Genomic DNA, 57,671 nt, shown 5'->3' with positions numbered 1-57,671 from the left:
ATGATGTGACTTGGGACAAGGGCTTGATATCCTTTAACTTCACTAGGTGAGCAATTATCAAACATGATAATGTCGACTCCGGCTTCAATCGCCTCAAGTACTTCCCTCTCCGTTTTCGTCTCAACTTCTATTTTTACCATGTGACCAAGCCTATGTTTAAAATGGTTCACTGCATTCGTAATACTTCCAGCAGATGTAATATGATTGTCTTTAATCATGACACCTGAGTGTAACGTATAGCGGTGGTTGTATCCCCCACCACAAACTGATTGTGGTCCTTTCCGTGCAAATAATTTAGTTAATTCTTCATTATTATGAAAATCTCCAGCTTTTACCGTATCCCAAAAATGATTTGTCCAATTGTCGTTGTGTGAGAAAGCGGATGCTATACCTCCTTGGGCCAATATAGAGTTGTTGTTAAGAATATTACCTTTTGAAATGATAGTCACTTGTTTTTTGGATGAAAGAAGTTCCGCTACCATTAATCCAGAAATTCCCCCACCTATAACAAGGACTTCTGTATCTATCTCCTGCATGTTACCACCCCCTTACACATACACATTTAATTTACATGTGTCTTGACACATGTATTTACATATATTTTAATAAAAAACAAGGGTTTATTTTATGCACATATAATAGATTGAGAGGATAATATCGATGATTTATTTAGATTATGCGGCAACTTCCCCCATGTCAGATCAGTCATTGCAGGCCTATACTGAAGTAGCGACAAAATATTATGGTAACTCAAGCAGTTCACATGATATCGGAACTACAGCAAATCAGTTGCTGGAGGCAGCAAGGGCCAAGATTGCAAGGTTATTGAATGGAGCTAAAGATGGTGTATATTTTACTAGTGGAGGTTCTGAAGGAAATTTTTATGCTATTACTTCTCTTGTCCATGCCCATAAACATAAGGGTAAACACTTAATTACAACCAAAACAGAACATACATCTGTGTATAATACATTTCGAAAACTAGAATTAAACGGTTTCGACGTTACTTTTCTAGACGTAAATGAATATGGGGAAGTAGATCCAGGTCGACTCGAAAAAGAAATTCGTGAAGATACAATTCTTGTATCCATTGCTCATGTAAATCATGAAATAGGCACTATTCAACCAATAAAAGAAATTGTGGAAATCTTATCAAAAAGAAACATTTTATTTCATAGTGATTGTGTTCAATCCTTTACTAAGACACATCTAGATATTGAGAATTACCACTTATCAAGCATTACGGTATCCAGCCACAAAGTTTATGGTCCTAAAGGAGTTGGCGCCTGCTATATTGACCCTAAGGTGAATTGGAAACCGATGATTGATGGCACCACACACGAAAAAGGATTTCGGCCAGGAACTGTTGATGTTCCTGGAATTACTGCATTTACCATTGCTGCTGAAGAGTCAATGAAATCGTTAGCTCGTGATATGAAAAAATATCAATCTTTAAAAAAATTGTTTTTGCAAGAAGTGAGTACATACAATGGCATTCATATTGAAGGAAATTATCGATCTATTCCACAAATTATTGGTTTTCGAGTAAAAGGATTCGAAGGACAACATGTTATGCTACAATATAACCGTAACAATATAGCTGTCTCTACAGGTTCGGCTTGTTCAGTAGGGCAACAATCTCCTTCAAAAACATTGTTAGCAATCGGGCGAACTCCGGATGAATCAAGAGAACTCGTTCGAATATCCTTTGGACGACAAACTTTAAAATATGAAATTCTACAAGCCGTTAATGTATTAAAGAATGTACTAAACGAAACATAGACACTTATCTTGGAAATTTGGGGGGAATTTAATGACAAGAGATCAAAAAAAAATGTTAGGTGAAAATAGAAGAAATCAGATTCATCAATGGTTAAAATCGAGCGAAACACCTTTAACAGGTAGCGAATTAGCACAAAAGGCAAATGTGAGTCGGCAAGTCATTGTCCAAGATATTTCGCTTCTTAAGGCTAAAAACATACCGATTATTGCTACAGCACAAGGTTATGTTCTGCAAAAGGATTCCGTAAAAATTGAACGTGTCATTGCATGTCAGCATCCTCCTGAGAAAACTCGTGATGAACTTTATCTCATTGTAGACAAGGGAGTAACCGTAAAGAGCGTAACTGTTGAACATGCCATTTACGGCCATTTAACCGGCTCACTCATGTTAAGTAACCGCCTAGATGTGGACCATTTTGTTGAAAGAGTAGAAAAGACGAAGGCATCATTACTCTCAGAATTAACGGATGGAGTACACTTACATACGATTGAAGCTGACCGGGAAGAACAACTGGATGCTGTTTGTGAATCACTTCAGCAAGCTGGCTACTTACTGCATCAAGGCGAGTAATCATACCGGTCTTGATAAAGATGCTGAATTGCCATGGGAAAATGAAATGGAGAACACTTTAACAATAGCTGTTCTCCATCATTTTATCTCTATTCTATTTTACTTCCACAATCCACTTCTCAGGATCCTGCTTCCATTTCGTTAATGATTGTATATCTTCTTGATCAGTATGACCTTGTTCTACACTAACTTTAGCAAGAGTTGAAAAATCCGTTAACGTATGCCAGATTACATTCGCCTCTTCCAACTGTTTTGTTCCTTTTTCTAACTCGTATGTAAAGATGGCCGCTACACCTAAAACATTTGCACCTACTTCTCGTAACGCCTGTGCAGCGTTTATGACACTACCGCCGGTAGAGATCAAGTCTTCGATTATGACTACTTTTTGCCCTTCTATCACTTTACCTTCGATTTGATTTCCTTTTCCGTGACCTTTTGCTTTACTTCTTACATAAACCATAGGTAAGCCTAATTGTTCACTTACCCATGCTGCATGTGGAATTCCGGCTGTTGCCGTACCAGCTATTACATCAACTTCTCCATAATGTTCTTTTATAAGGTTAGCCAATCCTTCCGCTAATTGTCGTCGAACGACTGGGTACGACATTGTTAAACGGTTATCACAATAAATTGGGGACTTTATCCCGGATGACCACGTAAATGGATTGTTAGGTCGTAATGAAACAGCTTCAATTTCTAACAGTTTTGATGCGATTGCTTTTTTCATTAAGCATCCCCCATTCCAATTGTATGTTCTCATATGCTTTTACTGGTTCTTTTACCTGCGTAATGCTACGACCGACAACGATGGCGTCACTTCCGAGTTTGCTTGCATCTGCAGGTGTCACTACTCTCTTTTGATCTTGTTTAGCATCACCAGCAAGTCGTATACCTGGTGTAATCGTTTGAAAATTGGAACCACATATAGATTTAATTTTCGGCACCTCAAGGGCGGAACAAACAACACCATCCAACCCTGCATGTTTTGTTAGTTGTGCATAGCTTAAAACGACGTCACCTAAATTCCGGTTGATTAGCAATTCTTCCTCCATCATCCATTGTGTTGTGCTAGTAAGTTGAGTAACAGCAACACAAAGCGGTCGATCTGTCCCGGGAGGTGTTCCGATATCGAGACCTTCAAGAGCAGCTTCCATCATGTCTTTCCCACCAGCGGCATGAACATTCACGATATCAACACCTAATTTAGCTAGCCCCTTCATAGCCCCTTTGACCGTATTAGGAATATCATGCAATTTTAAGTCTAAGAAAATATGATGTCCTGCTTCTTTTAATTCTGTAATCAATTGGGGACCTGTTTGATAAAAAAGCTCCATTCCAACTTTTACGAATAAAACTTGCCCATCGAAGGGGGTAAAAAATTTTTTCACCTCTTGTTCATTGGCGTAGTCAAGAGCGACTATAAGTGGCTTCTTCATTTTCTTTCCAACTCCCTCCGATTAACTGTGTAATGTGATCTACCTTTAATTCATCCATGATAGTTGGAAGTTCTTCGATAACATGTGGACAAGCAAAGGGATTAATGAAGTTCGCCGTTCCAACTGCAACTGCACTTGCTCCTGCAAGGAGAAATTCGACCGCATCTTCCGCCGTTTGCACTCCACCCATTCCAATAATTGGTACAGATACGGCCTGACTAACTTCATGTACCATTCGAATCGCAACAGGTTTAACAGCAGGGCCTGATAGACCACCTGTTTCGTTTGCTAAAACCGGCTTGCGAGATTTTATATCAATCCGCATCCCTGTCAAAGTGTTAATCATTGTTAAACCATCTGCACCTGCCATTTCAACGGCCTTGGCAATGGTAACAATGTTTGTTACATTTGGCGAAAGCTTCACATAAACTGGTACCGTTGACACTTCTTTCACAGCAGCTGTTAATTTTGCTGCGGTGTCTGGATCGGTCCCGAACGCTATCCCACCGGTTTTAACGTTTGGGCAGGATATATTTAATTCTAATGCTTTCACATTTGGTGCCTGTGAAATTTGAGAGGCAACCTTCACGTAATCCTCCATTTGCGAACCTGCTACATTCGCTATTATTGGTACATCATACTGCTCCAACCATGGAAGTTCATGCTCAAGAACGCCTGCTAGTCCAGGATTTTGCAGCCCGATCGCATTTAACATCCCACCAGGAGTCTCTGCTACCCTTGGTGTTGGATTACCGAAACGTGGCTGATCCGTTGTTGCTTTAATCATAATTGCACCAAGTTTTGATAAATCATATAATTTTGCGTATTCTTTCCCAAAACCAAAACACCCTGAAGCTGGCATAATGGGGTTCTTTAATGATAATCCAGGCAACTCTACTTGCAATCGGTTCATAGGGCAACCTCCCCTGCTGGAAATACTGGACCATCACTACACACTTTTCGGTAATCTACACCATTTGGGTCAGCTTGTGTTCGGCACACACATGCAAAACATGCTCCTATACCACACCCCATCCGTTCCTCAAGGGACAAATACATTCGTTGATTGCCATATTGTTGCTCAAGAGCTTTTAACATTGGAGTAGGACCACAAGAATAAAGAGCATCAAAGGATAAGTCTTCGCTTACTATAACATCTGTCACAAACCCTTTCGTACCTTCGGTTCCATCGACTGTTGCCACATAGGTAGGTCCTAATTTTGTGAATTCTTCTTTATAAAAGACTACATCTTTCGTTTGAAATCCTAAAACGTGGATGACGTTAACACCTTTTGCTTGTAATGTTTTCGATAAGTAATAAAGTGGTGGAACACCGATTCCCCCACCAACGAGGAGAGCCGTCTCTCCTGGAGAAATAGAGTCAGTTGGAAAACCATTCCCCAATGGGCCAAGGACATTTACACGTTGACCTGCTTGTTCTTTAGATAGTTGGGTTGTTCCTTTTCCTTCAGCACGATACAACATTGTAAATGATTGTCCCTCGGTATCACAGACTGAAATGGGTCTCCGTAATAAAGGATCTGTTCCTCTTCCCACTTTTACATGGACAAATTGACCAGGAAGAGGCATTTGCAATGCCTCACCTGTCAATTTCATTTCATATATATCCTTAGCAATTTCCTTATGACTCGTAATCGTTAAGTCATTTATCTTCATGCCATCACCGCTTTTCGCTTTGCAATTTGAGGCATCTCTGTTGATGTGAACGTAACCATTTCTAGAACACGTAGTAACGCTTTTGCTGTATCTAGTGAAGTGAAACAAACCACGCCATTTTCGACCGAATCACGGCGAATACGGAATCCATCACGAGCAGGCTGTTTTCCTTTTGTTAACGTATTTACAACAAACTGTGCTTCTCCTTTCCGGATAACATCTAGCAGGTTAGGCTTTTCTCCACCTAATTTATTCACGATCGTTACTGGAAGGTGATGTTGTCGTACGTACTGGGCGGTACCTTCTGTTGCTAATATGTCAAACCCCAGCTCGTGAAAACGCTGGATAATGGGTAGCGCCTCTTCCTTATCTTTGTCAGCTACAGTGAAAAGAACAGAACCGTGTGTTGGGATGTTCATCCCGGAGGCGATAAGTCCTTTATATAACGCTTTTTCCAGACTAATGTCCCGCCCCATTACTTCCCCAGTCGATTTCATTTCAGGTCCTAGTGTAATATCCACTCGACGCAGTTTCGCAAATGAGAATACTGGTACCTTCACATATACATCGGATGGTTCTTGTTGATACCCTGTTTCATATCCTAATTCAAGTAATTTCTCTCCTAGAATGACTTTCGTTGCAAGATTTGCCATCGGTACGCCAGTAATTTTACTTAAAAATGGTACAGTACGGCTTGAGCGTGGGTTCACCTCTAACACGTATACTTCCCCTTCATGTAACACGAATTGAATGTTTAATAGACCGACAATGTTTAATCCTTTTGCTAGTTTAACAGTTTGATCAATGAGTTGTTGCTTTGTGTTCACTGATAAACTTTGGGGCGGATAAACTGCAATCGAGTCACCGGAATGGACACCAGCCCTTTCAATATGCTCCATAATCCCTGGAATAAACACTGTTTCACCGTCAGAAATGGCATCCACTTCAATCTCTTTCCCGACTAAATAACGATCTAGTAAGACTGGATGTTGTGGATTCACTTTTACGGCTGTTTCCATATAACGAAGTAAATCTGTCTCATTATACACAATTTCCATTGCTCGCCCGCCTAGTACGTATGAAGGACGTACAAGGGCAGGATATCCAACTTCATTGGCAACCTTTACGGCTCCTTGTACAGACGTTGCCGTACGACCTTTTGGTTGGGGAATAGTTAAGTGTGATAGCAGTTGTTCAAATTTATCCCGGTCCTCCGCTCGATCCATATCTTCCAATGTTGTTCCAAGAATGTTTACACCGCGTGCCGCTAATTCATCTGCTAGATTAATAGCTGTTTGTCCTCCAAACTGAACGACAACTCCTTCTGGCTGTTCTAAATCGATGACGTGCATAACATCTTCCACCGTTAATGGTTCAAAATATAACTTATCTGACGTACTAAAGTCGGTAGACACGGTTTCTGGGTTGTTGTTAATAATGATTGCCTCATAGCCTGCTTCTTTAATTGCCCAAACAGAGTGGACCGATGAGTAATCAAATTCAATCCCCTGTCCAATTCGAATTGGTCCAGAACCTAACACAATAACACTTTTCTTATCTGTTTTACTCGATTCATTCTCCTCTTCATATGTTCCGTAATAATAAGGAGTTTCAGATTCAAACTCTGCTGCACATGTATCTACCATTTTATATACAGGGATAATCCCTTTTTCTTTACGCAACTCGTATATTTCTACTTCGGTTTTGTTCCATAGTTTAGCAATGGCTACATCTGAAAAACCTTTCTCTTTTGCTTCTTGAAGAAGGGCAATATTACTTGGATGAGCTTGAAGCTTTTTCTCAAGATTGATAATCCCTTCCATCTTCATTAAGAAGAAATAATCGATCCCGCTCCACTGATGAATTTGTTCTATTGTGACACCTCGACGAAACGCCTCACCAATAACGAACAAGCGCTCATCGTCAGCCCGCTCAATCCGTCGTTGTAAGTCCTTATCAGACAATTGGTCAAATCCTTCGACTTCCATGTGCATAACATCTGATTCAAGAGAGCGGATAGCTTTTAATAATGATTCTTCTATATTACGTCCAATCGCCATCACTTCACCCGTAGCCTTCATTTGTGTTCCTAAAGTACGATTCGCGGCGGCAAATTTATCAAACGGCCAGCGAGGGATCTTACTTACAACGTAGTCAAGGGCCGGCTCGAAGGAGGCATACGTCTTTCCTGTTACCGGATTCTCCATTTCAGATAAATGTAATCCCACGGCAATTTTTGCCGCTAGTTTCGCAATTGGGTAGCCTGTTGCTTTCGAAGCCAAGGCTGATGAACGGCTTACCCTTGGGTTTACCTCAATGATGTAGTAATCAAAGCTATTTGGATCTAAGGCTAACTGAACGTTACAACCGCCCTCAATACCTAGTGTGCGTATGAGCTTTAAGGACACATTCCGCAAACGTTGATAATCCCGATCAGATAACGTTTGACTCGGGGCAACGACGATTGAATCCCCTGTATGAATCCCAACTGGGTCAATGTTTTCCATATTACAAACGACAATCGTTTCGTCATTTGCGTCACGCATTACTTCATACTCAATCTCTTTAAACCCTACGATACTTTTTTCTACTAAACATTGGCTTACTGGACTATTTTTCAAACCGCTTGAAACAATTTCGATTAAATCTTCTTCGTTATACACCATACCTCCACCAGTTCCACCAAGAGTGTAGGCAGGTCGAACAATAATCGGATAGCCAATTTTTTCGACAAATTGATACGCTTCTTCTAAACTATGAATAATTTCACTTTCCGGAACAGGTTCATTCAGTTCGTTCATTAACGCACGGAACTTTTCCCGATCCTCCGCTTGTTCAATCGCATCTAAATCTGTCCCTAAAATTTCTACACTACACTCTGCTAGAACACCAGATTTATGTAAATCAATTGCTAAATTTAATCCTGTCTGCCCACCAAGGGTAGGTACGAGGGCATCCGGTCTTTCTTTTCGAATAATACGACTGACAAATTCGACAGTTAACGGTTCGATATAGACACGATCTGCCATGGCTGTGTCAGTCATAATCGTTGCAGGATTCGAATTTACGAGGATAACTTCATATCCTTCTTCCTTTAATGCTTGGCATGCTTGTGTTCCTGCATAATCAAATTCTGCTGCTTGACCGATGACAATCGGGCCAGATCCGATAACTAATATTTTTTGGATATCTGTACGTTTAGGCATGTTGAAGCACCTCTTTCTTTTCGTTTATCATCGCTGTAACAAATTGATCAAATAGTTTATTAGAATCCTCAGGTCCTGGTGACGCTTCAGGGTGGTATTGTACTGTAAACGCGTTGTAATCTAAGTGTTTTAACCCTTCAACAGTTCCGTCATTTACAGCTTTATGAGTAATGGCTAATCGCGTACCTTGTAGTGACGATTCTTTTACGGTATATCCATGGTTTTGGGATGTCATATCAACTTTACCTGTATCCATGTTTTTCACTGGGTGGTTGGAACCACGGTGCCCGAACTTCATTTTTTCCGTATTCGCACCACAAGCTAAGGCAAACAATTGATGCCCTAAACATATACCAAATACCGGTACTTGACCAAGCAACTGTTTCACCATTTCGATGCCTTCCGGTACATCTTTCGGATCCCCAGGTCCGTTGCTTAACATGACACCATCTGGATTTAGGCGTAACACTTCTTCTGCTGTTGTATTGTAAGGAACGACGATGACATCACAATTACGGTTGGTTAATTCCCGGGCAATACCTAATTTCAGACCATAATCGACAAGAACGACGCGCAGGCCCCGTCCAGGACTACGGTATGGCTTCGTCGTGGATACCTGTTCCACTTGATTCTTTGGAAACGGTGTATTTCGTAGTCGTTTCACGACCGCTTCAACATTTGATTCCATACTTGCAAGCTGTCCTTTCAACGTTCCATGTTTCCGTATTAATCGTGTTAATTTTCTCGTATCAATCCCTTGTAAACCGGGGATCCCTTGTTCCTTAAGAAACGTATCTACGTTTTTCTCACTTCGCCAATAGCTTGGAATATCTGCTACTTCCTTCACAATTAATCCGTGAACCGAAGGTGTGATTGTTTCAAAATCATCAGGATTGATTCCGTAATTTCCGATTAACGGATAAGTTAAGGTTACAATTTGACCACAATAAGAAGGATCAGATAAAATTTCTTGATAGCCTGTCATCCCCGTGTTGAATACGACCTCTCCTTCTTGTTCTCCCTCACTTCCAAATGCTTTGCCAACAAATACGGTTCCATCTTCTAAAATTAATTGTCGCTTCAATCCTATCCGCCCCTTTTATTTATAGTGTTGTAATGGAGTTATGTTTCGTTTCTTCTGTCCAAACGGTATTCCCTGCTATCATTGTGCGAATTGGCCATCCTTGACATGCCCAACCCGTAAATGGTGTATTTTTCCCTTTTGAAGCAAACGTAGTTGGATCAATTTCTTTTTCATCCTTAATATTAATAACGGTAATGTCAGCATCTTTCCCAATTTCTATTGTCCCAAATGGTAGATTGAAAGATTCTGCCGGTTTATGTGTTAAAAACTCTACGAGTTGTTCAAGAGTTAACACATTGTTTTTTACCAGGTTCGTATATAACAGAGGAAATGCTGTTTCCAGTCCTACAATGCCAAATGGGGCTCTTTCAATCCCTAATGCTTTTTCCTCTGCAGTATGTGGTGCATGGTCAGTTGCAATAAAATCGATTGTCCCATCTAATAATCCTTCGATAAGCGCTTGTTGATCCTCTTTCCCTCGTAATGGTGGATTCATTTTAAAGTTTGCATCAAGTCCGGGAATATCTTCTTCACAAAGTAATAAGTGGTGAGGTGTAACTTCCGCTGTAACGTTGATACCAGCCTGTTTTGCGTCACGTACCACACGAACGGACTCTTTTGTACTAATGTGGCATACATGATAATGTACACCTGCAGCTTCTGCTAACAATACATCCCGGGCAATATGTACCGATTCACAAACTGACGGAATACCATTAATGTTTTGTTTTTCGGAAAATACCCCTTCATGGAGAGACCCATTATTAATTAACGTATTTTCCTCACAATGGGCCACGATAGACATGTTTCTTTCAGCTGCTCTTTTCATTGCTTCCAACATAGTTCCGGCATTTTGTACCCCGACACCGTCGTCGGTAAAAGCGAAAGCCCCTAAATCCTTCAGTGCGTCAAAATCTGTGATCGTCTCCCCTAGCTGGCGTTCTGTAATGGCGGCGTATGGTAGCACCCGTACATGGGCGAATTCCGCAATTTTCTGCTGAAGTGCTGCTAGATGTTCAGTTGTATCTGGAACAGGCCTCGTATTTGGCATTGCAGCAATGGTCGTAAACCCACCTTTTGCTGCTGCTTTCGTTCCTGTTTCAATGGTTTCTTTTGTCTCGCCCCCCGGCTCCCGTAAATGAACATGTAAGTCGACGAGACCAGGTATGATGAAATTTCCTTCTACATCGATGACTTCATCCGCGGCGATATCAATGGATGTTGCAATGTTTGTTACTTTCCCTTTTTCTATGTAAACGTCAGCTTCGACAAATCTTCCTTGTTTAAACAATTTCCCGTTTTTCAGTAGTGTTGACATATTGACGTCCCCCTTTTATTGATTCAGAAGTAAGTGCTTGCTTTAACACAGCCATGCGGACATACACCCCATTTTTCATCTGGGGAAAAATACGTGATTTTTCACTCTCGACTATTGAAGATGCAATTTCAACATCTCGATTTACTGGAGCTGGGTGCATAATAATACTTCCTCGTTTCATCATGCGCTCCCTTTCAACCGTTAGTCCGTAATGTTGATGATACATTTTCTTCGTCACATTCATCGTTGCTTCATGACGCTCATGTTGAATCCGGAGCATCATCATGACGTCCGCTATTTGGACTGCATGATCCATAGGAGCATAATCCCCTAAAGACGGGTCTGCCCATTCTTCTGGTCCAGAGAAAATCACCTTCGCACCGAGACGACTTAACGCTTCAGCGTTAGAACGTGCAACTCGACTATGTTTCACATCACCAACGATAACAATATTTAGTCCTTCAAAGTGTCCATATTCTTGTTGAATTGTATATAAGTCTAGTAATGACTGTGTAGGATGGTTTCCACAGCCATCACCTCCGTTTAAAATCGGAATCGAAACACGTCCATTTAGCTCATCAAAGTACCGATCTTCCGGGTGACGAATGACCACTGCCTGAACCCCTATTTCTTCCAATGTCCTAACAGTGTCATATAAACTCTCACCCTTTTGGACACTGGAAGCTTCTGCTGAAAAAGGTAACACATGTAATCCTAATCGCTTCTCTGCTACTTCAAAGCTCATCTTCGTTCTTGTACTCGGTTCAAAAAAGAGGTTCGCGACAAAGGTTTGTTCAGTTGGTTTCCATACCTTCCCTTTTTGAAACGCTTTTGCTTCCGCTAACAAATCGAAAATTTCTTGGTTGGATAGAGCCGACATCTCTAACAGATTGTTCATCGTCATCTCTCCTTATCTGGAATCGAATTCAACAAAAAACCTCTTTGCCTTGAGACAAAGAGGTATACGACGCCAAAGTATATACGTATGTTGTGATACGTAAACTTTTTTCGTAGTTACCCCTTTCTCAGCCTCACAGGACTGCATTTAAAAGGGACATGCTTTATTATATTATGTAATTGGGTGAGCCCATAAAAAAACTCCCTCCACCTGCATGGTGAGGGAGTTGGATATACGTACAGAAAAATGACAAACAGTTACACTGATTGCACGTTTCGTTCATCCTTCTCAGCCTCACAGGACTGTATTTAAAGGGGCTCATTATTCAGTTCATTATAAAATATAATGACGTAGTTTTATTAGGATGTCAACAGGAAATTCCATTTTTATGACGTTATCGCAAAAACTCGTTCTTGACAATTTCTGCTGCGTACCGCTCTGGCAGGTCCCCAATAACACCAGAATCGTCAAAGGAATGAGCGACAATACATTTTACGTTTTGTCCATTAAAATCGATGTTCCACACACTGTATTTACAGGCATACTGTGTATATTCATCTTCAAATAGTAAAAACATTTTTTCTTCCATACGATAACTATTTTCCAAATTCATATTGGAGAGTAAATGATCAAACACTTCTCCTTTAAATACAATAACTTTACGTTCAACAGCGAAAAGAATGTCTAACAATTTACGGAAGTAGTTGCGTAACAAAACATTAGGAAAATATTTGTAGGATAGTCTTATAGAGGAATATGGAATGAGGTAAAGCTTACAACTATGGGTAAAGGTTTTTTGTAGATTTTTAAAATATTTGTAGGTTTTTAACGATGTGCCTCGTTTTTCAAAATTGAAGTGACGTTCCATTTGATCAAATGGCAGCAAAAAAGCTAACTGTTTGATATCAGAGGCATCAACATATTCTTTTTCACGATAAAACAGTTCGCCAAAGCGAAGGAGCCTTTCATAAAACTGATCAAAATTATACGTTAATAACAAACCGTTAAGCATCGATAAATATTCTTTTTCATTATGAGGTAATACAGGATTAAAGTGCACCGTGACATATTTTGAAAATAGGTCACCAAAGAACGGCAATGCTGGAACATCAGCCCGTAGCTTATGATAGGCATTAGAACTCGTAATATGGTCATTCATTTGAAGGACATTTTGCATGGAACGTGTTTGCTTGAACTCTTGAAAGTCACTTTGAAACCGGTCCAAAAACTCCGTTACTTTTTCACTGTTAATAGTCACTAACATCCTCCTTTGAAAAAGGCTTAATTTACTATTAACTATTACCGTTAATGGAATTTTAGAACAGTTTTCACCTATAAAATGTAATATGTTCTTAACGTTAACCATTTCCCGTTTCTTTTTTCGCCTATATCATAGCACATTTCTACATTACCTTCTTATGGTGTACCCTTCGAAAAGGAAAATAGAATCGTAAACACCCCAATGAAGACGATTAAAATATGTGGAGTTGCGTAACCCCAATGAACAATAAAAGAACTCGAAGGAGTCCCATCAGAAATAATACCACCGTTATGTCGGAGCCATAAAATAATTGCAGGCACTTGAATAATTGTAGAAAGTAGTAAAAATAAACGTATTGCTGACTTATTCTTTTGATTCGATGACCAAACGATAAAACCACCCAACAAGATGGCCACAATGCCCCACATTTGGACTTCTGTTTCCATCTGTCCATATATACCGAAAAGGTAGATTAATCCTGTCATAATTGTTAGTACACCAACTATTCGTTCTAATAAGTACCATTTCATAAATTCCCACTCCTCTTTTTTCACATTCACATAAAACGATTAGTTCGTTATCTTTCAATATATTCCTGCTTTTTCGTTTCATATTATGTAAAATGAGAGCAAAATTTTAATTCCTCATTATTGTATAGCTTCCAATTCCTTTCCTAAGTTCCGAAATTGTAAGAGCGCCGTTATCATTTTATCTTCATTCATTTCATACTTGACTTTAAATGGTACACCGTGTGTCTTTTGCCAACGATTGACAGATTCATATAAATATTCCGTAGCTCTATTGAATCTCTCAGAGAACATTTCCAATTCACCTTTACTCATTTTTGATAGCTTTTCCTTAAACTGCTGATGCAAAACGGAAAACTCTCTTTCCAATTCACTTTGATAGTCAACATACTGAAAGTGTGGTGAATATGTATTATTTGGTATATACAATGTTTTTATGAGACTCGAATCCTTAGGGTCCGAAAGTGCCCAATATAATTTTGCGTCCTTCTTTTCAATTGGAAATTCACTTTCCTCTTTCTCTACTAATCTTAAAACAAACTGATTAAAGTTACGAATCTCTTTTATTTGTTCACTAAATTCATTCATCATAATGACATTGACTAATGTACGTTGGTTTGTTGTAGCCTCAAGTAACTTATAGATAAGAAAAGCATTTAAAATTAGAAATAGAATTCCGATAATAATTACGATTCGAACCTTATTCATAATCGTCCCCCTATGCACAATCTAATATAAAACAGGCTCTCATTTTGGCTACTCCCAAAGAAACTATAACTAGTATTTCTTACTCCAACCCCTCCGTTTATCCTATATTTGGAAAAAGGATCATAATGTTAGTATAGCACTATAAATAGCCTTTCTTCACCCGTCAATAGTCCTAAATAAAAAAAGCAGCCATAATTAGCTACTTGTTATCGTTTATTATGTTATTGAGTCCCTCTATAAATTCTGTTTCAGGCTTCATTGTTTTGATCCCTTTACTGGATTCAATGTATATGATTTCATCTTCTTCATAATGGATTGTTACAAAGGTATTATCAATATCTATAGATACAGCATTCTCCCGTTTCTTAGGTACCTTAGAAGAATCTGAGGCATGATTGATATAACTTACTAGAAACTCAATTATTTCTTCGTCTGTAACTTCAACACAATGGTTACGATCTTTACCTACACAAATATCATCAGGGACTTTTTCAAACCACGTTGTATATTGTACTGCTGTCATATGGTTAAATCTAACTTCTGTCTCTTCTGTGGACTCAATATAAGATGCCGAAACGGATATTTCACCGTCAAACCCTTCCTTTTCCCACCGAGTGTAAAATCCAGCCCAATCATTACTAGCATCATCATCATCAAGTGCTGTTTGATGATAAGTGGCTTTCCATCCTAAGGATGGTAATTCAGATGTATAGAAATGATATATGTCACGCCACTGATTTCCCTTAATGACATAATCAGATTGAGTCGGCTTTAATCCATCATAGAGGGGTATATCTTCATGTTCCTCCGGAATAATCGACATTCCTTCATATGTATCATCTGTTGCTTTATCGTACGTCATCCACCCTGCAACTATCAGTATTATGACAATTCCAAAAGCTAAAAACTGTTTATTTGGCATCTTTTCTTTTCCCCCTAAGCGATTTTTATATACCCCCTTATTACTTAAGATTATAACGAAACCAACCATTTTGAAAATAGGGACAACATCGCACTATGAGTTATAATGACCATGTTTTCGGATTAAAAAGAACTAAGCCTATGATAAATGTAGAATATCCACAGGAAATGTGCAGTATGACGTTATGAAAATTCAACAGTGAAAAACACCTTATATGTACATAATCACCATAAGTACCAGACATTTTCCCATTGTTGTTCAGACACCCCATCCTATTTCCTTACTTCTAATGCAAAAGCATAAAAGGCATCTCCTTGATAAATATCTGATTCTTTGTCATCTTTCCACCAAACACCGTAGTAATAGTAATATACTCCTTTCTCCTTTGGAGCTGTAAAAGAGTTATTAGCAACGTCAACTTTGCTTTCGTTTTGGCCTTTTATAACGGTTGCATGAACTTCTGTTGGTTTCGGCTCAAAATCCATCGTAAACGTAATCGTTTCTTCAGGTTGGACTTTAATAGGTTCCTCGTTATGAAAGGCTAACAATTCTTTAGGACCTGCTGTATCAACACAAAGTCCTTTACCATTATAAGACCAGCAATATGTTCCAAGGATAGTCTCATATGACTTCCCACCAATTGTTATATAAGCATCTGGTGGTTGTTCTCCTTTAAGTCCTTCATCCGAACACCCTAAGATAAATAACATCATTAACAGTATAAATAAAACTAACCTTTTCATATCCATCCTCCTTTTTCATATTCTTTATTGATTAGACGACACGACAAATTCATTTGTTTCAAAAATGGTTGCACAAAGGATCTCGGAAATAGTACTTGCATCTTTTTGTATTTTCTTTTATATTTACATAAACTGCCAACATTTTCTTTACTGGAGGTTTTCATATGAGAAAGGGAATGTTAATTTCGATTTTGGTATTTATTTGTTTTGTCGTACTGTATCACGTTCTATCTATTAATAGTTTCATAATTGATGATGGTGTATTAACCGTTAGCCGGGTTTTCCTTGGCTTTATTCAATGGGTATATGTTCTCCCACTTCTTTTTGTTTTGAAAAGGAGAAATGTGCATCGACGTTTCATTAACGGCTTTCTTTTATCAGCATTTTTTATATCATTAGCCAATGTCGGACTTTTCGTTTGGATGATTATTGATCCAAGTCAATTTATTTAAACATAGCAAGGGAAAAATGACAGTATAGCTACCTCCGAACCCTTCAACATCTACATATAATAAATGACCTCGGATGATACCGGGGTCATTTTATAAAAATATAACTCTTCTTCTTTTTATAATGTTTATAATACAGGATCCACCAAATGGGCAAATACAAGTAGGAGAAAATTGCGTAAAGTGACCACAAGGATCCTTGCTTGAGTTGTTGAACGAAGAATTGAAATTCATTTAATTCTTCCCCTCTAGCTATACTGTTTAAAAACATAAGAAAAGGAACGGTTAACACAAAAACAACTGTCAAAAGAGAGATAAAGATCATTTCTTTTCGGATAATTTTTATTATGGCTGCCCCTATCGTTATACATAAAAACGTATAATAGACAATCCACACCCATACAGGTAAGGTTACCACTTTTAAACACCTCCCCATCAAGTCGTTTCTACCCTTTCCCTACATTTTATGTTTCATCTGCCCTAATTCTTCCGCAAATTGTTCATGATAACTGACATCAGTCGTAAAGCTTTCTTTTTACGGTTTAACATTATTTACATACAATACCTTATAGTGTTCGATTCGAATAGTGACGTTTATGGTGGTCATTCGTTTTCTCAGCCTGATGTATTAACCGGTATCGGAAACGATTAGAGGTTTATATGCATGAATGGTTAGACTGTTATAGTGGATAGGATACGGAAAAAAGGTTGAGTAGGTTCAGTAAGGGGAGAGAATACCCGTAAGCAACGCTAATTAGCATATATTTAGATAGCGAGTAACGATACAAATAAAACACTCAGGTTTAAATCTGAGTGTTTTTACTATGTATATTCACTTTCTTATTCAACCAACATTCCGTTGATTCAACAAGGTTATAACTCATTATTTTATTCAAAGGGACTAAATGCCTAGCATAAGCAGTAATTCAACATGCACGCACAAAAGGGTATTTGTCAATCATCTAAATCATTATCTAAAAACGATTTTTTCTTTTCCTTCTCTTTTTTATCTTCTATAATCCCATGTCTATCTTCAATCAACCGCCCTATGACAGAACTATTAATTCCTCGCCTAACTGCCGTTTCGATAATGACATAAAGTATAAATAGCCCAACTACAAAAAATAGAATTGCTAAAAAAATTTCCTCCATTTATAACAACTCCTACATAATCGTAAACATTACCTTCTATCTTACCTAAAGGTAATCTCTTCTGAATGTAATCATTTCGACGAATAATGAACTTATAAAAAATAAACCCTTAGTTAAAGTGAAAAATTATTTTATTCATACGTATACCAAATGTCTATTTCTTTCACATAACCATCTTCCAGAGAAAAACTTATGCCTGTTTTCTCACCATAGTATATTCCATTTAAATTTTCACTAAAGTTTTCACCATATGCCTGCACGACTTGACTTTTTGATGACCCCACTGTAATCCCACGTTCTGTTACAAAATTAGAGTCCTTTATCGTTAACCACTTAACTAATTGTTTATTTGGCTGTTTTTGAATAGTGATTGAAAAGTTATCGTATATGAATTCAACCACAGTAAATCCACCGTGTGCATCCTCAAACTTATTTGCATTTATTGGTTCCCCTAATAAATTCAAAATTACTTCGTCAGAAATGTCTTCAGGATAGAGTAAATCAGGTTTAATAAACAGCCCTTCTTTACCAACGATAACTTGACTCTGGTCCTGTGACTCTTGGTGATCTACCAATCCCTTCAACTGCTTATTTTCGCTTTCCAACTCACTTATCATAGCTTGTTTTCTATCTAATTCAGTTTCAAGTTGCTCAATCGTTTCGGTTAGTTGTTCTTGGGTAGCTACATTAGATGATTCAACTCTTTCACCAGTATTTGTACATCCTACAAGGATAATAGAAACTATTATCGTTATTATAACTAATATGTTTTGCATACCTTAGCCCCTTTTTGTCTAACGCCCTTGTTAGGGTAATATGACCGTAAAAATTCAATGTATTATCAATATAAATTTAACGATTTTGCTTCATTTCTGAACAAGAAAATTGGAGTCGCTTTTATTGGCAACACCTTGTAAAATTCTGCCCCGTTTGTATATCGCGAAGACTGAATCGGTTCTTGTTCCTCCAACCTTTTTCATGACTATGTTAAGCAAATTTCTTTAAAGTTACATCGTTGACATCGTTGGGCTTGTTCCGTCATTGGGAACTCTTCAATTGATAATGGCTCGTTTGCAAGAATATCAGCTTGGTAACCTTTCATGAGCTGAACACTAGATGTCAACCGGTGTAACATCGTTTGGATATCCCTTTCATCTAATACATATGTCCGGTGGTGACCTGTTAATAAATATTCGTTCCGAATTTCGATCTGTTCTAAGGGGACATTAAATTCTTGCATTAAATAATAAGCATAGATGGCCAACTGTTCATAATCACTGTCTGACTCTTTTCCAGTCTTCCAATCGACAATAACCCATTTTCCCTGTTCTGTGTCACGGTATAATAAATCCATGACTGCAAAGATTTTTACGTCATTTACATACGTATAACGGAAATCCTCTGCCTGATGAAATTTCATCGTCTCTTGTCGTGTCGTAATATCCTGAAATGATTTACTATGGAATAGATTTGAAAAAACGATGTCCAACCGTTCACGATAGTCTTTAATGACATCAGGGTCAAGTTCACCATTATAATACATTTCAAAAAGCATATTATATCGGTTTGGCTTGTCAAACCATAGGCTCTTTCGGTCACGAGAGTCCAAATAAGCTGAATTTAGCCTTCTCCGTGCTTTTTCTATAAGGGCTTCTTTCGATGGAACGTGATTACGTTGTAATAAATCTTTCATTGCAGACTCAACTAGTTCGTGAAAGATTTGTCCGAATAACATCGGAATGTTTGTAATCTTTTTCAACCGGTACGCTTTTTTCGAACTTTCCGGCGAATCAAAACGCCATCCATTATGAGATTCATAATAATGCAGTCCATACTTACGAGCACAATCCATTAATGTCTTATGTCTAGATAAGGACCAAGAAAATTCGGGGTATTTTTTCACTTCGTACATAAATGCCTCCGTAAAATGTTATTCTCCATCGAAATGGCGTGTAATATGTTTCGTTTCTCTAGTTAAATTTTAAAGGATAGCATTAATAAATGACAACACTTTTCAAGTTTCATATATTCTTAACCATAATTTTTAAAAAAGGTAATTATGGTTAATTTACTTGAATAACCTTACAGTTCAGTTATCTTTACGCTGAAGGTCATTCTTTCGAAGGTGTAATGATTCGTATAAAGTAATCAGTTCCATTTCATTTTCGTAACTATGGCAGCCACATTTTATATGATGGTGGAAACGAATCTACACTTCGCGAAACACCCCCTTTCCATTATGCTTATCATGAACGCAAGTAAAAGCCCAAATCCACATGTGGATTTGGGCGAACTGTTTTTTCTTAAACGCCTCGCTTATTTCCCCACACAAGTGTATGTAGTTGGGGGAGTACACGAACATCATTTAACTGTGAAGAATCTACGACTTTATCAATTAATGTTTCATAACTTGTAATCAATGTATGACGAAGCTCGGTATCATCTACTGTCGTAAGATCCTGATTTCCTACTTGAAGGTAAAATGGTACGTCCCTGTAACGAGAATGGACTTTTTTCGCATACTCAAGGTCTTCATCATCAAAAATGACGACTTTTAAACTTACATTCGTTTCCACGAGACCTCGTGTACGTAGATTTTCGATAATCATATCAAGTTTATCAAAATCCGTCTTCATTCCGGAACTTGGCGGTTTTGGAGAGATGGTTAGGTCATCAACATCGTAAAACCAATCTTGCCAAATACTTCCTTGTGTTTCCAATGCCACTTCTATTTCATACTCTTTAAGTAAGGAGATGAAGTTTCCCATTTGAGGATATAATGCTGGATTTCCACCTGAAATTGTTACATGGTCAAATCGGTTGTCCCCTAAAACCTTCAACTCATCAAAGATTGCCTCAGGGAGCATTTGTCGAATATCGTTCTTTGCGGAACCGTCCCACGTAAAAGCGGAATCACACCAAGAACAACGGTAGTCGCATCCCGCTGTACGGACAAACATCGTTTTTCGACCAACTACCATTCCTTCTCCTTGGATTGTAGGTCCGAAAATTTCTAACACTGGAATCTTACTCTTCTTCATCAAAATCCCCCGCTTTCGGGCGGTATACAACATAACTCGTTGGGGTTTCCCTAACAATGACTTGAACACATTTCGGTTTATTTTCTAAATCATTCAAGTATTGTTGAATATTCGTCCATATGGTACGGGCAACCACTTCAGTCGTTGGGAATAGATTCGGATCTTCGTCGTTAAAATCACCTGTTTCATCATTTAACAGACGATGATCATAACGTCCATGGACTAAATCTTTTAGTAATTTAAAATCAACTAAAAATCCGCTTTTATCTAATTGATCTCCGACAATCGTAACATTGACAAAATAGGTATGACCGTGCACATTTTGACATTTCCCTGCAGCCTCGCTCGGGACAAAATGAGCAGCTGAAAAATTCATGTCTTTGTTAAGCTCATAACGATAATCATGTTGAGTTTGAGGATAGAATTGTTGAATCATCGTTGAACCTTCTCCTTTTTTGTCTCCATATACTGTTCATATCCTTTACGACGTAATTCACAAGCAGGGCATGTGCCACAACCATCGCCAATAACACCGTTATAGCATGTTAACGTTTTTTCTTTTACGAAATCTAACGCGTTCAATGTATCTGCTAATTCCCATGTTTCTGCCTTGTTTAACCACATTAACGGTGTGTGAATAACAAACTTCTCATCCATTGAGAGATTTAATGTTACATTTAGTGATTTGACAAAATCATCCCGGCAATCAGGATAACCACTAAAGTCTGTTTCACAAACACCCGTAATAATGTGGGAAGCTCCAATTTGATGTGCCAAAATACCAGCAAAAGATAAAAAGACCAAATTACGACCCGGGACAAAAGTAGACGGCAATGAACCATTCTCACCTGCTGTCACTTCAATATCATTTCGTGTCAGGGCATTCGGAGCCAATTGATTCAATAAAGACATATCTAATATATGATGCTCAACACCTAGTTCAGTTGTAATTTCCTTAGCACATTCAATTTCGGCTACGTGACGTTGGTTATAATCAAACGTTACCGCTTCTACTTCATCAAAGTTTTTCAAAGCCCAAAACAGACAAGTTGTACTATCCTGGCCCCCGCTAAATACAACAAGCGCTTTTTTGTTTTTCATGAAGAACTCTCCTTTTAACGAAGAAAAAAAGCATCCCTAAGAAGAGATACTTTTCACTCCTTAGTTTTTTTATAGAGGGGTGACTAGAACCTCTTTATGAATTTTTTCGTTTTAAGTCCAAACATATTTTAACATATGAACCTAGCCGTTGGGTATGAAAAATAACTATTACCAAATTCCACCCTAACCAACTCATTAATTGATGTATATTCTAGCAAATTTCGTGCCATCCGTTTTGCATAAACGCTATCATTCTATTAAGATGAAATTATGAATTCAATCCTAATATGAACGTGAGACATATTTCCAGGGTAGTCCGGCATACTTTTTAACAATATAAATGAGAACAAATGGCATTTGGAGATATACGCAGACCATATGACAAGTTGAGTCGCTTTTTCAACATCTTTTGAAGGGAGGTCTCAGAACATGAAGTTAAGTTTAACGAAGGAACAAAAAATGGGGCTCAACATGACGCCTGAAATGAAGCAAGGATTATCTATTTTGCAATATTCATCTATAGAATTAGCAAGCTTTATTCAAAACGAGTCTCTTGAGAATCCATTTATTGAAATTGAGGAAACAACCTACCCCGATTACTTTTCCGATGTTAGACGACGTCCTACTGCAAGGACAAACGATTCCAGTACGACCTCACCACTGGAGTTTATAAGTGATGAACGGAATACCCTCTATAATGATTTACTAGAACAACTCACTTTTCTCCGCTTGACTAATAAAGAAAAATTTATTGTTCACTATATTATTACAACTTTAAATGAAAGCGGTTACTACGAAGAGGAGGTTCGAGAAACAGCTCAACACCTTGGGGTAACTGAATTTGAAGTGAAGAGCGCTCTTCATCTTGTGCAAGGGTTAGAACCAGTTGGCGTAGGAGCAACAAGCCTTCAACAATGCTTATTATTACAGTTGGAACATTATTACCCACAGAATGAAATAGCAAAAAAAGTTGTTGCCGATCATCTAGAAGATTTATCTCTATCAAAGTGGGGAGCTATTGCTACGAAACTGGATATTGATGAAACCGAAATACGAAATATATTGACCATTATTCAATCATTAAACCCGAAACCTGGTTCGCAATTTAACAGTACTTCGAAAACGAATTATATTATTCCCGATTTATATATTCGAGTTGAAAATGGGAATGTTACGGTTGAAATAAATGATCGCTCGTTACCGAAAATAAGTTTATCCTCAGACTATGAAACAATGTTACATAATGTAACGGACAACAAAGCGAACCAATTTCTAAAAGATAAATATAAAAAGTTTTTATGGTTACGTAAAAATATTGAACAAAGAAGTGCAATTTTATTAAACGTAACGAAAGCGATTGTACATCATCAATTGGACTTCTTTTTAAAGGGGAATGCCAGTTTACGCCCGTTAACATTAAAGGATATTGCTGAGCAATGCGATGTACACATTTCGACCATTAGTCGAGCAACGAAACATAAATATGTCCAAACACCTTTCGGGGTGTATCCATTAAAACACTTCTTCCCTTCCGCTATTTCCTTGAACAATGGGAACATAACATCTTCCCATAACATTAAGCAGATGATGAAAGAGCTCATTAAAAGTGAGGATCCCGCAAAACCACTTTCAGACCAACAACTAGCAAACCATATAAATAGCAAGAATATTATTATATCCCGCCGAACGGTTGCGAAATATCGTGAACAATTAAACATTCCTTCTTCTACAAATCGGAAGTATAAAGAAAAACGAAAGAAATAGAAGCAATCTCCTTTTCAGTGGATTGTTTCTATTTCTCTATCTTGTATTTCGCCCCTACTTTCAATATATATGATATCCCAATGAATGTAGATAAAAGCCAAAAAGAAGGATTGGGAGTTCTTTAATAATGGAAAGTTTTGGGATGTTTACAACAATCGGCCATAAAAAAATGCCACCCAGAAATTGAGTGGCATTTTAACATGCTTTTATAGATAACATTAATCACTACCGGTTATTTCAAGATCGTCTTGGATAACGGTAATTTTTGTGCTTGGTGTAACTTCTTGACCTCTTTCCACTTCAACTGAAGTTACAATACCACTAATACCAATAGAGACTTCCTCTTTCCGTCCATCCTCCGTTTCTATGAAGCATAACGTTTCCCACTCATAGACGTAAGAATTAGGTTTAACAATAACCTCTTTTACGGATCCGTGACAAGGACTATAAACAGGTTCTAATACTTGATTCACAAAAATCGTTCCTTTCGATTCTTTTATATATGACCTAGTTTTTTCTAGACTACTAATCTAACGAAAAATTATACAATAATTACAATACCATACTCCGGCAGGGATTTCTCAAACAATTGAAGGTGGATGCGTTTTCATCAAAAAGTAATAATTTTTAAAAATATTAAAGTTTTCTATGAAAACTAGATAGATTACACATAATTCCAATGCTTGTACATATAATTTTTTTAAAAAGGTACAGCTACGTTTTTACTATATTAAAAACCTTATAAAATAATAGGGAGATGACTAAAATGGGTCGTTTGGAAAACAAAGTTTCACTCATTACTGGTGGTGCATCAGGAATAGGGAAAGAAATGGCTAAGTTATTTGCACAAGAAGGATCGAAAGTGGCGGTAACGGATATTAATGTGCAAGCAGGAGAAGAAGTTGTGGCAGAGATAAAGGAAAGTGGCGGTGAAGCTATTTTCATTAAACAAGATGTAACTGTTGAAGATGAATGGAAATCTACCATCCAAGAAGTTCAAGATACATACGGCTCCTTACATGTGTTGGCGAACAATGCTGGTATTGGTGTATTAACAAATATTGAGGAAGAAACTTTAGAGCATTGGAGAAAAGTGCAACAGATTAATGTAGAGTCTGTTTTCTTAGGTACGAAACATGCCGTATTAGCTATGAAAAATAATAAAGAAAAGAGTTCAATCATTAACTTTTCGTCCATTTTAGGATTAGTTGGTGAAGGCGCGGCACCTACCTACAATGCTAGTAAAGGTGCTGTAAAGCTGCTAACTAAGTCAGTGGCATTACACTGCGCAAGTCAAGGATATAACATTCGTGTAAACAGTATTCACCCAGGATATATTGATACACCAATGGTCGCAGGAGCTATTGAAGATCCAGCACCTATTGCAGCCTTACATCCAGTCGGTCGTCTAGGTGAGGCGAAAGAAATAGCATATGGTGCTTTATTTCTGGCATCAGATGAATCCACTTTCGCAACTGGTTCTGAACTTGTCATTGACGGAGGATATACTGCACAATAATTTCTCATATCCAATATTTAAAACTCCCTCACCAAATATGTTGAGGGAGTTTATCATTTATTCTACTTCTCTCTCCGACATTTGATTTCGCTAATACTTATAGCGATCATAGCTAAATAGTAGGCCGGTTTATTGATTAAAAAAATAACCCAATGTTGATTACTCAATCAATTTCCTTATAATTTACTTTAAATTAATGTTATTCTATTTTATATCAGTAAAATTAAAGGTAGGTAGAATATATGAAAAAGAAAGTAAACGTTGTAGCCGCTATTATTGAAAATGATCGAGATGAAATATTGTGTGCCCTCCGTTCTCCTAAAATGTCCATCCCTAACCTGTGGGAGTTTCCAGGAGGTAAAGTTGAACAAAATGAAGATATTTATACTGCTTTAAGACGGGAAATTAAAGAGGAACTTCATTGCGAAATTGATACTTGTGATTTACATAACGAACACACCCACGAATACGATACTTTTATTATTCATTTAATAGCTATTAAAGCACGTATTGTCAATGGTGATCCAGTGCCTACCGAACATTCTAAACTTATTTGGCTAAAAAGAGAGAACCTTTCCTCTTTAAAATGGGCACCGGCTGATATTCCTGCTGTTGAATTATTGATGAACGAATAGACTTCTCTATGAGAAGTCTATACTTTTTTTGTTAGTTCTGTATATAGGTTTTCTGGCAATTCATTCTCTAATTTCAGTTTTACCGTAATTGGTTTTTCACCTTCAAACTCAACAGTGTTCCCTTTCCCAATATAAATATAAGGTTCCACTTTTCCATCAATCTCCTTATATTTCCGTACAAAAAGGTGTAAATTAATTCCCCTATCACGATTATAGATAATATTTTTTCCTCTTTCAGATGCTTGAGTAGTACTGTTAGGAGTTTGCCATTGAAAGTATTGGCGGTCGATAAACTCATCTTTGTATTTTAAACTATCTTTAATAGTATCTTCTTTATGTAAATCAATGTAAAGAAAATACTCAGTCTCGTTCGTTAATAAGCCCGATCCTCTAAATGCAGTATGTGTTTTTCTATAATTTGATAGTAAAGCAGCATCAATCATTTGGTACTGTTCATAAAGTTTAAAATGAGGAACACCATAATAATTGTGACCGTATTCTTTAATGTAACGGAATATGCCATAATCTAAGATGTCTTTGATAAACTTTTTATAGTCTTCTTTTTCTAAAACTTTCGTAAAGTTAACCGTCTTTATAGCTCGATCTCCATTAAAATGAAGAAGCTTCTCTTTTGTCTTTTTTTGAACCTTATCATAATAATTTTGGTTTAAGTACTCAAAGGCATGATATACACTATCTTTATCTACTTCGTTTATATATTTCATTATTTCGTACTTAGCTTGTTCTACATTTATTTCATTTTGGTTTAATAAACTCTTCAGGATGACAAATTCATAAATTCTTTTCAAAGGTAGTTTACTTGATAACTCTTTCAATATGCTCTCAAATATATCATCACCTAGCAACACTTTTAAGTCTTGATTCTTTTCTGCTTTAGCCACAAACTGTAAATATGTTTTTTCTTTATCGATAAATTTTGTAGGGTCTGGGGAACCATCAAATTTTAAAAAATCTAGTAAAAATAAAGGAATCTTACCCCTGTTCTGCTTCTTAAATTCAAAGTATTCTTCTTTCAGATACTTCATGGAGTTAAAGTTCTCCCTATCAATTTGTTCTAATATACGTTCCCTTGAGATTTCATCTATCTGTATGTGGGTCGCCCCCGGGATATTAGCGAAGTCTGTTGCAATAGCTACCTTTATACTCTCTTTATCATAGTAACGACTTCCATTTAAAGCTATTGCAATTAAAAAGGCTTTACTATGATTACCTATAAAATCTATAACAGTTAGGAACTCTTTCTTTCCATATTTTCGAAGTCCACGACCTAATTGTTGTATAAAAACTATTGGAGAATTGGTTGGTCTAAGCATTAAAACTGAATTAATGGAAGGGATATCTACGCCCTCATTAAAGATATCAACTGTAAAAATAACCTCCAAATCATTACCATCATCTTCTAATTGGTGTATATATTTAGTCCGTTCTTCAACTGTATGTCCACCGTGTAAACAAATGCTTTTATAACCTCTTTTGTTAAATTGTTCAGCCATAAATTGAGCATGTTCAATGCTAGCACAAAATCCAAGGCACTTACGTTTTTTACCGTCATATCCGTAAAATTCCATCTTTTCAATTATGAAATCTACGCGCTCATGTACTTTTAATCTCTTTGTTACTTCAGCAATATTATCAATATCAACATCACTTAAATCAATACCATCAATGTCGGTGATCCCAAAATAATGAAAAGGTATAACAAGGTCATCCTCCAGCGCCTCATGCAAGCGAACTTCAATAGCTACATTATTATCAAATACATCAAATACATTATCGTTGTCACTTCTTTCAGGTGTAGCAGTCATACCTAACATGAATTGGGGCGCAAAGTAATCCATAACTGTTTGATAACTCAGGCTTGTAGCATGGTGTGCCTCATCAATAATTATATAATCAAAGTGATCACGGCTGTACTCTTTATAATATTTAGATATCGTTTGTACTGTTGCGAATACATAATCTGCATTTTTATCTTTCGAATTACCAGTTAAGAGGCCAAAACTTAACTTACTGTTTGGTAGAAGTGTTTCAAATGTTTCTTTTGCTTTCTTAAGAATTTCCTCTCGATGAACAATAAAAAGGAGTCTTTTAGGCTTAAATTCACTTACATCAAATGCGGACATATATGTTTTTCCTGTTCCTGTGGCAGCTACAACTAAAGCTTTTGTCTCACCATAGCTCCGAAGACGTTCCAGATTTTCTATTGCCCTTCGCTGCATTCGATTTGGTACAATATATTCTCCATGCTCGAAGATCAACCCACTAGTAGGTTTTCTATCTTTAAACCTATCTAAAAATAATTCATATTTCTTAATAAATTCTTCTGTTGCATCATGACTTATGTTCCAAAGGTGTTTATATTCTTTAAGTACTTTTTGAATAAAAGGATTATCCTCTTTTGATATAATTTCGGCATTCCACTCTATATTACTTTTTAAAGCATTTTGCGTTATGTTCGAAGAGCCTATTATTACTTTATATGTATGTTGATATTCAAATAAATAAACTTTTGTATGAAAACCTTTTTCAGTAATATCACTAAACACCTTTAACTCGACATTAGAAAATTCTCGAATCTTTTCTAACGCTTTTACTTCTGTAAAATTAAGATATGTAGAAGTAAGGACTTTTCCAGGTACACCCCTATCTTGTGCTTCTTTAAGAGAATCTAACAAAAGTTGTAATCCACTATAATTAATAAAAGCTACACTAAAATAAAAGCGCTTACATCCCCTTATGGAATTGATTAACTCGTTTAACAAGTTACTGTTATCGGAATTAACAATTAGTTTATGATCTGCTTCCATATACATAACTCTCCTAACTTATATGTTCTAAATATCTTAGAACATAACAGAAATAACCATAAAATCTTATTTATTAGTATAAATAAAAGGCAGTCATTTGGTCAAAGACTGCCTTTTAGTCACATTTCATCATATACATTGTCACATTTTCCATTAGTTTATATACTTCTTCAAAAATCCCGTCAACTTCTCCACATACTTCTCCTTATCAATCGCAAAGGCTTCACCGTGATTTGCACCTTCGAAGAACATAATGTCTGTTTCGCCGTTCGTTTGTTCATATAACTCATTTGCCATTGGAGTTGGGACGAAAGTATCATTGCTTCCATGGAAATATAGAATTGGTACTTCTGCCTTTTTTACCTGTTCTAACGCAGATGCTTCTTTTAATGAATATCCAGCTTTCATGTTCGTTACTAGACTCGTAGTTGGCAGAACAGGAAATTCCGGTAATTTATACATTCGTTTGAGTTGATATGCAAATAAGTCATAAACGCTTGAGTATGGGCTATCAGCAACAATTGCCTTTACATTGGAAGGCAGCTCTTCCCCACTTATCATTGCCATCGTAGCTCCGCCCATTGATAGCCCATGAAGAACAATTTCTACATCCATTCCCTTCTTTTCAATGATGGTATCAATCCATTTTAAGTAGTCTAGCCGATCATGCCAGCCAAAACCGATATAATCTCCTTCACTTTCCCCGTGACCGCGCATATCTGCCAGGAATATATTATAACCAAGCTCCTCATAATAATATTGTCCGTATAAAGCCATATCTCTTCCACGGCCTAAATAACCATGGGCAAAGATGACCGTTTTGTTTGTTGGTTCTATTGATTCCAAAAAGTAGCCTTGTAGTTTTAAGCCATCAAAGGACTCAATTTCCATACCTTCAAAGTTTTGATTGACGACCCACTCACGCCAATCCCCTTTTAAAAACGTATTCATTGCTTCTGCCGATACTTCTAAATCCTTATTTCCTTGAAGAAAGTCTTTCTTTTCACGTTTAATGGCTAAATCATAAAAATACAAGCTACCGATAATATTAATAATTAATAGAATGAAAACGATTCCAACACCAATTTTAACCCAACGTTTTTTGTTCATATCTGCTCACCGTCCTTCTTAGCTGTAATTCTATTATACAAGAAATAGTAGTCCAATTGGCTGCTAGTTTCTTGGCAATTCTTAACTTTCAGATAGATGATCGATGTGTTCCCGTGCGTGGAAAAGCAACGATTTGTAAAGCTTACATTATTAGATTCGCATAAAGCCCATTTCGTGTATAATAAACAAAACAAAAATGCGGACGACGCGAGGAAGAAGAACACTGACGGATTGGATTTGCTAAAACATTATTCGTTTATAACAGTCCTTTCAATTTTGAGAGAACTCTTTTCAGTCAATACTTGAGCATTTAGATAGATCTTTTTTGATCCATCCTCGTTATATTCCACCCCGTGATAAAATTCATAGTTTTTTAAACCTGTGAAAGTACCTTCATATCGTAGTTTACCTGACGGATAGTATAACTTCCCTTCTACATACCGTCTGGCTCCATAGAAGAAATGAATGCTCTTTTGTTGGGTACCTTCAAATTTTACATGGCCATTTTCATAATACTCGGTTCCATGACCGCAAAACTGCATTTTATCAAATTGTCCTTCATAACGTAGAAGACCACTCTTATAATAGATTTTGCCATAACCTTGTGGCTTATCGTCTTTAAACTGGCCTTCATACCAAAGGGTCCCATCCTCCCAATATCCTCGTCCATATCCATTCTTTTGTCCGTTTTGCCACGCTCCTACATATTTCAGTTGATCATTATTGTAATATTCCTTTTCCTTCTGCAAACCATCTTTTTTCACTTCATTCTCCCCAATCATGCAATCAAAAATAGAGATGAGCTATGCTCACCTCTATCCCCAAATCTCTTCTTCTTCTTTTCGTCTTTTACGTTCTTCATACATTGCTTTTCGACGTTTATTAAGTACTTTCTCGTCTGCTTTCCAGTTTTTCATAACTACTTTTAATTGTTCCAGTTCCATTACATAATGGTAAATCTCTGCGGAAAACACGCCATCACGGCCTTCTAATCCATAATAATCCATAAACTCGCCAAGGAACTCATCTAATTGTTCCATTAATTCTTCTTTTCGCGGTGTACCGTAAAGCCATTCCTTATATAAGTCATCTTCATAGTTTTCCATCCAATCGATATAAACAAAACGAATGGCTTCATAATCATCAATATAAGGATGATCCATATCATTTGGTGAATGATCATAGTCATCATAACAGTCATCTGAACAAAACAGTACTCCCTCATTATTGACACGTCTTTCTAACCTTGGTTTTTTGCGGCACACTTTACATCTTTTCATAACATCCCCTCCTTATTTTAAAGATACATACGGCATTTTTCTTTTTCTACGATCTCGTTTGTACAAGTCAATACATATCCTTTAAAACTTTGTGAATAAAATGTTAAAATTCCGTGAAATAAGTTTGACATTTTTGTGAACAAATAAGATAATACAATTAAAGAAGGTGATGAAGATGCAAATTTTAAACGCCGTGAAAATTACGGGTGCTACGGTGATTATGATTGGAATGATTTTACTTTTATTCGGTTTAACTGGAAGCGGTTACAGTTTGTTAGTACCAATCGGTATTGGGACCGTTACTGGTGCAGTTTTCATCTTTATAATGGGCGTTTTCCTTGTGGCTTCTGAAGAAGTAGTGAAAAGAAATCAAGAGGCAAAATCAAAGTTATCTTAATGTAAAACGGAAATAAAAAAGAGAGCGTCCAACGACGCTCTCTTTCGTGTTTAATAACCCCAAATTAAAGCTAATAAAGATCCGAAAATCGTTACTAATGCTACGAATACTCCAAAATATACATTAACGTAAATTGGCTTTTTGTCATTTGTTTCTCCAGCATGCATGAATACAGCGAGCTGTACGCCTGCTTGGATAAATGCTGTTACAAGCAGAATCGTTAAGCCCATTTGAAATGACATGTCTAAGAAATAAACGGAAAGAGCTATTACAGTTAATAATAAAGAAAATACATAGCCTAATACTTGTTTATAAGGAAATAGTTCTTTCATAAATTACATCATTCCTTTCAAGTAGACGAAGCTGAAGATGAAAATCCAAACAACGTCTAGGAAGTGCCAGTAAAGCGAAAAGATAAACGATTTATTAGCTGTTTCAGGTGTAAATCCACGTTTTTTAACTTGAAGAATAATAGCTATTCCCCAGAATAAACCGAATGTTACGTGAGCACCGTGGGTACCTAACAATGTAAACAATGCAGCTGAAAAACCACTTGTTTGTAATGTTAAGCCATGATGAACAAACTCAACAAATTCATAAATCTCTACTGCTAAGAACCCAAGACCTAGAAGAAGGGTAAGGATGAAGAAATTAATCATCGCTGTCTTTCTCCCTAGTCTCATTGCGTGTACAACCAATCCAATGGTAAAACTACTTGTTAATAGCAACACCGTTTGGATAATAAGGGTATCTATTACAAAAATGTCACTATCAGTTGGGCCATTTCCAGTACCTCCAAGGAGTGAGAAATACCCCGCAAACAATGTTGCAAACAAAGCTACTTCTGCAGCTAGGAAAATCCAGAAACCTAATATATTAAAGTTGTTTTGATCTGTACTATATTCGAGAGGTTTTGAGTGATCTATTTTCACTTTTTAGCACCTCCTAATTTTTCTTCCGTTCTTTTGATTTCGTCTACAGGGATATGGTATCCATGATCTACCTCAAATGAACGATGCGCCATACATGCGAAAATCCCTAATGTAGCAATGATTGCTGTAATCCACATACTAAATACTAGTGCGAATCCCCATAGGAAGAAGAAACAACACATAATGAATGGAACACCACTGCTGCTTGGCATGTGAATCTCTTTATATTCACCTTTAAATAATTTATGACCTTTTTTCTTCGCATCCCAGAACGCTTCAGAAGAGTTTACTTCTGGAGTAATGGCAAAGTTATATTCTGGAACAGGGCTATGAGTAGCCCACTCTAAAGAACGTGCATCCCATGGATCTGCACTAATGTCTCTTGATGCATAGCGAGTACTGTAGTAAATGTTATATACGATTAACACGAAACCTACAGCAAGCATTAGCGCACCAACAAAGGAAATCATATTCCAAATGCCAAAACCGGTGGCTTCAGAGTACGTGTACATACGACGCGCTTGCCCATCTAAACCAGAAATGAACATCGGGAAGAACGCAACACATACTCCAATTGCGATAAACCAGAAAGATGCTTTACCAAGACGTTCATTTAACAAGAAACCGAACATTTTTGGCCACCAGTAGAACATACCGGCGATTAATGCGAATACAACCCCCGGGATAATGACTAAGTGGAAGTGTGCCACTAAGAACATGGTGTTGTGATACTGGTAGTCAGCACTTGCCATACCAAGCATTACACCCGTTACACCACCGATTGTAAATATCGGAATGAAACCAATAGAATAAAGCATTGGTGTCGTAAAGCGGATTTTTCCTTTCCAAAGGGTGAGCAGCCAGTTAAAGATTTTCACACCTGTTGGAATTGCAATTGCCATTGTAGAAATTGCGAATATACTGTTTACGAGTGCGCCTTGCCCCATCGTAAAGAAATGGTGTACCCATACGACGAAGGATAAAGCGGAAATTGAAACAATAGACACAACCATTGATTTATATCCATATAGGTTACGTCCTGCGAATGTTGGAATAATCTCACTATAAATACCGAAAGCCGGTAGAACTAGAATGTATACTTCAGGGTGTCCCCAAATCCAGAAGAAGTTTGCCCAAAGCATATCCATTCCACCGTTGTTGATTGCGAAAAAGTGTGTTCCAAACAGACGATCCATTGTTCCCATCGCTAGTGCTACAGTTAACACTGGGAAAGCAAATACGATAATCATATTTGTAATGAGTGCAGTCCATGTAAACATTGGCATTTTCATTAATGTCATGCCAGGTGCACGCATTCTTAGGATTGTAACCATAAAGTTAATTCCTGTAATTAAGGTACCAAGTCCTGCGATTTGAATGGAAAGCATATAGTAGTTCGTTCCAACGTGTGGACTATGCTCATTCCCTGCCAGCGGGAAGTAAGATGTCCAACCGGCATCGGCGGAACCACCAACTACGAATGAAATGTTAAAGAGCATTGCACCCATAAAATATAACCAAAAACTTAACGCATTTAATCGTGGAAATGCCACGTCACGAGCCCCGATTTGAAGTGGAGTGACAAAGTTCATTAATGCCATAATGAACGCCATCGCCATAAACAAAATCATTACGACTCCGTGAGTTGTGAATACCTCGTTATATTCTTGTGCGTGTAATAGTGTATTTTCAGGTACAGCAGTTTGAGCACGCATCATAAGTGCATCAACACCGCCGCGGAAAAGCATTAATATTGCAGAAATAAGATACATAATACCGATACGTTTATGGTCTACGGTTGTAAGCCATTCGCTCCATAAGTAACCCCATTTTCTGAAGTACGTTATACCAATCACAACTGCCAACATCGTTAATGCAATGGCAACCATTGAAGCATATATCGTAAATGTAGGGTTTGGAACGGCAAATCGTTCAAAGAACTCCATGTTGTTTTCTCCTTTCAGGAAATATATCACTTTATCATTCTAGTTGTTTGTATTAATGACCACTATCATCATGCGAATCGTGTGAACTGTGGTCTTCATTATGCTCTTCTGAATCTTCACCATGTGAAGCCCCGTGGTGGGTACTTGGTGGTGGCAAGAAATCTAAATGAGTTCCGGTAAAGGTTAATTGACCTAAATGACCAGGTTCTAGTAACTCTTCAAATCTATCTATTGTTATCGGATCAGCGGTAGCATGAACTTCTTCTACCCACTCCTGAAATTCATCTTCCTCCATTGCGGTTACGTTAAAGGTTTGATGAGCAAATCCTTCTCCGTTAAAGTTCGCATTTCGGCCAACATAATCACCTGGGACGGTTGCGGCAACGTGTAAAGTATTGATCATGTTCGCCATTGCGTATTTTTGACCCGCTAACTGCGGAACCCAGAAGCTTGCAATTGAGCCATGTGAAAACAGCTTAAATTCGATTGGTCGATTTGTTGGAATGTATAGATAGTTTACTGTTTCAATATTTTCTTCAGGATAGCTGAAATGCCATTTCCATTCTGAAGAAGAAACATAAATAATTAATGGTTCTTCGTCTTCAAAACCTTTTGGTGTACTTTCTACTTCATACGTGCTCTTTACCGTAATAACGGAAAGAAAAATGACAATGATAATGGGTACACCAACACATATCCCTTCAATTAACTTGCTTCCATGGATATGGGGTGGTTCATAGTCTTCACTTTGATTAGAAGCACGATATTTAATAAGTACATAGATTAATAGTGCAAAAACGACAACGACGATAAAAAGCATCGTCCAAATAGAAATCATTATGACATCTCTAGTCGTTTCAGCCTGTGGCCCTTTTGGATCCAAAACCGTTAACGGTTCACACCCAGTAAGGAAAGTAGCAATCAAGAATATTATCGATAATAAAGCCCACTTTTTCTTCATTATGGTACCCCTTTCTTATGTTGTCGACGTTTCATAGCAATGAACTTTGTCAGTGTCCTTTTTTTGTTTGCTCATATATCTTATAAAAAAACGGTAATCAAAAACAAATGATTGTGAACACTGTCACAAAAAATTCAACAAATTCCTGTCAAGAAATGTTCAAGATTATCAACTGTCATAGATTGTTAACACTATTGGATAATGATGGAAGTTCCTTGAAAACGCTTATGAAAAAAAGAAGCCCCTTTAAAGGACTTCTTCCTGTTCTATCGAGACGGCTAAAGGGTATTTATGTTTTAAATCGGCTCCCCTTTTTCTGTCTCAATAAATCCATTTTGTTTTCGATACGTTGCTTCGTTTCAACCGTCTCATTATCATTAATGGAGATCACTTCTACGTCTTCACCTTTTTGCTTTATAGTTACCCACGTGCCTTCAATAGCTTTTTCCGGTAGTCTGACAGCATCAATAATAATTTCTTTTTCCTTTTGACCAACTAATAAGACAGCATGCTTACCATCCACAATTCGGTCAACCACTGCTTTTTTCATATCCATCCCCTTCTACTTAACACAAGCTAAACCTTGCTCTTTAATATCTCCTAATCGATTCTCACTAATACCTCGTATTCTTGTTAACTGGTCTATGGAACTGAACGACCGCAACGAGATTAAATCATCCGCTCTAGAGTCACCTATATGAATAATTTCGGTTAATCGTTCTTTCGTAGCAGTGTTTACATCAACACAATTAGCCGAAACCTCTTCTTCTTCAGGTGCTTCTTCTTTTTCTGCTGTTGTATCTTTCGATGTTTCCTCTGATGGTTCTGTCGTAATGGTTCCACTTGTTTTCGTTTCTACGGTGTATGTCGTACCATTTGTTTTCACAAGAATGTGACCATGTACATCTGTTCCATATAACTTTATTCCCATCGACCTCACACGATTCACGACTTCATCATGTGGATGTCCATACGAGTTTCCATGGCCAGCAGAGTAAATGGCTACTTCCGGATTAATAGCTTTTAAAAATGCTTCTGTATTCGATGTGCTTGATCCATGATGCCCTAATTGGTAGATATAAGCTTTTAGATCATAATCACGATTTAATATTTCCCGTTCCGTTTCATGCTCCGCATCTCCTGTAAACAAGAAGTTTACATTTCCATACCTTACTTTTACCGCAACAGAACCTTTGTGAAAATTCCCATTAATACTGTATGGACTTACGACATCTAGTTGCGATGAACCAATCGTAAATGTTTCACCAGCCCTCGGTTCATGGTAACTAGCCTCAGACGCTGCAATTGCATCAATGACACGTTCAAAAGTACGTGACGTATGTGCGTCACCACTCATCCATACTTCTTTAACAGGAAAGTTTTGTAGTACTTTATCCATTTGACCTATATGATCAGCGTGGGGATGCGTTCCAATCATTAAATCAATGCTTTGAACACCTACTGAATTAAGGTAAGGAACGACATCACTCGCATTGTACCGTCCGGCATCAATAAGAATGGTAAAATCAGGGCCCAAAATGAGGGTGGAGTCACCTTGCCCAACATCCATATAATGAACGACGAGTTCGCCTGATGGCGGAGGTATCGATAACTCATCATGACTTTTTTCTGTTTTCGGTTCCGCCTCTTTGTTCGTCGAGGACGCCTGATCCTCTGTTTCTTGTTCTTCTTTTATGTTGTCATTAGCATCACTTGAATGTTCATCGTCGGCTAATTTATCTTTTTTCTCTCCTAAGTCTTTCGTTTCTTCGACGATAACCTCTTCATCATTCGCCTTTTTATCTGAAACATCCTCGGTCTTTGTTTCTATCTCGGCAGTTATCCCAATCATTACAAAGCTAAGTACGAGGGTAGACCCGCATATTAAGGACACCCTTTTACGGGTTTTTGTTTTTCCCCACTTTAAAACTGTACGTGGACTAATAAGTCCGACAAACCAAGTGATAATGGAAAGAAAAAACACGATTAGAAAAAAATCATCCAATTTATATCAAAGCTCCTTTTTCATTTTGTCTAATTTGTATGTCATTTACCATCGCGCATAATGAAATGTATTCATTACATATGTTTTCGATAAGATGATTGGAACTTTTTAATGTGTCCATAGTCATCAATACTTCGTTACGATTGTTACACACACCGTATTAGACGGCAATACGATTCTTGCCGTTAAATATTTACTATGATGCCATTTAGTCAAAAACTCTTATGCTATATGGACTCCCAATCTATTAGAGGTACTATGTAATTTCTGCTAACTTTATGTATGCAGATTAGTAGTGCACAACCCTTTTAATGCATTAAAGTAAGCATGCCTGAAATTTCACTAACTCTAAGTAAAAAAAGAAGCCCTTGATCGGGACTTCTCACATGGCCAAGTGAATATATCCTAACATTAGAGATGAAGTTTCGTTCCAATATTTCTTACCTTAGCTTTGTCGTAAATATATCTAGCCACAACAATATCAACGACGGCTAATCCTACTGATTTGAATAATGTAATCTCTCTTTCTGATTCTCTACCCGGATAATCTCCAGCTACAACCTTGCCAAGTTCACTGTAAATATCCGATTCATTGAATAACCCTTCCCTAATTGGGACTTGCAAGTCACCTGTTTCTTCTAACGCCGCATCTTTCGCTTCTACTACAACTTTATTTGCCGACGTCACAGCATTTGAAGGTAATTCTTGCATAGTTGGACGAAAAGAGCCGACTGCATTGACATGCACTCCTGGTTGTAAAGAATCAGAAAACACAGGTGTTAAAGCATTTGTAGCGGTAACGACAATATCTGCTTTCTTTACGGTTTCGTTAGCATCCGATATTACTTCGGTTTGTATTCCATATGTATCAAACACATATCGCGCGAATTCCTCTGCTTTCTTTTTTGTTCGATTATAAAGATAGATTTGTTCAATATTACGAACCGCGAGCACCGCAGCAACTAACCCTTCGGCTTGTGCACCTGTCCCAATTACGCTCAACGTTTTCGCATCTTCTCTTGCTAAATATTTCGTCGCAACACCTGACAATGCACCTGTCCGAACCATTGTCAAATACGAACCTTCCAACATTGCTACGGGTTCACCAGATTCAAAGTCTGATAACATGACAACTCCGTTAATCGCCTTCTTTCCTATTTTTGTATTGTTTGGAGCGACAGATACGACTTTCAATCCTACACTTTTTAACTCTTCTGCTACAGACGGCATCACTAGTGATGTGTTTTGCCCATTGTGAAATGGTAGTGCTGCTCGAATAGGAGTTACTGTACGGTTAGCTGAGAATTCTTTTAATGCTAACGAAGCATTATCAATCACTTCATTCATGTTAACTAATTGTTTTTGTTCCTCTTTACTTATGACAAGCATTGTTCTCCTCCCTTATTAAAAATTCATTTTCAACACTTCGCCCTTTAAAAAAAGGGGTTTAACCATCGTTAAACCCCACACCCTATACCCTTATTCTATTTTATACCATCCCATATTGAAAGCGGTATTTTATTGTTTTGTTGTATATAACGTCTCTTTCTTCTGTCCGCCATCCAATGCTGATGTATCTCCTGGGTCTATTCCAAGGTCCCACGCTTTTAAGACGCGCCGCATAATTTTTCCACTAATTCTCGTTTTCGGTAGTTGCTCAAGTACTTCAATTTCTCTTGGTGCCGCGTGGGCTGCTAATTTTGTTTTGACAAATGCTCTCACATCTTTTAACAGCTCATCACTCGGTTGGTAACCGTTACGTAAAACGATAAAAGCTTTAACAATTTCTCCTCGTAACTCATTAGGTTTGCCGATTACCCCTGCTTCAGCTACAGCTGGATGTTCAATTAATTTACTTTCTACTTCAAATGGCCCAATACGTTCACCAGAAGAGTTAATCATATCATCATTACGGCCTTGGAAGAAAATATAGCCGTCTTCATCTTTATAAGCTAAATCACCTGAAATATACCAACCGTCATATGGAAAATAAGATTGATGTTTTTCCTCATTCTTCCAAATCCCTTTCATAATCGACGGCCAGTTTGCTTTTATTGCTAATTGTCCGACTTCACCTATTGGTAACGGCTCACCTTTATCGTTAAGTATTTCTACTTTTATGCCTGGTAAAGGTCTTCCCATTGAGCCCGGCTTGATGGGCTGTGACGGCAAATTCACAATTAATTGTGCTCCTGTTTCGGTCATCCACCACGTGTCATGTATACGTAATTGTAACGTCCTCTTCCCCCACGTAATCACTTCAGGGTTAAGTGGCTCCCCAACACTTAAAATATGTCGCAACGACGATAAGTCATATTGTTTCTGCAGTTCTTCACCTGCCGACATTAACATACGAAAAGCTGTTGGCGCACTGTACCATACAGAAATCCTCGTTCTTTCAATCAATTCATACCATGCTTCTGCCGCAAATCGCCCTCCATTGACAATAATGGTCGCGCGGTTCAACCAAGGCGCAAACACACCGTAGGAGCTTCCTGTCACCCAGCCTGGGTGTGCCGTACACCAATATACATCATCTTCTTTTAAATCGAGGACCCATTTTCCAGTTTGATATTGTTGTATCATAGCACGATGGGCGTGGAGAATGCCTTTCGGTTTTCCGGTAGAGCCAGATGTATAGTGAATAATCATTGGATCGTCACGTTCTACCCACTCAATCACATTTTCATCTGATTCAGCATCTAACCCTCTGATTTCCTCCCATAAAGACAATTCGTCTTGTTGACATTCGCTAGACTCACCGGTAATGAGTACCGTTTGTAAATCAGGAAGCTCTTCCCTCGGAACACGGGACACAAGCTCTGAATTCGTAATCAGTACTTTCGCACCACAATCTTGCATTCTATCTTTAATAGCTTCCTCCATAAATGCTTCAAAAAGAGGACCTGCAATGGCTCCTATTTTGATAACAGCCATAATGGCAACATAACAGTCCGGATGCTTTGGTAAAAAGATAAAAACACGGTCACCTTTTTTTACGCCATGTTTTCTTAAAACCTGAGCATATTGGTCAGACTGTTGTTTTAAATCCGCAAAAGTTAATTTTACTTCTGTTTCATTATGGACGTAGTGAAGGGCTATTTTATCACCATAACCTTCGTCAACATGCTTATCAACTGCTTCATATGCGATGTTCAGTTGACCTGTCTTACTCCAACTGAATGCTTTCTCTACCGACTCCCATGAAAAATTATTGTAAACCTTCTCATAATGCTGCAAATTGTAATTACTTTCATACGGTTTTACGATGCCACTTGTTACCGTCATAATGGTTCCACCCCTTTACTAATTATGTAGTTTTAGCCCCCCTTCCTATTGGATCGGGGGGAGTTCTCTTTTGTACTAATGTCCCTATGAATGAGAAGAAAATGTAATAAGTTGATAACGGCAACAGACTAACTTTTTGTAGCTGATAAACTTTTTCTCGGAATATAAGGTTTTTTTGCAATTGTATGGCTATCATATAATCGGTGATGTAAATCAATAACAGAGTAAGATAGCACCCGTAACCGTTCCAATATTTCATCTGATATCAACCCTTGATTGTCGTAGTGCTCATTGTGGGCATATACACCACCTGGTACAACATGAGCCGAAAAATACCCGGCAAGTGGATGGAGTTGATGTTCAATCGCTAAAAAGTGGTGATACGTTCCGCCTGTAGCAATAAAACCAATTACTTTCCCTTCTAAACAATTATTCGGAATTAAATCAAAGACGTTTTTCAACGCACCACTCATAGACCCGCGGTAAACTGGGCTACCAACTATAAAGGCATCAGCTTCGATAATTTTCTTAATAAGCTTTTTCGTATCCCCTTCGTAGTCGAGAGGGTTACGACCATCACAAAACTGTAGGTCATAGTCTTTTAAATTTACAATCTCCGTTTCGATTGTTTGATCATACTTATCGGTATTTAATTTTTCTTTAATTGCCTGTTTCGTCTCAAAAAATTGTTCTTCTGCAAATTGGATTGCCTTCTCTACTGCTAGAAATGTTTTTGAACGGTCAGATAAACTGCCGGAAATCCCTAATAATTTCATACAAGGATGCCTTCTTTCGTTAATCGTTTTTCTTTTTCCCGAACGAGAGGGATGACTTTTTCTCCAAACAATCGTAAGTCTTCCTCATAGTGGAAATGCCCTGTTAACACGAGGTCCACCCCGACTTTTTTCAATTCGATAATGCGATTTGCCACTTGTTCCGGCGTTCCAATGAGACCTGTTTTAAACCCATCGTTATATTGAACCAAATCTTCTTTTGTAGAGTTAGCCCACATCCCCTGCTTATCTTTTGTTGATTGGCCCGCCTCTTTTACGGCTTGTTGAAATCCTTTCACCGCCTCTTCATCTTTATTGGCAATAATATCTCTTAGAAGTTGAACCGCTTCCTCTTCTGTATCACGAACGATGGCGAAGCCATTAATTCCAAATTTCACTTCTTCTTCTCGGCCCTGGGCCGCTGCTTTTGCCTTTACATCTGCAATTTGCTCTTGAATTCCTTCCAATGTATTCCCATTCATAAAGTAATAGTCCGAAACTCGAGAAGCCATATGACGAGCATCTTGTGAGTTTCCACCTTGGAAGATTGGAATGTCTTTTTCTGGTTTTGGCTTCAATGGTGCATCGTTAATTTGATAATAGTTTCCTTGGAAGTTTGCTTTTTCAGCGGTAAACATTTCGCGGAGAACACGAATGAACTCCTCTGCTCGTTTATAACGCTCGCCGTGTTCTAGCCACGGTTCACCATAACCGTCGAACTCACCCCTGAACCAACCGCTTACAACGTTTACTGCAGCACGCCCATTACTAATGTGATCAAGGGAAGCAAGCATTTTTGCGTAAACTGCTGGGTGCCATAGCCCTGGTAGAACCGCCGATATTAAGTTTAATTTTTTCGTTACACTTGCTAAAGCTGAAGCTAATGTCATCGCTTCCAGTTGATATTCCGCTCCATAACTAGCAAAAAAACGAGTTTGTAATAACGCGTATTCAAATCCTACTTCTTCCGCAATCTGTGCATACCGTTTATTCGCTTCAAAACTCCAATCCGTTTTTTGTGGAAGGTTTGACACAACCAATCCTCCACTAACATTTGGTATCCAATAAGCAAATTTAAGTTGACTCATAATCATTTCCTCCTTAGTTTAACTAGGTTATTTCTCCATCAAAAAACCCTTCCCACCAAAGTGAGAAGGGCTGCAAATAATCCTGCAGCTCTCTCATCTTCGGAATGTTTCATTCCTCTGAAATTGGCACCTTAGCATTTGAATATACTGGTTGCCGAGGCTTCTTTGGGTCAGTCCCTCCGCCTCTCTTGATAAGAGAATCATCGATATTTTATTGCTTATATACCAGGAATCAATGGTTACACGTAAGTAACGATTGTTCCTCGAAGACGTTGGGTTTCTTTATAGGTACAGCGGTTATGAACGACGTCATACCCTTGTTCTGCAGCAATTTTTACTGCTTCATCAGATATGACACCTTCTTGCAGCCAAAATATCCCTTTATGATCTAACTCCCCCGCTTCTTTTGCAATTTCAATCGCAGCTTCTGGATTCCTGAACACTTGGATAATATCAACAGGTTCTGGAATAGAAATGAGATCTGGATACACTTTTTCTCCTAAAATCTCCTCTTCCCGGGGATTGACTGGGATTAATTTATATCCTAAACGTTGCATTTTACGAGCTAAACGGTAACTCGGTCTTGCTGGTTTACCTGACAGACCTACAACGGCAATTTTCACCGGACGTTCTTCTCCATTTTCATTGATGGTTGGTGATTTTAAGACACGGCGAATGACACCTTCGTCATTCACGACAACCTTTTGACCGTCTCGTTTATTACCAGTAGCTTTTGAAATCGCATTAAACAAGTCAGTAGTTAAATCATCGATATGTTCAATTCCTACTGATAAACGAATGAGATCCTCAGTTACCCCTGTCGCGATCAATTCGTCACCAGTTAATTGTTGATGTGTTGTACTTGCAGGGTGAATTATAAGTGATTTTGCATCACCGACATTAGCTAAGTGGGACCAAATAGAAATATTGTTAATAATAGCCTCTCCTACCTTTCGGCCACCTTTAATGCCGAAGTTAACTACAGCACCATAACCATCATCTAAGTACTGTTTCGCAAGCTCATGGGACGGATGGTTTTCTAAACCTGGATAGGTTACCCAATCCACATCAGGGTGTGCCTGTAAATGTTTAGCCAATTGTTGTGCATTTCTACAATGTTCTCGCATCCGTACATGTAATGTTTCAATTCCTTGTAAAATTAAAAATGCATTGAATGGGCTTAAACTTGGCCCAAAGTCCCGAAGTAATTGAACTCTAGCTTTCATAATAAACGCTAAGCCACCGAAGTCGTTCCAGTAACGAATCCCGTTATAGCTTGGATCTGGTTCTGTAAAGGAAGAGAACTTTCCATTTCCCCAATTAAAACGTCCACCATCTATAATCAAGCCCGCAATAGAAGTTCCGTGTCCACCTAACCATTTTGTTCCTGAATGAACAACAATATCTGCACCGTGATCGATTGGACGGCATAAGTAAGGGGTTGGGAATGTGTTATCTACAATTAGTGGAATACCCGCTTCGTGGGCAACATCTGCCACCGCTTCAATATCCAACACATGTAAGCTTGGGTTACCGATTGTTTCAGCATAAATTGCTTTCGTTTTATCGGTAATTTTTTCACGAAAGTTGTTTGGATCCGTTGGATCAACAAATGTCACTTTCACACCATAACGCGGTAAAGTTTGAGCGAATAAATTATACGTCCCCCCGTATAAATTCGTTGCAGCTAGAATCTCATCGCCACTTTCCGCTACACTTAAAATGGATAATGTGATGGCTGATTGCCCACTTGCTGTAGCTAAAGCACCTACACCATTTTCGAGTAAAGCAATACGTTTTTCTAATACATCAACAGTTGGGTTGCCAATACGGGAATAAATATTCCCCGCTTCATCTAAAGAAAATAACCCCGCTGCATGTTCTGTATTCGAAAAAACGTAAGAACTTGTTTGATAAATGGGTACTGCCCGTGAACCTGTTGTCGGGTCTGGTGCTTGCCCTCCATGCAATACTTGTGTTTCAAAAGCGTATTGGGTTGTCGCTTCCTCTTGAGTCGTTTTTTTAGTCATAAATTTTCCTCTCTCCCTTATTTGAATTTTCGGTGCATAAGAATGTTGGCTTTACGTTGTTCGTTTCGTAGGAATTCTCCGAAGTCATCCGTTTTTCTAAGTACAATTTATGGTCCGTTCCAGGCCCCAATCACACGACTTTGATCAACTTGGTTCCTCTCTTCTTGTGCTAGCAAAAAATCCTTTACAACGTGTTGCCACTTTTCTGGTTCGACGAGAAAACCATCATGACCAAAATCCGTTTCGACAGAATGATAACGGACATCTATGCCTGCATTTTCTAACTGTCGCGCTGCTTCATGAATCGCCTTAGGCGGGTACAGCAAATCGTGGCTAAACGAGACTGTTAAAATAGGTGCCTGTATTCGCGCCAAAACATCTCCTAAACTTCCACGACCCCGTGTAATATCATGGGAATTCATCGCTCTAAGTAACGTTACATAACTGTTTTCATCAAATCGTTGCAATAATTTATTCCCTTGGTAATCTAAGTAATTTTGAACTTCATACCGATCGTCTTCCCCTTGTGAGCGTTCAAAACGATTATTAAATAACTGTGGTGACCGATAAGTAATCATTCCAATCATTCTAGCAATTTCTAACCCTTTACCGTTAGAGTCCGTTTCATTTTGATGAGATAATATCGCTTGTTCTGCTATGTGATTATATGCGAGAGCATAATCCGAAAAGATAGGAGTTGATGCAAGCGGGACATACACTTCTGCAAACGTTGGGTCCATAACTGCCCATTCCCATACTTGCATTCCCCCAAGGGAACCCCCAACAATGGCATAAACTTGATCAATATCTAACTTCGCTAAAAACTGTTTTTGTGCTCGCACCATATCTCTAACCGTTATATTCGGATAACCTAACGTATCCTGTTCTACATCAGTACCATTACACCCGCCAATTACGTTTGTCGTAAACACGGTATACTTGTTTGTATCAATCATTTTCCCAGGTCCAATAAAGTCGCTCCACCAACCGTCATGATGTTCCCCATATGCCCATTGGTTACCAGTTAAGGCATGACAAATGACAATAATCTGGTCATGTGAAGCCGGCCACTTCCCAACTCGTTCGTAAGCAATTGTGCAATTTCGTGCTTCACCGTTTTCTAACATAAATTCACCAATACTTAACTGACTGGACTCATATAAATCAGACATTCCATCCCCCCTCTATGGATTGAAAAGTTTCAGTGAAATGAAAAACCCCCTTCACGAGGAAGGGGGTGGATAATCTAGTCCTTCCTCTTATCTCTAGAAGACAAATGTCTTCTCAGGAATTAGCACCTTTCCAACGTCGAAATCACATTGGCGGTTGCCGGGTTTCATCGGGCCAGTCCCTCCACCTCTCTTGATAAGAGATCACTCATTTATGAAGTTTTTAACTTTAGTGTTTTCAATCACGTTTGTAAATTTTTATTGTTTACAAGGATAAATTAGAACTTGAAATCTGTCAACTCAAAATAATGAAAATAATGAAAAAATTTTGTGTTCAGCTTTCCATATACCTTTCCCCTCGTTAAAAATTCATTCTAGACTGTCCTCCATCTACGTTTAGACTTACCCCAACAATCCATGAAGCCTTTTCTGAGGCTAAAAATGTAACAACGTTTGCCACCTCTTCAACCGTCCCAAAGCGTCCAGCTGGAATTTCATTTTGAACAAAAGCATTTATTTTTTCTGGGTTCTCTTCAAGGCGCTTTTTCCAATTTCCTGTTTCATGTAAAATGCTTCCCGGTGCCACACTATTGACTCGAACGCCGTAAGAGATTGCCTCATCAGCCAAGGACTTTGTAAAACTTATCAGTGCTGCCTTTGCATTATTATATGTAGCCCGTCCTCCACTTTCTCTTCCGAAAATAGACGTAATATTAATGATAGAGCCACTTCCTGCTTCTTTCATATTGTCGACAGCAAGTTTACTCAAATGGACCGCTGAAAAGTAGTTTAGTTCGAGTGCTTCATGAAACAAATTCATATCCGTTTCAACAACTGTACTTCCATTGCTTCCTCCTGCATTATTCACAAGAACATCAATCGTACTGTGATCATATAAAAATGACTTCATCAAATGCTTTCGTTCCGTTTCGTCAGTGATATCCACCGGATATATGCTTACTTTTCCCCCTAATTCTTCTTTTGTTTGTTTAAGCGTATCCTCATTACGTGCCGCAATTCCCACATTTGCCCCCTCTGCTGCAAAGACTTCTGCTATCCCTTTCCCAATGCCTTTTGAACCACCTGTAATTAAGACATTTTTTCCTTTTAATTGTAAATCCATTCCAAAATCCTCCTTACGGTTGTCGCATCTCTTTTCACTAACTTTATCATATTGTGGAAAATCATTGTTATCAAATTGCTGAGTTTCCACCTTTGGCAAAACTTTACCTGTCTTCGGAAAAATTGTAATCTTTTGTAGGAATTATCAATAAAGACGTACCTAATATACCCTCCAAAAATCTCCTTATTTATGTAGTTTAATAGATAAGCTATGGTCTTTCACATATGAAAATTTGACGAATTCTTCACTATTGGCGGGTACAGCAACTTCAAACAGTACTTCCTGTGCATTGATTTTTTGAAATGGATGTGTTGTTTCGGACACTTCAATAAATTTATAAGAGATAGGGTGGTATATGTTCAAAACAACGTCTTGATCCTTATGGTTCCGTATTTTATATGCATAAGAAGACACCTCAAGATGACCATTTCTCTTCCGATCAACATGTTTTCCTTCACATATGACGTCAAATGCCTGCCCTAAATACAATTTGATGGTTTCGTTTTTAGGTGTATGCTGGATTCGGTCTTCCCCTATAAACTCTAAGCTACCATCATCTTCGTCTTCACTGTACACTTTTACTTTCCCTTTTGGTAATGGTAGGCCTAACTGATTGTCTTTTCGATTTTCAAATTGTAACAAGATATGAACGTCATCATTACGACCTTTCACTTCATAATGTTTTGTATATTTAATATCTCGTCCGTTTAATAGATTAATTTGCTTTTCTTGATTGTTTTTTAATGTCGTCATCCCATTTAAAGTATAAAGATGATAGTCATTAAAACTTTGCTCTACGAAATCGGGTTCAGCATCGATGTCCATATTGTAAGAAATTACTTCATCTCCAAAGCTATGCACTGTTGTTTCTTTATTCACTTTACCAGCGATTAATTTCAACCTTGCATCTTCAAATGTTGTGCCTGATTCATTTGTTATTAAAACCCAGCCAGATAAGTGTAAGTGTTCATCTTCCAAGTAGAGAACGTAATTCGCATACCATTGAAAGCCACCTGTTGTATACGTAACTTCCGTTTCCGTTAAGTCATGGGGATGTACCTTGCAAATTAATGAGGGATGCACGATGAGGCCGTTTGGTAGTTTTGGTAGAATGATTTCTTCTTCAGGGTCAACTAAAATTTCTTTCGTCTCTTCATTTTCTAATATAATGCCACTACTAACACTTAAAAGACGACAAGGTACTTTTTCGTTTTCATCAGTGCGTATATAGACAGTGTGATCGAGGTATTTTTTTAATAGCTTATGCTTATCTACTAAATCATGATCATAGTTAACTTCACGTATGTGTAATCCTTTTACAATAAGGGAATCTATTTCAATTTTTTCTGATACGTCCATATAATGAATCTCTTCTTGTTGTCTATAATCACGAAAATCCCGTTTTTCTTTTACAACAGCAAAATAGGAATTATATACGGTAATGGCTAAATCCTTGGTACTTTGCTTTGATGATTTATAAACCGACATAGTCATCATCTCCTAATAAAGGTAAATTTTAACTATATGATAGCATATAAGTACAATTTATCCGATAACTACATATACATGATTTAACTTTTACGTTCGTTCGCCAGATTAATATTCTGCCAAAATAACAATAAAAAAGACGTATATCATGTAGTTTTTATTTTCAATGAAACTACATATATACGTCATGAACATGACTTTTCTCATTGATAGCCGATTATGAAATTTGTATAATTTCCTATGTCTTATCCGTTTTTAACAGAAGTCTCTTGAACGTATTTTGCCGCTGAAGTCCCTGCAGTCTTTCCAAAAACTGCACCTGACATTAACCCACTTCCACCAGGATAGTTTTTGTAAAAGATACCTCCAATCATCTCTCCAGCTGCATACAGGCCTTTAATTGGCTCATCATCCTTATTCAGGACTTCTGCCTTACCGTTTGCCCGAACTCCACCGAAACTGAATGTCATGCCACATGTAACGGGGAAAGCATAAAATGGTGGTTTCTCAATTTTTAATGCCCAATTCGACTTTGGTGGTGTAATTCCCGCTGTCTTTTTCCCATCTTTTTCTGCCGGTTTATATTCTCCGTCTTGAACAGCGTTATTATATGCTTTAATCGTTTCGATAAACTGTTCTCTGTTTACATCTAATTGATCCGCTAACTCTTCAATAGTATTGGCTGTAAATACTGTCGCCTCTTCTCGGTCATACTCATCACGTAACATCGGTCGAACTTGTTGGTCGTAAATTTGATACGCGATACTATCCGGTTGTTTTAGTACTTCTCGACCATATTTTGCATAGGTATAATTTCTAAAGTCTGCCCCTTCATCCACAAAGCGGTATCCATCTTTATTGATCATAATACCTAGAGGATAAGAATGCTTTTTGAAAATATCACCTGGCTTCGTAAAATCCCCAACTTTCGGAGCATTAGCATCAGTACCAATTGCATGCCCGCCGCCCCAATCTCCAAACGGTTGTGCACCTACTTCAAATGCAATTGATAAGCCATCTCCCGTATTAAATTCAGTCCCACGGACGATTGCATTTCCCCATTCTTCACCTAGGTTTTTTACACGAAGTTTTTTATTTGCTTCAAAACTTCCACATGCTAAAACTACACTTTTCGTATTGACCGTCACGTTTTCACCCTGTTTATTCACTACAACAGAAGAAATTTGGTCGTCATCTTTAATTAATTGAACGGCAGGTGATTCATACCACACATCAATACCTAATTCTTCAGCTCGTTCATTTAACTGTTTAATTAGGCCAACCCCTCTATCTTTTGTCTTAACAGGTAAGCCACCCCAAAAGTGATATTTACCATCTTTTAAAAAAGATTGATTATCATATATAAGTTCAAAAATGATGTTATGTGAGTGCATCCATTTAATGGTTTCATACGATTCGTTAACTAAATGGCTGGCTAATTCTTGATCTGACTGGTTACCTGTTGCTTCCATTAAATCGGCGTAATATTTCTCTTTCGTATAAGGAGGCATCACAATCTTATCAGCTTCTTCATCTGTTATTGAAGGAATTACTCTCCTTAGATCTTCTAAACCATTGAAAGCAAAGCGAATAGCACCATCAGTAAAGAATGAATTGCCCCCTCTTTTTTTCTTAGGGCCTTTTTCTAGTACGAGAACTTTTGCATTGTTTTCCCGTGCTGCTATAGCAGCACATAAAGCAGCATTTCCAGCCCCGACTACAACTACGTCATAATTCAATTCATTTTTGTTTGCCAAAATTCCCACCTCATTTTTTGTATTTTCCAACTATTCAAACACCTATAAATATATTAAAATAGAAAATAGCATAAGTGAAATATTGAAATTTTATCATTAGCTATAAATAACTTTTATGTTATAAAAGAAATTTCATTAATAAAGGAATTAAGGTAATAATCATCATCACTCTATACAAATGCGTGATAATGACGAGTTGGACATCCGTTTCCAATTCTTTTGCAATAAAGATAATTTCACTCATACCAGCTGGAATTATGGATGTAATCGCTGTCACTCTATCAGTACGTAAAAACTTTATCAGAATATACGCCATCCCGATGGAAAACAAAATGTGTAGTATTACGGATAGAATGCTCGGTATTATTAAATCTTTGAACTGTACCAATATGTCACGATTAATATTTAAACCTGCTACACCACCAATCAGCACTTGTGCATAAAACCGGACTTTTTTTGGAAGTGGGTTCATATGTAACCAAGCTAATTGAGCAATTAAAACAAACACAAAACTACCAACAAGAACCCCAATTGGTATTTGAAGATAGTACCCTATCAAAGAACCTAATATTGCTAAAAAAATGATTTGTACAATGTTCAAGAAAATTCACTACCTACTTTTAATTTTGTTTTGCATTCAGCCATTTGAGTATATATGGAATCGTAAGAAGTAATAACATCAACCGAATAAAATGGAACAGAGCTACACCTGAGACATTACCACCAATTGTGTCTGTCAGAATTAACATCTCCGCAAAACCACCAGGGATAACAGCTAAGTAAGCATTTATAAAATTTAAATTTGTTATCAGTGTCATGAACCACGCAATGAGAGCCGAATATACAATCGTTAAAAATCCAAATAAAACAATGAATATAGTAATATATTTACTTAATTTCATAGTATTCTTCTTAAACATCAGCGCTAATGTGACCCCAAGAATGCTTTGGCCAATCCACTTAATCATCGAATGTACCTCTAACGGCTCAAAGTAACCGATGCACTGCCATGTCCCTATTAAAATCATCGATCCCATTAAAGCGCCGGCTGGGATTTTCAGTTTTGACCCTAACGAACCACCAACGAACGCAATCGCTAAAAATAATAATGTATCCATTTTCATTACCCTCTCTATAAACAACAAAAAAAGGAGTTGCTATATGATTGAAAAAGATTGGGAGCTTTTACTACAACTATACGAAGAAGGCACTATAACGAAAACCGCACAAAAATTATATATCTCACAGCCTGCTTTAACTTATCGAATAAAGCAAATTGAAAAAGAATTTAACACAAAAATTATTTACAGAGGAAGCAAAGGGGTCCACTTTACGAATGAAGGTGAATATTTAGTTCAATATGCAAGGAAAATGTTAAAAGAGTTACACAAAACAAAAGACAATATTGAAAACTTAAAAGAAGATGTTCAAGGTACGTTACGGCTTGGGATTTCGAGTAATTTTGCTCTATACCAATTACCCGTTTTACTTGAAGGTTTTATCTCGAAATACCCAAATGTTGAAATTAACTTAACAACAGGTTGGAGTTCAAATGTATTACAATTACTCCAAGGTGAAGATGTTCAAATTGCCATCTTACGTGGGGAGCATAATTGGTCAGATGCGCAACTAACGTTAAATAGAGAACCCATTTCGATAGCATCCAAGGAAGAGATTGATTTAAGTGAGTTGCCAAACTTAAATTTAATTAGATATCAAACCGATGCTGGTTTAAAACAAACTTTTGACGGGTGGTGGCAGCATACATTTAATGTTCGACCAAGAGTATCAATGGAAGTAGATAGAATTGAAACATGCAAAGAGCTGGTAAAAAAAGGATTAGGGTACGGAATATTCCCGAGCATAAGTTTAAAAGACGAAGACCAATTACATACATTTGACTTAACTTATAATAATCAAAAGGTTTTACGTAAAACATCTATGCTATATCGCAAGGAGTTCCTTGACCTTAACGTTGTATCCGCATTCGTAAACTTTATACGGGATTTTTATCATATTAGAGAATAGTAGACTTCTATCCCCCCGTTTCCTGGTTGTTGTTACCGGTTCAGTAAAAATTGTAAATTCTGAATAACGGGAACCGGCAACAATATGTTTTTTCTTTTTTCCAGGTCACAGAATTGGTATGGTGAATTAGAAGCTGCCAACTAGAATGAATCTGTCTCTGTTATTACTCTTATTTTTCAGAAAAAAGATCCTCTAAATATGTACGGGCAGTTTCTTCGTTCACCAATACTTTATTTTCACGTTCGATATCTTTCTGTTCCTTATTCCTGGCTGCCTCCAGCACTTCCTCTTCCTTCCCTTTCGGTATACAGACAACACCATCGGCATCACCTATAATAGTATCCCCTGGTTTTATTACAGTACCTCCACAAGATACGGGTACATTAATCTCGCCTTTCCCGTACTTATGACTGGCTGCTGTTGTAGATCCTTTACAAAAGACAGGAAAATTCAGTTCCCTTATCCCTTTAATATCACGTATTACACCGTCTATGACTACACCAGCTAGCCCTAATGTTTGAGCTAAGCCCATAACGAAATCCCCTGCCGATGCCATATTTGTGTATCCTTTTGCATCAACAACGAGAACATCCCCTTTTCGGGCCTCTTTAATGCCCTTTAAGAGTAACAAGTTGTCTCCCGCTTGCAAGTTAACAGTATATGCTCTTCCAATTACCGACAAATCATCCGATACAGGCTTAATAGCATTGTCTAAATGATGAAGTCCTTTTAACGCATCTGATACACATGTAGTTGCAATAAATTCAAATTGATTTTCTCCCATCAATTTTCACCCTTTCAAATTAATTATATAAAGATTGGCCACCAGTATAGTGCAATCACCAGTGTTAAACCAACAGAAAAAATTGTTAATATCGTTCCAGGTACGATAAAGTCCCTTTGATGAACTACCCTCGTGTCTTGTACTAAAATATTTGGCAAAGTACCAATGACAAAAATGAAGCCAAACACTAAGGTTACACTTGTGATTAAAACGATATAAACCGGATTTACCCCAAGTGAACTTGACATACTTAAAGTAATTGGTATTAAAGTAATGGCTGCTGTCCCAATGTTTGTAATAATAATGTGATAGAAATGAACAATAATGATCATGAATAACAGGAAGAGCACATCATGATCTGCAATGTTCACCAAACCTGACTGTAACAATAGATCGGCAACATAGTCGGCTGTTCCATTTTGATTTAATATATTCCCAATGGAGAAAGTAGCACCTACGATAAAAAATAGACTCATATTAATCTTTACGATTTTATCCCACTTAATAATTCCAACTCTTGGAAGAGAGAAGAATAATACACCAAGCAAAGCTGAGAAAGCTGGGTGGATTCCGTGAAGCGATTCGGTTCCCCATAATAAGACAACCGAGAATAAAATGATAATCGCTTTTTTTTCCTCGTTATTAATCGGTGGAACTTCTTCTTTCAAACGATTTATCTGTACTTGTATAAACTTTTTTGGATAGTATTCAACATGTACAACCTTCGTAATCGTGAAGTAGATAAGGGGTAACATGAGTAGCCAAATTGGCATCATGAGAAGAAACCACATAACATAAGAAATGGTGTAAGAAGTATATTGATTAATAAATTCTACTGCAATCACATTAATAATCCCAGAAGGTAAAAAACATATCGTACTTACGTTACCCGCATACGCCAGACCTAACATCACTTGTTTTTTCACACCAGAAGAACCACGAGGTAAACCTTCAAGTAAATTCTCAACGATTGGTAATAAAAGGGCCGTCCGAATGCTAGGAGCAGGGACGAATAGAGATAAAACTTGTTGTATAATGATAATACCGATTAACACACCATTCCGTAAGCCCATTAAACGAAGTAAGAACCATAAAGCTAGTCGTTTCCCTAGATTCGTTTCATTAACAGCCTTACCTATCATTAATCCCGCCATTACTAAAAAGAGTGCTAAGCTTGAAAATCCACTTAGTATTACTTCAGCTTCAACGATATCAAATAACATAAATAACATTAATAATAACAAGGCTGTTTGTGCATACGGAATAGGTTCAAATATCCATAAAGGAATACTTGCGACGATTAAAGATATTGATAGACTAATAGGTAGAGATAAATTATTGGTTAGAAGGAATAATAACAAGAAAATTACAATGGAAGACCCAAAAATTATCCCCTTTGTATAAGTGGAGCGCACTGGTTTTATTCCTCCTACTTTAGTTACTGGAAAACAATAACGGCACATTTCATAAGTTTTATATTACTTTTTAATGTTTGCCTCTGCCTCCAAATGAGTACGTATCATTTCCCATGTCCTTTGCGGAATCCGGACAAACTGATTACTTTGCTCTTCTCTCTTTAATGCTTCAATTTCACCTGGCAGATATATTTCATCAATCCCGTCAATTTTTTCAGCATTTTTAATCGACTTAATCAATTCATCTAGGTGGTGTTTATACTGTTCTATAGGTAGCCAATGTTCAATTGGCATCGCAAACATCAAGTGGCCTACATCTCGTTTCCCGTCCTCATCTAAGTCGACTTTGTTTTCCCCAAATGCTGCACCTGCTAATATACCAGCAATAATTTCAATCAATAATGAAATGCCGTAACCCTTATGTTCACCTACCGGTAGAACAATTCCTTTTATCGCTTCAACAGGGTCATTCGTTGGCTTTCCATTTGAATCAAGAGCCCACCCGTACGGAATTTTTTCGCCTTTTGACGCAGCCACCCTAATCTTACCTCTAGCAACAACACTATTTGCCATATCTAGTGTAATTGGTGGACCATCAAAAGTTGGTAATGACACAGACCAGGGGTTATTTCCTAGTAACGGAGTTTTACTGCCTGTTGGTGCAATAGATTTTGAACTTGTAGATAGAACAATACTAATCATTCCCTGTTTAGAAGCTAACTCTGAATAAAATGCAGCTGTTCCAAAATGGTTGCTTTTTCGGACAGTTACGACACCCGTCCCCTTCTCCTTTGCGAGACTAATTGCCTTTTCCATAGCATAATGGGCAGCGACACTCCCTAAAGCATGATCCGCGTCCATTTTATAAATGAGCCGACCTTCCCCCAGCCATGTAAATGTCGGTTTTGGATTTATATCTTGATTCTTTAATTGATTTAAATAATGAGGTAAACGGAATATACCATGAGTATATACACCTGTCTGGTCAGCGTCGGCAAATGATTTCACCGCTATTTTCGCATCTGTGTAAGGTACATCACATTTTGTTAAAAGTGTTACGATAGCATCTTCATATTTCTCCATAGGGATATCTAATAGTTTTACATCACTCATAATATCTTCCCTTCCAAGTTAGATTAGTCCATCATAGTTGGTGTTGTTGCAACTTTTTTCTGGATTTTTATTTTTTGCGTTATATAGATCAGGATAAAGAGTACAAGACCTATAATGGCGATATACAGCTTCGGAATGATTAGCATAACAGCACTTATGAAAAGTAATAAACGTTCTACTATATTCGTCTTGCGCGCCAAGAAACCGGATAATGCGGAAGCCATCGGGATGACGGCAATGAATGCTGTAATGATGGTTTGAATAGCATTAGCTGTTAGTCCATCAGGCATTAGTATCGGGCTATAAACGAAAAGTAAAGGGATAATTAACAAGAAAATGGAATACTTTAGTGCCGTGAAACCAGTTTTAATTGGATCTGATTTCGCAATGGCTGACCCTGCAAATGCAGCCATAGAAACCGGTGGCGAAATATTTGATGTTTGACTATACCAAAATACTAATAAGTGAGCGGCTAATGCAGAAACGCCCATCGCTTGTATAGCGGGAGCGACTAGTACCGCCATTAGGATGTAAGCTGACGTAACAGTCATTCCCATACCTAAAATATAGGAAGCAATAAATGCAAACAATACACCTAACGCGACATAACCATAAGTAAGTTCCATAATAGAAGTCGTAAAAATAAAACCTAGGCCCGTTAAGAAAACGATTCCTAAAATAACACCAACAGTACCGACAACCGCCCCGATAACAAGGGAGTTATTAGATCCTTCCTCAAGACCGTCAATAATATCCTTTCCAGTCCTTTTAAAGATGGATATACTGCTCTCTGCTTTTTCTTTTTGTATAAGTCTTGCTATAATCGCAATCACCATTAACACAATAATTGTCCAAAAAACTGATCTAGCGGGTGTCATACCAGTTAACATTAGATAGATAACTAGAAAGATTGGCGTTAAATAGTACCAGCCTTCTTTTAATAATTTCCATGGATTGTCCCGTTCACTTTTTGGCACAACTTTTATATCTTCACGAAGCGCCTCAAAATGCGCCATCATGGCGACAGAGAAAAAATATAATATTGCTGGTACAATTGATGCAATCATAATTTCAACATAAGGGACACTAATCATCTCGGCCATGATAAATACAGCAGCACCCATTATCGGTGGCATAAACATACCACCTGTTGAAGCAGATGGCTCAATCGCTCCTGCAACGTGGGCGCGGTAGCCGGCTTTCTTCATCAATGGAATAGTAAAAGTGCCGGAAGCAACTGTATTCGCAGTAGCACTACCTGAGATCATCCCTAACATTCCACTTGCTACTACAGCCGATTTGGCGGGTCCCCCTCGAAATCCTGCGGTTAATGCATACGGAAAACGAACAAAGAATTCACCAGCACCTAAATTATTCAACAGAGCTCCAAAGACTACGAATAATACTACGTAACTAGCCGTAGTTTCCAATACAATTCCGAAAATGGCATTTTGGGTAAACATTTCGGCTGCCAATCGTTCCCAAGAATACCCACTGTGGGATAACAGGTGAGGCATCTTCTGCCCTAGGTTTCCATAAAGCAAGAAAACTGCAGCTAATATCGGGAGAAGCCAGCCCATCACCCTTCTCGTAGCTTCAAAAGATAGGATAATGGCTAAGGCCCCCATAATGGAATCAGAAGTAGTTGCTACACCAGTTCTCATTACAAGATCGTTATAATAAATAATCCAGTATCCGAATGATACAAAAGTTAAGATAATTAAAAATCCATCCCACAAGGTTGGTCTTTGTTTAATGGACTTTTTTGTGGCAGGGTAAAGCATAAATACCATCGTTAACACGAGTAACATAAATAAGCCGCGTCTTAACCCAGTACCTGGATTCCCTAAAAATGGCGGGCCTGCTAAATATAGATAGAACAAGGCAAAAACAATACAAATCAGACTAAAGATTGCCTTGTATGGTTGATGTAATGTCCTTTGCTTTGACATCATGCTTAGTTTCATAAACCAGACGAATAGTTTTTTCATTGAAACAAGCCCTCCTTTCTTTTAAAAAGGAAATTTAGGAGTACAGTAGTTACCCTAAATTTCCTCTTAATCTATTACTTACTTAGTAGTGGGTCTGCAAGATCCAATCCTTTTTCAGTCCAAAATTCTTCCGCGACTGGGTGTAATGGAATGACTGGTTGTATAGATTCCGCACGGTGATTATGTTGAGGATATACATTATCTAAATGACTGGAAGCTTCTTCAGTATATGAAAGTTCTAAAAATTCCCGGACAGCATCATCTGGCACATCTTTATGAATGACCCACTTAACATCCATACCGAATGTTACTGCTTCACTATCTTGCCCTTCATAAGACCCTGCTGGTATTACAAACTCTGTAAAGTAAGG

Annotated in this window: 54 protein-coding genes, 2 pseudogenes and 2 riboswitches (2 of these 58 only partly in view); of the genes and pseudogenes, 8 read left to right on the top strand and 48 right to left on the bottom strand. The window is 37.8% G+C overall.

Features of this window, described 5'->3' with window-relative positions:
- Both NLW78_RS03875 and NLW78_RS15540 read right to left on the bottom strand, forming a co-directional pair.
- A pseudogene (locus NLW78_RS03875) lies at window positions 1-266 on the bottom strand (beta/alpha barrel domain-containing protein); its annotated part reaches 145 nt to the left of the window's first position; the annotation flags it as partial.
- A 9-nt stretch (window positions 267-275) separates the two neighbouring features.
- Window positions 276-536, bottom strand: a pseudogene (locus NLW78_RS15540) (FAD-binding protein); the annotation flags it as partial.
- Between the two features lie 124 nt (window positions 537-660).
- Here NLW78_RS15540 and NLW78_RS03865 point away from each other — a divergent pair.
- Together NLW78_RS03865 and NLW78_RS03860 are read left to right on the top strand one after the other, a co-directional pair.
- Window positions 661-1,782, top strand: a complete 1,122-nt coding sequence (locus tag NLW78_RS03865; protein WP_254495672.1) for an IscS subfamily cysteine desulfurase — start codon at window positions 661-663, stop codon at window positions 1,780-1,782.
- Window positions 1,783-1,813: 31 nt separating this feature from the next.
- The gene (locus tag NLW78_RS03860; RefSeq protein WP_254495671.1) at window positions 1,814-2,353 is read left to right on the top strand and encodes a transcription repressor NadR; all 540 of its coding nucleotides are present in this window, start codon (window positions 1,814-1,816) and stop codon (window positions 2,351-2,353) included.
- A 94-nt stretch (window positions 2,354-2,447) separates the two neighbouring features.
- Here NLW78_RS03860 and pyrE read toward each other — a convergent pair whose 3' ends face one another.
- The 13 genes from pyrE to NLW78_RS03795 form a co-directional block, all read right to left on the bottom strand.
- Window positions 2,448-3,080 carry an orotate phosphoribosyltransferase gene (gene pyrE, locus NLW78_RS03855; RefSeq protein WP_254495670.1) on the bottom strand — a complete coding sequence of 211 codons (633 nt, stop codon included), beginning with the start codon at window positions 3,078-3,080 and terminating at the stop codon, window positions 2,448-2,450.
- Entirely contained in the window at window positions 3,043-3,789 is a 747-nt protein-coding gene (pyrF, locus tag NLW78_RS03850; RefSeq protein ID WP_254495669.1) for an orotidine-5'-phosphate decarboxylase, read from the bottom strand. The genes pyrE and pyrF overlap by 38 nt, the downstream gene beginning before the upstream one ends.
- On the bottom strand, window positions 3,761-4,702 hold the full coding sequence (locus NLW78_RS03845) for a dihydroorotate dehydrogenase (protein WP_254495668.1): 942 nt from the start codon (window positions 4,700-4,702) through the stop codon (window positions 3,761-3,763). Before NLW78_RS03845 ends, pyrF begins: the two co-directional genes overlap by 29 nt.
- Window positions 4,699-5,466: a dihydroorotate dehydrogenase electron transfer subunit gene (locus tag NLW78_RS03840; RefSeq protein WP_254495667.1), complete on the bottom strand. Its 768-nt coding sequence runs from the start codon at window positions 5,464-5,466 to the stop codon at window positions 4,699-4,701. The genes NLW78_RS03845 and NLW78_RS03840 overlap by 4 nt, the downstream gene beginning before the upstream one ends.
- Entirely contained in the window at window positions 5,463-8,672 is a 3,210-nt protein-coding gene (carB, locus tag NLW78_RS03835) for a carbamoyl-phosphate synthase large subunit (RefSeq protein WP_254495666.1), read from the bottom strand. The genes NLW78_RS03840 and carB overlap by 4 nt, the downstream gene beginning before the upstream one ends.
- Complete coding sequence (locus tag NLW78_RS03830) at window positions 8,665-9,756, bottom strand: carbamoyl phosphate synthase small subunit (protein WP_254495665.1); 1,092 nt, start codon at window positions 9,754-9,756, stop codon at window positions 8,665-8,667. Before NLW78_RS03830 ends, carB begins: the two co-directional genes overlap by 8 nt.
- Window positions 9,757-9,775: 19 nt before the next feature.
- On the bottom strand, window positions 9,776-11,074 hold the full coding sequence (gene pyrC, locus NLW78_RS03825; RefSeq protein WP_254495664.1) for a dihydroorotase: 1,299 nt from the start codon (window positions 11,072-11,074) through the stop codon (window positions 9,776-9,778).
- Entirely contained in the window at window positions 11,040-11,972 is a 933-nt protein-coding gene (locus tag NLW78_RS03820; protein WP_254495663.1) for an aspartate carbamoyltransferase catalytic subunit, read from the bottom strand. Before NLW78_RS03820 ends, pyrC begins: the two co-directional genes overlap by 35 nt.
- Window positions 11,973-12,366: 394 nt before the next feature.
- On the bottom strand, window positions 12,367-13,230 hold the full coding sequence (locus tag NLW78_RS03815) for a serpin family protein (RefSeq protein WP_254495662.1): 864 nt from the start codon (window positions 13,228-13,230) through the stop codon (window positions 12,367-12,369).
- A gap of 158 nt (window positions 13,231-13,388) precedes the next feature.
- A complete protein-coding gene (locus NLW78_RS03810) occupies window positions 13,389-13,763 on the bottom strand; it encodes a hypothetical protein (protein WP_254495661.1) in 375 nt (124 codons plus the stop codon).
- Between the two features lie 117 nt (window positions 13,764-13,880).
- Entirely contained in the window at window positions 13,881-14,468 is a 588-nt protein-coding gene (locus tag NLW78_RS03805) for a hypothetical protein (protein ID WP_254495660.1), read from the bottom strand.
- A 199-nt stretch (window positions 14,469-14,667) separates the two neighbouring features.
- Entirely contained in the window at window positions 14,668-15,390 is a 723-nt protein-coding gene (locus NLW78_RS03800) for a hypothetical protein (protein WP_254495659.1), read from the bottom strand.
- Between the two features lie 272 nt (window positions 15,391-15,662).
- Entirely contained in the window at window positions 15,663-16,133 is a 471-nt protein-coding gene (locus tag NLW78_RS03795; RefSeq protein ID WP_254495658.1) for a hypothetical protein, read from the bottom strand.
- A gap of 164 nt (window positions 16,134-16,297) precedes the next feature.
- Between NLW78_RS03795 and NLW78_RS03790 the strand changes: the two genes are divergently transcribed.
- Window positions 16,298-16,585, top strand: a complete 288-nt coding sequence (locus tag NLW78_RS03790; RefSeq protein ID WP_254495657.1) for a hypothetical protein — start codon at window positions 16,298-16,300, stop codon at window positions 16,583-16,585.
- Window positions 16,586-17,536: 951 nt separating this feature from the next.
- Here the strand turns inward: NLW78_RS03790 and NLW78_RS03785 are convergent.
- From NLW78_RS03785 to queC, 6 genes are all read right to left on the bottom strand, one after another.
- Window positions 17,537-17,734, bottom strand: a complete 198-nt coding sequence (locus tag NLW78_RS03785; protein WP_254495656.1) for a hypothetical protein — start codon at window positions 17,732-17,734, stop codon at window positions 17,537-17,539.
- Between the two features lie 131 nt (window positions 17,735-17,865).
- Window positions 17,866-18,510, bottom strand: a complete 645-nt coding sequence (locus NLW78_RS03780; RefSeq protein WP_254495655.1) for a hypothetical protein — start codon at window positions 18,508-18,510, stop codon at window positions 17,866-17,868.
- A gap of 206 nt (window positions 18,511-18,716) precedes the next feature.
- Window positions 18,717-19,646 (bottom strand): PD-(D/E)XK nuclease family protein, encoded by a 930-nt coding sequence (locus NLW78_RS03775; RefSeq protein ID WP_254495654.1) that lies wholly within the window; start codon window positions 19,644-19,646, stop codon window positions 18,717-18,719.
- A 391-nt stretch (window positions 19,647-20,037) separates the two neighbouring features.
- Window positions 20,038-20,775: a 7-carboxy-7-deazaguanine synthase QueE gene (gene queE, locus NLW78_RS03770; RefSeq protein WP_254495653.1), complete on the bottom strand. Its 738-nt coding sequence runs from the start codon at window positions 20,773-20,775 to the stop codon at window positions 20,038-20,040.
- Window positions 20,762-21,211, bottom strand: a complete 450-nt coding sequence (gene queD / locus NLW78_RS03765; RefSeq protein ID WP_254495652.1) for a 6-carboxytetrahydropterin synthase QueD — start codon at window positions 21,209-21,211, stop codon at window positions 20,762-20,764. The genes queE and queD overlap by 14 nt, the downstream gene beginning before the upstream one ends.
- The gene (queC, locus tag NLW78_RS03760; RefSeq protein WP_254495651.1) at window positions 21,208-21,876 is read right to left on the bottom strand and encodes a 7-cyano-7-deazaguanine synthase QueC; all 669 of its coding nucleotides are present in this window, start codon (window positions 21,874-21,876) and stop codon (window positions 21,208-21,210) included. Before queC ends, queD begins: the two co-directional genes overlap by 4 nt.
- A gap of 429 nt (window positions 21,877-22,305) precedes the next feature.
- Here queC and rpoN point away from each other — a divergent pair, with 429 nt between their 5' ends.
- Window positions 22,306-23,640 (top strand): RNA polymerase factor sigma-54, encoded by a 1,335-nt coding sequence (gene rpoN, locus NLW78_RS03755; protein WP_254495650.1) that lies wholly within the window; start codon window positions 22,306-22,308, stop codon window positions 23,638-23,640.
- 218 nt (window positions 23,641-23,858) lie between these two features.
- Here the strand turns inward: rpoN and NLW78_RS03750 are convergent, their stop codons facing one another.
- Window positions 23,859-24,113 carry a biotin/lipoyl-containing protein gene (locus NLW78_RS03750; RefSeq protein WP_254495649.1) on the bottom strand — a complete coding sequence of 85 codons (255 nt, stop codon included), beginning with the start codon at window positions 24,111-24,113 and terminating at the stop codon, window positions 23,859-23,861.
- 293 nt (window positions 24,114-24,406) lie between these two features.
- Between NLW78_RS03750 and NLW78_RS03745 the strand changes: the two genes are divergently transcribed.
- Together NLW78_RS03745 and NLW78_RS03740 are read left to right on the top strand one after the other, a co-directional pair.
- Window positions 24,407-25,159 carry a glucose 1-dehydrogenase gene (locus NLW78_RS03745; protein WP_254495648.1) on the top strand — a complete coding sequence of 251 codons (753 nt, stop codon included), beginning with the start codon at window positions 24,407-24,409 and terminating at the stop codon, window positions 25,157-25,159.
- A gap of 242 nt (window positions 25,160-25,401) precedes the next feature.
- Window positions 25,402-25,794 carry a (deoxy)nucleoside triphosphate pyrophosphohydrolase gene (locus NLW78_RS03740; RefSeq protein WP_254495647.1) on the top strand — a complete coding sequence of 131 codons (393 nt, stop codon included), beginning with the start codon at window positions 25,402-25,404 and terminating at the stop codon, window positions 25,792-25,794.
- Window positions 25,795-25,811: 17 nt separating this feature from the next.
- Here the strand turns inward: NLW78_RS03740 and NLW78_RS03735 are convergent, their stop codons facing one another.
- From NLW78_RS03735 to NLW78_RS03720, 4 genes are all read right to left on the bottom strand, one after another.
- Entirely contained in the window at window positions 25,812-28,622 is a 2,811-nt protein-coding gene (locus NLW78_RS03735; RefSeq protein ID WP_254495646.1) for a DEAD/DEAH box helicase, read from the bottom strand.
- 153 nt (window positions 28,623-28,775) lie between these two features.
- On the bottom strand, window positions 28,776-29,732 hold the full coding sequence (locus tag NLW78_RS03730; RefSeq protein ID WP_254495645.1) for an alpha/beta hydrolase: 957 nt from the start codon (window positions 29,730-29,732) through the stop codon (window positions 28,776-28,778).
- Between the two features lie 248 nt (window positions 29,733-29,980).
- Window positions 29,981-30,496 carry a toxin-antitoxin system YwqK family antitoxin gene (locus NLW78_RS03725; protein WP_254495644.1) on the bottom strand — a complete coding sequence of 172 codons (516 nt, stop codon included), beginning with the start codon at window positions 30,494-30,496 and terminating at the stop codon, window positions 29,981-29,983.
- Window positions 30,497-30,547: 51 nt separating this feature from the next.
- Window positions 30,548-31,012: a hypothetical protein gene (locus NLW78_RS03720; protein ID WP_254495643.1), complete on the bottom strand. Its 465-nt coding sequence runs from the start codon at window positions 31,010-31,012 to the stop codon at window positions 30,548-30,550.
- A gap of 175 nt (window positions 31,013-31,187) precedes the next feature.
- On the opposite strand from NLW78_RS03720, the gene NLW78_RS03715 reads away from it, so the two are divergent.
- Window positions 31,188-31,409 carry a hypothetical protein gene (locus tag NLW78_RS03715; protein WP_367617652.1) on the top strand — a complete coding sequence of 74 codons (222 nt, stop codon included), beginning with the start codon at window positions 31,188-31,190 and terminating at the stop codon, window positions 31,407-31,409.
- Between the two features lie 50 nt (window positions 31,410-31,459).
- On the opposite strand, the gene qoxD is transcribed toward NLW78_RS03715, so the two are convergent.
- From qoxD to NLW78_RS03630, 17 genes are all read right to left on the bottom strand, one after another.
- Window positions 31,460-31,741, bottom strand: coding sequence for a cytochrome aa3 quinol oxidase subunit IV (qoxD, locus tag NLW78_RS03710; protein WP_254495641.1), 282 nt, complete (start codon window positions 31,739-31,741; stop codon window positions 31,460-31,462).
- A 3-nt stretch (window positions 31,742-31,744) separates the two neighbouring features.
- On the bottom strand, window positions 31,745-32,341 hold the full coding sequence (qoxC, locus tag NLW78_RS03705; protein WP_254495640.1) for a cytochrome aa3 quinol oxidase subunit III: 597 nt from the start codon (window positions 32,339-32,341) through the stop codon (window positions 31,745-31,747).
- Complete coding sequence (gene qoxB, locus NLW78_RS03700; RefSeq protein WP_254495639.1) at window positions 32,338-34,287, bottom strand: cytochrome aa3 quinol oxidase subunit I; 1,950 nt, start codon at window positions 34,285-34,287, stop codon at window positions 32,338-32,340. The genes qoxC and qoxB overlap by 4 nt, the downstream gene beginning before the upstream one ends.
- 52 nt (window positions 34,288-34,339) lie before the next feature.
- Window positions 34,340-35,248 (bottom strand): cytochrome aa3 quinol oxidase subunit II, encoded by a 909-nt coding sequence (qoxA, locus tag NLW78_RS03695; protein WP_254495638.1) that lies wholly within the window; start codon window positions 35,246-35,248, stop codon window positions 34,340-34,342.
- 289 nt (window positions 35,249-35,537) lie between these two features.
- Window positions 35,538-35,798 (bottom strand): DUF3006 domain-containing protein, encoded by a 261-nt coding sequence (locus NLW78_RS03690; RefSeq protein ID WP_254495637.1) that lies wholly within the window; start codon window positions 35,796-35,798, stop codon window positions 35,538-35,540.
- A gap of 12 nt (window positions 35,799-35,810) precedes the next feature.
- Window positions 35,811-37,253 (bottom strand): MBL fold metallo-hydrolase, encoded by a 1,443-nt coding sequence (locus NLW78_RS03685; protein ID WP_254495636.1) that lies wholly within the window; start codon window positions 37,251-37,253, stop codon window positions 35,811-35,813.
- A gap of 411 nt (window positions 37,254-37,664) precedes the next feature.
- The gene (locus tag NLW78_RS03680) at window positions 37,665-38,642 is read right to left on the bottom strand and encodes an ornithine cyclodeaminase family protein (protein WP_254495635.1); all 978 of its coding nucleotides are present in this window, start codon (window positions 38,640-38,642) and stop codon (window positions 37,665-37,667) included.
- A 129-nt stretch (window positions 38,643-38,771) separates the two neighbouring features.
- The gene (acsA, locus tag NLW78_RS03675) at window positions 38,772-40,541 is read right to left on the bottom strand and encodes an acetate--CoA ligase (protein ID WP_254495634.1); all 1,770 of its coding nucleotides are present in this window, start codon (window positions 40,539-40,541) and stop codon (window positions 38,772-38,774) included.
- A gap of 128 nt (window positions 40,542-40,669) precedes the next feature.
- Complete coding sequence (locus tag NLW78_RS03670; RefSeq protein WP_254495633.1) at window positions 40,670-41,317, bottom strand: NADPH-dependent FMN reductase; 648 nt, start codon at window positions 41,315-41,317, stop codon at window positions 40,670-40,672.
- Complete coding sequence (gene sfnG, locus NLW78_RS03665; protein WP_254495632.1) at window positions 41,314-42,402, bottom strand: dimethylsulfone monooxygenase SfnG; 1,089 nt, start codon at window positions 42,400-42,402, stop codon at window positions 41,314-41,316. The genes NLW78_RS03670 and sfnG overlap by 4 nt, the downstream gene beginning before the upstream one ends.
- A 90-nt stretch (window positions 42,403-42,492) precedes the next feature.
- Window positions 42,493-42,600: riboswitch (SAM riboswitch) on the bottom strand.
- Window positions 42,601-42,641: 41 nt separating this feature from the next.
- Window positions 42,642-44,432, bottom strand: a complete 1,791-nt coding sequence (locus NLW78_RS03660; protein ID WP_254495631.1) for a PLP-dependent aspartate aminotransferase family protein — start codon at window positions 44,430-44,432, stop codon at window positions 42,642-42,644.
- Between the two features lie 107 nt (window positions 44,433-44,539).
- Complete coding sequence (locus tag NLW78_RS03655; RefSeq protein WP_254495630.1) at window positions 44,540-45,604, bottom strand: homoserine O-acetyltransferase family protein; 1,065 nt, start codon at window positions 45,602-45,604, stop codon at window positions 44,540-44,542.
- Between the two features lie 84 nt (window positions 45,605-45,688).
- A riboswitch (SAM riboswitch) is annotated at window positions 45,689-45,804 on the bottom strand.
- Between the two features lie 158 nt (window positions 45,805-45,962).
- The gene (locus NLW78_RS03650; protein ID WP_254495629.1) at window positions 45,963-46,724 is read right to left on the bottom strand and encodes an SDR family NAD(P)-dependent oxidoreductase; all 762 of its coding nucleotides are present in this window, start codon (window positions 46,722-46,724) and stop codon (window positions 45,963-45,965) included.
- A 183-nt stretch (window positions 46,725-46,907) separates the two neighbouring features.
- Window positions 46,908-48,212 (bottom strand): DUF4139 domain-containing protein, encoded by a 1,305-nt coding sequence (locus NLW78_RS03645; protein ID WP_254495628.1) that lies wholly within the window; start codon window positions 48,210-48,212, stop codon window positions 46,908-46,910.
- A gap of 245 nt (window positions 48,213-48,457) precedes the next feature.
- Complete coding sequence (gene tcuA, locus NLW78_RS03640) at window positions 48,458-49,969, bottom strand: FAD-dependent tricarballylate dehydrogenase TcuA (protein ID WP_254495627.1); 1,512 nt, start codon at window positions 49,967-49,969, stop codon at window positions 48,458-48,460.
- Between the two features lie 118 nt (window positions 49,970-50,087).
- On the bottom strand, window positions 50,088-50,570 hold the full coding sequence (locus tag NLW78_RS03635; RefSeq protein WP_254495626.1) for an AbrB family transcriptional regulator: 483 nt from the start codon (window positions 50,568-50,570) through the stop codon (window positions 50,088-50,090).
- 19 nt (window positions 50,571-50,589) lie between these two features.
- Window positions 50,590-51,087, bottom strand: coding sequence for an AbrB family transcriptional regulator (locus NLW78_RS03630; RefSeq protein ID WP_254495625.1), 498 nt, complete (start codon window positions 51,085-51,087; stop codon window positions 50,590-50,592).
- Between the two features lie 43 nt (window positions 51,088-51,130).
- On the opposite strand from NLW78_RS03630, the gene NLW78_RS03625 reads away from it, so the two are divergent.
- Window positions 51,131-51,997, top strand: coding sequence for a LysR family transcriptional regulator (locus NLW78_RS03625; protein WP_254495624.1), 867 nt, complete (start codon window positions 51,131-51,133; stop codon window positions 51,995-51,997).
- A gap of 169 nt (window positions 51,998-52,166) precedes the next feature.
- Here the strand turns inward: NLW78_RS03625 and NLW78_RS03620 are convergent, their stop codons facing one another.
- From NLW78_RS03620 to NLW78_RS03600, 5 genes are all read right to left on the bottom strand, one after another.
- Window positions 52,167-52,781: an RraA family protein gene (locus tag NLW78_RS03620; protein WP_254495623.1), complete on the bottom strand. Its 615-nt coding sequence runs from the start codon at window positions 52,779-52,781 to the stop codon at window positions 52,167-52,169.
- A gap of 23 nt (window positions 52,782-52,804) precedes the next feature.
- Window positions 52,805-54,196, bottom strand: a complete 1,392-nt coding sequence (locus NLW78_RS03615; RefSeq protein ID WP_254495622.1) for an SLC13 family permease — start codon at window positions 54,194-54,196, stop codon at window positions 52,805-52,807.
- A 63-nt stretch (window positions 54,197-54,259) separates the two neighbouring features.
- Window positions 54,260-55,309, bottom strand: coding sequence for an Ldh family oxidoreductase (locus NLW78_RS03610; RefSeq protein ID WP_254495621.1), 1,050 nt, complete (start codon window positions 55,307-55,309; stop codon window positions 54,260-54,262).
- Between the two features lie 23 nt (window positions 55,310-55,332).
- Window positions 55,333-57,300 carry a TRAP transporter permease gene (locus NLW78_RS03605; protein ID WP_254495620.1) on the bottom strand — a complete coding sequence of 656 codons (1,968 nt, stop codon included), beginning with the start codon at window positions 57,298-57,300 and terminating at the stop codon, window positions 55,333-55,335.
- A gap of 74 nt (window positions 57,301-57,374) precedes the next feature.
- A protein-coding gene (locus tag NLW78_RS03600; RefSeq protein ID WP_254495619.1) for a TAXI family TRAP transporter solute-binding subunit crosses the window boundary here: on the bottom strand, window positions 57,375-57,671 show its 3' end. The gene runs 702 nt beyond the window's last position; 297 of the gene's 999 nt are visible here — the last part of the coding sequence; its start codon lies off the right edge, out of view; it ends in the stop codon at window positions 57,375-57,377.

The organism is Salirhabdus salicampi (genome assembly GCF_024259515.1).
GTDB lineage: Bacteria > Bacillota > Bacilli > Bacillales > Alkalibacillaceae > Salirhabdus_A > Salirhabdus_A salicampi.
Note: the sequence above shows the minus strand (reverse complement) of the source record. Positions and strands in the feature narration are given on the sequence as shown.

What these genes read in the sequence shown, in the direction of transcription:
- NLW78_RS03865 (WP_254495672.1), top strand. Translation starts at nt 661, where the DNA reads ATGATTTATTTAGATTATGCGGCAACTTCCCCCATGTCAGATCAGTCA.
- NLW78_RS03860 (WP_254495671.1), top strand. Translation starts at nt 1,814, where the DNA reads ATGACAAGAGATCAAAAAAAAATGTTAGGTGAAAATAGAAGAAATCAG.
- pyrE (WP_254495670.1), bottom strand. Translation starts at nt 3,080, where the DNA reads ATGAAAAAAGCAATCGCATCAAAACTGTTAGAAATTGAAGCTGTTTCA.
- pyrF (WP_254495669.1), bottom strand. Translation starts at nt 3,789, where the DNA reads ATGAAGAAGCCACTTATAGTCGCTCTTGACTACGCCAATGAACAAGAG.
- NLW78_RS03845 (WP_254495668.1), bottom strand. Translation starts at nt 4,702, where the DNA reads ATGAACCGATTGCAAGTAGAGTTGCCTGGATTATCATTAAAGAACCCC.
- NLW78_RS03840 (WP_254495667.1), bottom strand. Translation starts at nt 5,466, where the DNA reads ATGAAGATAAATGACTTAACGATTACGAGTCATAAGGAAATTGCTAAG.
- carB (WP_254495666.1), bottom strand. Translation starts at nt 8,672, where the DNA reads ATGCCTAAACGTACAGATATCCAAAAAATATTAGTTATCGGATCTGGC.
- pyrC (WP_254495664.1), bottom strand. Translation starts at nt 11,074, where the DNA reads ATGTCAACACTACTGAAAAACGGGAAATTGTTTAAACAAGGAAGATTT.
- NLW78_RS03820 (WP_254495663.1), bottom strand. Translation starts at nt 11,972, where the DNA reads ATGAACAATCTGTTAGAGATGTCGGCTCTATCCAACCAAGAAATTTTC.
- NLW78_RS03810 (WP_254495661.1), bottom strand. Translation starts at nt 13,763, where the DNA reads ATGAAATGGTACTTATTAGAACGAATAGTTGGTGTACTAACAATTATG.
- NLW78_RS03805 (WP_254495660.1), bottom strand. Translation starts at nt 14,468, where the DNA reads ATGAATAAGGTTCGAATCGTAATTATTATCGGAATTCTATTTCTAATT.
- NLW78_RS03800 (WP_254495659.1), bottom strand. Translation starts at nt 15,390, where the DNA reads ATGCCAAATAAACAGTTTTTAGCTTTTGGAATTGTCATAATACTGATA.
- NLW78_RS03795 (WP_254495658.1), bottom strand. Translation starts at nt 16,133, where the DNA reads ATGAAAAGGTTAGTTTTATTTATACTGTTAATGATGTTATTTATCTTA.
- NLW78_RS03790 (WP_254495657.1), top strand. Translation starts at nt 16,298, where the DNA reads ATGAGAAAGGGAATGTTAATTTCGATTTTGGTATTTATTTGTTTTGTC.
- NLW78_RS03785 (WP_254495656.1), bottom strand. Translation starts at nt 17,734, where the DNA reads ATGGAGGAAATTTTTTTAGCAATTCTATTTTTTGTAGTTGGGCTATTT.
- NLW78_RS03780 (WP_254495655.1), bottom strand. Translation starts at nt 18,510, where the DNA reads ATGCAAAACATATTAGTTATAATAACGATAATAGTTTCTATTATCCTT.
- NLW78_RS03775 (WP_254495654.1), bottom strand. Translation starts at nt 19,646, where the DNA reads ATGTACGAAGTGAAAAAATACCCCGAATTTTCTTGGTCCTTATCTAGA.
- queE (WP_254495653.1), bottom strand. Translation starts at nt 20,775, where the DNA reads ATGAAGAAGAGTAAGATTCCAGTGTTAGAAATTTTCGGACCTACAATC.
- queD (WP_254495652.1), bottom strand. Translation starts at nt 21,211, where the DNA reads ATGATTCAACAATTCTATCCTCAAACTCAACATGATTATCGTTATGAG.
- queC (WP_254495651.1), bottom strand. Translation starts at nt 21,876, where the DNA reads ATGAAAAACAAAAAAGCGCTTGTTGTATTTAGCGGGGGCCAGGATAGT.
- rpoN (WP_254495650.1), top strand. Translation starts at nt 22,306, where the DNA reads ATGAAGTTAAGTTTAACGAAGGAACAAAAAATGGGGCTCAACATGACG.
- NLW78_RS03745 (WP_254495648.1), top strand. Translation starts at nt 24,407, where the DNA reads ATGGGTCGTTTGGAAAACAAAGTTTCACTCATTACTGGTGGTGCATCA.
- NLW78_RS03740 (WP_254495647.1), top strand. Translation starts at nt 25,402, where the DNA reads ATGAAAAAGAAAGTAAACGTTGTAGCCGCTATTATTGAAAATGATCGA.
- NLW78_RS03735 (WP_254495646.1), bottom strand. Translation starts at nt 28,622, where the DNA reads ATGGAAGCAGATCATAAACTAATTGTTAATTCCGATAACAGTAACTTG.
- NLW78_RS03730 (WP_254495645.1), bottom strand. Translation starts at nt 29,732, where the DNA reads ATGAACAAAAAACGTTGGGTTAAAATTGGTGTTGGAATCGTTTTCATT.
- NLW78_RS03720 (WP_254495643.1), bottom strand. Translation starts at nt 31,012, where the DNA reads ATGAAAAGATGTAAAGTGTGCCGCAAAAAACCAAGGTTAGAAAGACGT.
- NLW78_RS03715 (WP_367617652.1), top strand. Translation starts at nt 31,188, where the DNA reads ATGCAAATTTTAAACGCCGTGAAAATTACGGGTGCTACGGTGATTATG.
- qoxD (WP_254495641.1), bottom strand. Translation starts at nt 31,741, where the DNA reads ATGAAAGAACTATTTCCTTATAAACAAGTATTAGGCTATGTATTTTCT.
- qoxB (WP_254495639.1), bottom strand. Translation starts at nt 34,287, where the DNA reads ATGGAGTTCTTTGAACGATTTGCCGTTCCAAACCCTACATTTACGATA.
- qoxA (WP_254495638.1), bottom strand. Translation starts at nt 35,248, where the DNA reads ATGAAGAAAAAGTGGGCTTTATTATCGATAATATTCTTGATTGCTACT.
- NLW78_RS03690 (WP_254495637.1), bottom strand. Translation starts at nt 35,798, where the DNA reads ATGAAAAAAGCAGTGGTTGACCGAATTGTGGATGGTAAGCATGCTGTC.
- NLW78_RS03680 (WP_254495635.1), bottom strand. Translation starts at nt 38,642, where the DNA reads ATGCTTGTCATAAGTAAAGAGGAACAAAAACAATTAGTTAACATGAAT.
- acsA (WP_254495634.1), bottom strand. Translation starts at nt 40,541, where the DNA reads ATGACGGTAACAAGTGGCATCGTAAAACCGTATGAAAGTAATTACAAT.
- NLW78_RS03670 (WP_254495633.1), bottom strand. Translation starts at nt 41,317, where the DNA reads ATGAAATTATTAGGGATTTCCGGCAGTTTATCTGACCGTTCAAAAACA.
- sfnG (WP_254495632.1), bottom strand. Translation starts at nt 42,402, where the DNA reads ATGAGTCAACTTAAATTTGCTTATTGGATACCAAATGTTAGTGGAGGA.
- NLW78_RS03660 (WP_254495631.1), bottom strand. Translation starts at nt 44,432, where the DNA reads ATGACTAAAAAAACGACTCAAGAGGAAGCGACAACCCAATACGCTTTT.
- NLW78_RS03655 (WP_254495630.1), bottom strand. Translation starts at nt 45,604, where the DNA reads ATGTCTGATTTATATGAGTCCAGTCAGTTAAGTATTGGTGAATTTATG.
- NLW78_RS03650 (WP_254495629.1), bottom strand. Translation starts at nt 46,724, where the DNA reads ATGGATTTACAATTAAAAGGAAAAAATGTCTTAATTACAGGTGGTTCA.
- NLW78_RS03645 (WP_254495628.1), bottom strand. Translation starts at nt 48,212, where the DNA reads ATGTCGGTTTATAAATCATCAAAGCAAAGTACCAAGGATTTAGCCATT.
- NLW78_RS03630 (WP_254495625.1), bottom strand. Translation starts at nt 51,087, where the DNA reads ATGGATACATTATTATTTTTAGCGATTGCGTTCGTTGGTGGTTCGTTA.
- NLW78_RS03625 (WP_254495624.1), top strand. Translation starts at nt 51,131, where the DNA reads ATGATTGAAAAAGATTGGGAGCTTTTACTACAACTATACGAAGAAGGC.
- NLW78_RS03620 (WP_254495623.1), bottom strand. Translation starts at nt 52,781, where the DNA reads ATGGGAGAAAATCAATTTGAATTTATTGCAACTACATGTGTATCAGAT.
- NLW78_RS03610 (WP_254495621.1), bottom strand. Translation starts at nt 55,309, where the DNA reads ATGAGTGATGTAAAACTATTAGATATCCCTATGGAGAAATATGAAGAT.
- NLW78_RS03605 (WP_254495620.1), bottom strand. Translation starts at nt 57,300, where the DNA reads ATGAAAAAACTATTCGTCTGGTTTATGAAACTAAGCATGATGTCAAAG.